A 56,399-nucleotide genomic window follows, 5' to 3' on the forward strand; every position below is an offset into this window, starting at 1 on the left:
GGTGCCCTTCCACTCGGCGTCCGTCTCCTGGGCGAGGTCGCCGCCCTCGTCCCAGATGAACCCGGAGAGGGTGTACCAGTCCTGCCCGGCGAGGTAGATCCCCTGGTTGCCACCGGAGTTGAGCTTCTCGGTGTCGGCCAGCCACTGCGCGCGGGTCTTCGGCAGGGCGGTGATCCCGGCCTTCTCGAACAGGTCCTTGCGGTAGATGACGACCCGGTTGGCGGCGTACCAGGGGATGCCGTACTGGCGGGAGTCGTCCGAGCCGGGCTCGGCGAGGCCGGGCAGCCAGTGGTCCTTGCCCCAGTCGCGTATCGACTCCAGGGTGAGGTCGGTGAGCCGGCCGTCCTCGACGTACTGCGGGACCTGGGTGTTGCCGACCTCGATGACGTCGGGCGCGTCGGCGGAGTCGCTCTTCAGGGCCGTCTGCACCTTGTCCACGATGCCGGTCCAGTCCTGGATGCGGATGTCCAGGCGGATGTCCTTGTGGGTGCGTTCGAAGTCCGCGGTGAAGCGGCGCAGGAAGTCCGCCGAGGCGCTGTTGCGCATGAGCCAGACCGTGACCGTGTGGCGCCCACCCCCTTCGCCCGGCAGCACCCCGCAGGCGCTGAGCAGGGCGGCGGACACACAGACGAGGGCGAGCGGGCGGCGATGTCTCACGGGGGTTCCTGTTTCTGTCTGGCGGACAGGCGAAGAGGCCCGACGTGGGGGAACGAGCACTGGGTCTCGTACGGGTGTACGGGATTTTGGTATGGACCAATACGGAGGGTCAAGGGTTGTCGGCGTTTCGGAACCGACGCCTCGCGCTCCGCTTCCGGATGCGGCACCGTGGAGTGACGACGAGAGGAGCTTCCCGATGACGAACCACACCTACCGGGTCACCGAGATCGTCGGCACCTCGCACGAGGGCATCGACCAGGCCATCCGCAACGGTGTCGCACGCGCCAACCAGACCCTGCGCAACCTGGACTGGTTCGAGGTCACGCAGGTCAGGGGCCAGATCGAGAACGGGCAGATCGAGCACTACCAGGTAGGCCTGAAGGTGGGCTTCCGCATCGACGAAGAGGGCTGAAGAAGGCCGGGGAGGGCTGAAGCAGTGGGCCGAGCAGGGCTGCCGCCGTACCGTCAGGTCCGCCCCTCCCCCTCCTGGGCCTGCTCCAGCGCGGCCGAGCGGTCGGCCCAGCGGGCCCGTACGACGGTGAACCCGGCCCGTTCGGCGGCGTCGCACACCAGCTCGTCGTCATCGGCCAGAAACCGGACCGAACGGCCTTCCGCGAGCCGGCGCAGGATCTCCAGCTTGGTCTGCCGGGCGGGCCTGCGGTCGGCGTTGCGCCGCATGTGCACGCGCCCCTCCGGCAGCCCCTGGGCGGCCAGCCAGTCGAGCGTGTCACGGCGGCAGCGCTCGGGCCGCCCCGTGAGGTAGACGATGTCGCACTCCCCGGCGGCCGCCACGGCCAGCGCGACCCCCTCGGCGATCGGCGGATCGTGCGGCGCGGCCGCGAAGAACCCGTCCCAGTCCCGGGGGCTGCGCTCCAGGAACCGCTGCCGGTGCGCGGTGTCGGCGAGGGTGTTGTCGATGTCGAACACCGCGATCGGGCGCCTGCTGCTCTCGGTCACCCCGCAACCCTAGAACGCGGCGCCCCCGGCGGTTCGGCCGGCGGCGGCCGCACGGTGCCCACGGCGGACCGGCTCGACGGGAATCCCGGGGCCGCGCGGCTGTTGAACCCTGTGTGAACGCAACCATCGCCCGGACCCGGTTCTCCGTCCTCGACCGCTCCCGCACCCGCGAGGGGCACGCGCCCGATGCGGCGCTGCGGGACACGGTGGCGCTGGCCCGGGAGGCGGAGGCGCTCGGCTACCACCGCTTCTGGGTGTCGGAGCACCACGGGGTGCCCGGGGTCGCCGGCTCGGCGCCGACCGTGCTGGCCGCGGCCGTGGCCGCCGCGACCCGGACCGTCCGGGTCGGCACCGGCGGGGTCATGCTGCCCAACCACCGGCCACTCGTCGTGGCCGAGCAGTTCGGCGTGCTGGAGTCGCTGTACCCCGGGCGGATCGACATGGGGCTCGGCCGGTCGGTGGGCTTCACCGACGGGGTGCGCAGGGCGCTGGGACGCGACAAGGGCGACGCCGAGGACTTCGCGGCGCAGCTCGGCGAGCTGCTCGGCTGGTTCGAGGGGACCTCGCCGACGGGGGTGCGGGCCCGCCCGGCGGAGGGGCTGCGGGTGCCGCCGTTCGTGCTGGCGATGGGCGAGGGCGCGGACATCGCGGCCCGGGCCGGGCTCCCCATGGTCATCGGCGATCTCCGGGGGCGGGAGAAGATGCGGCGCGGGATCGACCACTACCGCGACCGCTTCCGGCCCTCCCCGTGGGCGGCCGAGCCGTACGTCGTGATCTCCGGGACGGTCGCCGTCGCCGACACCCCCGAGGCGGCCCGCCGACTGCTCGTCCCGGAGGCCTGGTCGATGGCGTACTCGCGCACCCACGGCACGTTCCCCCCGCTGCCCCCGGCCGAGGCCGTCGAGGCCCGGACGATGACCGCGAGGGAACGCGGCTTCTACGAGTCCGGGCTCGCCGGGCACATCGCCGGCACCGAGGACCAGGTCGCCCACGAACTGGAGACGGTCCTGAAGGAGACCGGTGCCGACGAGGTGCTGGTCACCACGAGCACGTACGACCGTGCGGCCCTGCTGGACTCGTACCGCCGGCTGGCCCGGTTGGTGGCCTCCTGACCGGACCGGTCAGACCGTGGCCGGCTTGTCGGAGCGGATCACGATCTCGCCGTTCGCCGCGTCCACCACCGCCCGTTCGCCCGCCACGAGCTGGCCGGACAGCAGCAGGTCGGCGAGGCGGTCGTCGACCTCGCGCTGGATGGTACGGCGCAGCGGACGGGCGCCGAAGTCCGGCTCGTGGCCGAGGTTGGCCAGCAACTCGGCTGCCGCGTCGGTGACTTCGAGGGAGACGTCCTGGGCGCGTAGCCGGCTCCGGGTGTGCTCCAGCAGCAGGTCGACGATCTCGCGCAGCTGGGTGCGGTCGAGGCCGCGGAAAACGATGATCTCGTCGATGCGGTTCAGGAACTCCGGCCGGAAGTGCTGCTGGAGGGCCGGCATGACCGCCTCGCGGACCTTGGCGTAGTCCTCCGTGCCGGCGGCCAGGATGCGGTCGGCGCCGATGTTCGACGTCATGATGACGACGGTGTTCTTGAAGTCGACGGTACGGCCCTGGGCGTCGGTGAGGCGGCCGTCGTCGAGGAGCTGGAGCAGGGTGTTGAAGACGTCCGGGTGCGCCTTCTCCACCTCGTCGAGGAGCAGCACGGCGTACGGCTGCCTGCGCACCGCCTCGGTGAGCTGGCCGGCCTCCTCGTGGCCGACGTATCCGGGCGGGGCGCCGACCAGCCGGGAGACGGTGTGGCGCTCCTGGAACTCGCTCATGTCGAGGCGGATCATGCGGGCCTCGTCGCCGAAGAGGGCGGCGGCCAGGGCGCGGGCCAGCTCGGTCTTGCCGACGCCGGTCGGGCCGAGGAACAGGAAGCTGCCGACGGGCCGGTTGGGGTCGCTCATGCCGGCGCGGGCGCGGCGGACCGCGCGGGCGACGGCGGTGATCGCCTCGTCCTGGCCGACGACCCGCTCGTGCAGGTGCTCCTCCAGCTTCATCAGCCGCTCCCGCTCCTCCTCGGTGAGCTCGGCGACCGGGATACCGGTGGTGCGGGAGACGACCTCGGCGATGTCCTCGGCGGTGACCCTGGGCGCGTGTTCCTCGTCGGTGCCGGCCTGTTCCAGCTCGGCCTCGGTGGCCCTGATGCGGTCGCGGAGCTCCTTGGCCCGCTCGTACTCCTCGTCGGCGACGGCCTGGTCCTTCTCCCGGTTCAGGGCGGCGATGCGGTCCTCGATGTCCCGGGTGTCGGTGGGCGGGGTCTTCGAGCGCAGCCGGACCCGGGCCGCCGCCTGGTCCATCAGGTCGATCGCCTTGTCGGGCAGGAACCGCGAGGTGATGTAGCGGTCCGACAGCTCGGCCGCCGCGACCACCGCCTCGTCGGTGATGCGGACCTGGTGGTGGGCCTCGTAGCGGTCGCGCAGGCCGCGCAGGATCTCGATGGTGTCGTCGACGGTGGGCTCGCCGACCAGGATGGGCGCGAACCGGCGCTCCAGGGCCGCGTCCTTCTCGATGTGCTTGCGGTACTCGTCGACGGTGGTCGCGCCGATGAGGTGCAACTCGCCGCGCGCGAGGGCCGGTTTGAGGATGTTGCCGGCGTCGAGGGAGCCGTCCCCGCCGCCGCCCGCGCCCACCACGGTGTGCAACTCGTCCAGGAACAGCACCAGTCCGTCGCTGTGCTCGCGCACCTCGTCGAGGAGCTTCTTGAGCCGTTCCTCGAACTCGCCCCGGTACTTGGTGCCGGCCACCATGCCGGCCAGGTCCAGGGAGACCAGCCGCTTGCCCGCCAGGGTCCTGGGCACGTCCCCGGCGACGATCCGCTGCGCGATGCCCTCCACGATGGCGGTCTTGCCGACCCCCGGGTCACCGATCAGGACCGGGTTGTTCTTGCTGCGCCGGGAGAGCACCTCGATGGTCTGCTCGACCTCCTCGTCCCGCCCGATCACCGGGTCCAGGCGCCCGGCCCGGGCGTCCTCGGTGAGGTCACGGCCGTACTCGTCGATGGTCGGCGTCGTGCTGGGCTTCCTGCGCTCCCCGGCGCCCTCGGCCGGCATCCGGGTCGGCTCCCAGCCGCTTTCGCCGAGCGCCCGGCCGGCCGCCGACTCCGGGTTCGCGGCGAGTGCGCGCAGCAGGTGTTCGGGGCCGATGTAGGAGGCGCCCTCGGCCCGGGAGATCTGGTAGGCGTCGAGGAGGGCGCGTTTGGCGGCCGGGGTGAGGGCGGTGGGCTCGGACTTCTCGCCGCCCCCGTGACCTGCGGTGAGCCGCTGCCTGAGCTGGTCGGGATCGGCGCCCGCCTCGGCCAGCAGCCGCCGGGTGGAGTCGTGGGTGGTTGCGGCGGCCAGCAGATGCCGGGCGTCCAGTTCGTCGCCGCCCTCGACGGCGGCGAGGTCGCGGGCATCGGCGACCAGCTCCCGGGCCCGTTCGGACAGCAGACTGCCGATGTCCACGCGCTGCGGACGGCGGGGCTGGGCACCCGCCCCCGCGCTGCCGAAGAAGCGGGACATCAGCTCGTCGAACTCCTCGAAGGGGCTGCGTCCGAATCCGAAACCGGAAGTACTCATGGGGCCGGGCCTTTCTGCGGACAGCTGTGCGGGGCGGCGCCGCGCGGCGGCTGCGCGAGGGCCTCTCCGGAGGGCTCCGCGATCGGCGGCGATCCGCGCCTTCCAAGCTCGCACAGGCACGCCGGGCGCGCACGGGGACGGCCGCCGAGATGCGGACGGCGCTCCGCCCGGTGACGCTGGGGGTGGAAGCCGCAACCAGCGAGGAGGGCTGCCATGTCCATGCTGGACAAGCTCAAGGGGATGCTCAAGGGCCACGAGGACCAGGCCAGACAGGGCGTCCAAAAGGGCGGCGACATGATCGACCAGCGGACCGGGAACAAGTACCAGTCCCAGGTCGACACGGCGCAGAAGCAGGCCGACGACTACATCGAACGGGAGCGGAGGCAGGGCAACCCTCCGCAGTAGGAGACGACCGCGCGGGCTAGGCTCGCGGGGTCTGTCCCTGCCCCGCGAGCCGCCCGTCCCGGAGTGTCCGTCCGATGCACAGCCCCCACGACCCGTACGTCCGCGTGCGCGGCGCCCGTGAGCACAACCTCAGGGGCGTCGACGTGGACATCCCCCGGGACGTGCTGGCCGTCTTCACCGGTGTGTCCGGCTCGGGGAAGTCGTCCCTGGCGTTCGGCACGATCTACGCCGAGGCCCAGCGGCGCTACTTCGAGTCGGTCGCGCCGTACGCGCGCCGGCTGATCCGCCAGGTCGGGGCGCCGAAGGTGGCGGAGATCAGCGGACTGCCGCCGGCGGTCTCGCTGCAGCAGCGCCGCTCGGCCCCCACCTCCCGCTCCTCGGTCGGCACGGTCACCAACCTCTCGAACTCCCTGCGCATGCTGTTCTCGCGTGCCGGGGACCATCCGCCGGGTGCGGAACGGCTCGATTCCGACGCGTTCTCCCCCAACACGGCGGCGGGCGCCTGCCCCGAGTGCCACGGACTGGGCCGGGTGCACGGGACGACCGAGGAGTCGCTGGTCCCCGACCCGTCGCTGTCGATCCGCGAGGGTGCGATCGCCGCCTGGCCCGGCGCCTGGCAGGGCAAGAACCTGCGGGACATCCTGGACGCCCTCGGCCACGACGTCGACCGGCCGTGGCGGGACCTGCCCGCCGAGCAGCGCGAGTGGATCCTCTTCACGGACGAGCAGCCGGTGGTCACGGTGCACCCGGTCCGGGACGCCGACCGCATCCAACGGCCGTACCGGGGCACGTACACGAGCGCCCGGCGGTACGTGCTGAAGACCTTCTCGGACTCCAGGAGCCCGGCCCTGCGGGCGAGGGCGGAGCGGTTCCTGACCAGTGCGCCCTGTCCGGTGTGCGGCGGCAGCAGGCTGCGGCCCGAGGCCCTCGCCGTCACGTTCGCCGGCCGTACGATCGCGGAGCTCGTCGCGCTGCCGCTGACCGAGCTGTCCCGGCTCCTCGAAGCGCAGAGCGGGTCGGAGACCGTGCGGGTGCTCACCGCGGACCTGACCGCCCGCATCGCGCCCGTCACCGAGCTGGGTCTCGGCTATCTCAGCCTCGACCGGGCCACCCCCACCCTGTCCGCGGGCGAACTCCAACGCCTGCGCCTGGCGACCCAGTTGCGGTCCGGGCTGTTCGGTGTCGTCTACGTCCTGGACGAGCCGTCGGCAGGTCTGCACCCGGCGGACACCGAGGCGCTGCTCACCGTGCTGGAGCGGCTGAAGGCGGCCGGGAACTCGGTGTTCGTGGTGGAGCACCACCTGGACGTGGTGCGCGGTGCCGACTGGCTGGTGGACGTGGGGCCACGGGCCGGCGAGCACGGCGGCGAGGTGCTGCACAGCGGACCGGTGGCGGACCTGGCCGGCGTCGCGGAGTCCGCCACCGCCCGCTACCTGTTCGCGCGGGATCCCGCCCCGGTACGCGCCCCGCGGGCCGCGAGGGGCTGGCTGACGGTGGGCCCGGTGACCCGGCACAACCTCCGTGGGGTCACCGCCGAATTCCCGCTCGGTGTCCTCACCGCCGTCACCGGGGTCTCCGGCTCCGGCAAGACGACGCTGATCGGCGAGATCACCGAGGAACCCGAAGGGGTCGGCCGTCTGGTCTCGGTCGACCAGAAGCCGATCGGCCGCACTCCGCGCTCCAACCTGGCCACCTACACCGGCCTGTTCGACGTCGTACGCAAGGTGTTCGCGGCCACCGGTCAGGCGCGCGAGCGCGGTTACGGCGTCGGGCGGTTCTCCTTCAACGTGGCCGGCGGCCGCTGCGAGACCTGCCAGGGCGAGGGGTTCGTCAGCGTGGAGCTGCTGTTCCTGCCGAGCACCTACGCGCCGTGCCCGGACTGCGGCGGGGCGCGCTACAACCCCGAGACGCTCGAAGTGACCTACCGTGGGCGGAACATCGCCGAGGTGCTGGACCTGACCGTGGCGGGCGCGGCGGAGTTCTTCGCGGACACCCCGGCCGCCGTGCGCAGCCTGGCCACGCTCCTCGACGTGGGCCTCGGTTATCTGCGGCTCGGGCAGCCCGCCACCGAGCTGTCCGGCGGCGAGGCCCAGCGCATCAAGCTGGCGGGCGAGTTGCAGCGCGGCCGGCGCGGCCACAGCCTCTACCTCCTCGACGAGCCGACGACAGGGCTGCATCCGGCCGATGTCGAGGTGCTGATGCGGCAGTTGCACGGGCTGGTCGACGCCGGGCACACGGTCGTGGTGGTCGAGCACGACATGACGGTCGTCGCCGACGCCGACTGGGTGATCGACCTGGGGCCGGGCGGCGGGGACAAGGGCGGCCGGATCGTGGCGGCCGGGCCGCCGGCCGAGGTGGCCCGGGCCGGGGACAGCGTCACCGCGCCCTATCTGTCCCGTTCGCTGCCCTGAGGGTCTTCAGGAACGCTTCAGGTTGCCCCGGGACCTTGGGCGCACGCACGGACACCACCTCCGCACCCCCGAAGCCGGGCGCAGCCGCCGCTGGTTCATGAACAAGGTGCTGCTCGCCGGCGGTGCCGCCGCGCCGGCGACCATGACCGGCTGCTCCAACAGCGCCTCGGACACGTCGAGTTCGCCCTCCGGGGCTCCGAACGGCGGCATGCCCTCGGGCGGCCCCGGCGGAGCCGGCGGCACGGGCCCCGGCCAGACCGAGGTGAAGTACCAGGACTTCACGGGCCTGACCACGGACGGCACGGTCGTGGAGGACCTGTACTCGATCCACTCGATCGGCGTTTCCACGGAGCAGGGTCGTCAAGGCCGCGCAGGCGTGCCTGGACGGGCTCAGTGCGAAGGAACGCACGTCCTGCACCTTCGACGTCGACGACGACGAGTGGCTGGCCTGGAGCAACGTCGACGGCTACGAGCGCAAGGGCGTCCGGATGGGCGACATCAGGGACAGGAAGCGGGAGCCGGGCTACGCGCTGCTCGGCTCGGCGCTCTCCGCGAAGGGTCTCACCCAGACCCGCAACATCATGAAGTTCAACCAGTTCCTCGGCGACTACAACGGCGGCAACCGGGAGACCCTCGCCGAGGGCGCCTGCTTCTTCACCTTCATGGGCACCCCGTCGACCGGCGGGCCGTGGGGCTTCCAGTACGAGGGCCATCACGTCGCCATCGACTACTTCGTGCTCGGCGACCAGGTGGTGATGACGCCGACCTTCATGGGCTCCGAACCGACCTCGGCCACCTACAAGGGCGAGAGGATCACCCTCTTCGAGCCGGAGACCAGGGCCGGTCCGGCCCCGCTGCGCTCCCTCACCGCGGCCCAGCGCGCCAAGGTGATCGACTCCGGGGCGAGCAGGTCCGGCACCGACATGAAGGCGGGCGCCGACAACGCGAAGCTCGCCTACCAGGGCCTGCCCGGCTCCGAACTCACCCCGGCACAGCGGGACAAGCTCCTCGACCTGGTCAGGGTGTACGTCGGCTACCTGGACGACGGGCATGCCGGGGTGAGGATGACGGAGGTCGAGAAGCACCTGGACCGGACGTACTTCTACTGGCTGGGCGGGACCGAGGACTCCTCGGCCTTCTACTACCGGGTGCACGGCCCGGTCGTGCTCATCGAGTACGACGCCCAGTCCCCGCTGGCCTACGGCACGAAGACCGGCACCGGCGGCGGGCAGCCCTCAGGACGGCCCACGGGGCAGCCCTCCGGCGGTATGCCCACCGGCGGGCCGGGCGGCGGCAGGGGCGGCCCGAACGGGACGCCCACCCAGCAGCACATCCCCACGATCGTCCGCACGCCCAACGGCGGCGACTACGGTGTCGACCTGCTCAGGCTCCACTTGGAGACCGACCACTGAGAGGCCCGCTCGGGGCTCACCAGGGCCGCGTGCGTCCAGGCCGGCTCGTGGGTCACCGGCTGGGCGGCACGGGCGAGGGTACGACGGTCCTGGTGGCTGCCGGCCGCTATCAGCGGCCGGATGTCCACCTCGGCCACCAGGCCGCGGGCCGACACCACTCGCCAGAGGGAGGCCAGCAGCGTGTCCGCGCCGACATAGGCGGGCACGGTGCTGGCCGATCCCGCGGCCAGCCGGTAGTGCAGCCGCACCGGCTGGACGGGCGCACCGGCGTCCAGCGCGGCCTGGAACACGGCCCGCCGGAAGCGCCCCTGGGCCCGGCCGCACCAGGTGCTGCCCTCCGGGAAGGCGACCACCGCGGCACCCTCCCGCAGCGCCCCCGCGATCCGGCCGACCGTGTCCGGCAGGGCCCGCAGCCGGTCGCGGTCGATGAACAGCGCCCCGGCGCCGGCCACCAGCGCGCCGGCCACCGGCCACTCGCGGATCTCCTTCTTGGCGAGCATCCGCGCCGGGCGGACGGCGGCCAGCAGCGGGATGTCCATCCAGGAGATGTGGTTGGCGACGAGCAGCACCCCACCGGTGGCCGGGGCGCTTCCGGTGATCCGGACCCGGACCCCGGCGGCCCGGACGAGCGTGCGGGAGAACCGCCGCACCCACTCGGTGGGGATCCGCCCACCGAGCGGCAGCAGCGCGACGGCGACGAGCATCAGGGCCACGACCGCGGCGAACCGGAGCACGGCCCGGGGCAGCGTGGTCAGGGACCCCGCGCGCTCCACGCAGGCGCCCGGGGTGCAGGGCGCGCTGGGCAGCCAGACGCTCATCAGGCCGGGACGAGCGAGAGGAAGTGCCGCAGATAGCGCGCGTTGACGCGGCGCATCGACAGCAGCACGTACATGTCCGCGACCCCGAAGTCCGGGTCGTGCGCGGGCTCGCCGCACACCCACGCGCCGAGGCGGAGGTAGCCGCGCAGCAGCGCGGGCAGCTCGGTGCGGCCCTCCGGGGCCGGCACGCCGGGGACCCAGGGCTTCAGCGGGCGTACCCGGAACTCCTCCGGGGCGAGGTGCTTGGCCCGCACCCGGTCCCAGGTGGCGGCGGCGAGCGCGCCGCCGTCGGCCAGCGGGACGGAGCAGCAGCCCGCCAGCCACTCGTGGCCGCGGTCGACCATGTACCGGGCTATGCCGGCCCAGATCAGGCCGATGACGGCACCGTCGCGGTGGGCGGGGTGCACGCAGGACCGGCCGACCTCGACCAGTCCGGAGCGGATGGGGGCGAGCGTGCTCAGGTCGAACTCGCCCTCGGAGTAGAGGCGGCCTGCGACCGCGGCGCGCTCCGGCGGCAGCAGCCGGTAGGTGCCGACGACCTCGCCGGTGAGGGCCTCGCGGATGAGGAGGTGGTCGCAGTACGCGTCGAAGGCGTCCACGTCCAGTCCCGGCTCCGGCCCGTCGAGCCGGGCGCCCATCTCTCCGGCGAACACCTGGTGGCGCAGTCGCTGTGCGGCCCGGACGTCGTCCTCGTCGCGGGCGAGCTGCACCAGGTAGCCGGAGTCCCCGGGCGGGGCGGCGAGAGCGGGGGGTGAGGCGGGCATGGCGGTCATGGAGGTCTCCTGCGCCGAGCGGAAGCTGAGGAAATCTGCACCTGCTTTCTTCCGTGGCAGGCTGGACTCGGCGTGACGTGCGCGGGACCCGTGGATGTGCGGCTGCTGAATGCCGGGATTCGGGGGGTGACGCACCCCCGCGCGTGTCCTGATGGACGCACTGAGGCAACGTTACCGTGACCCGGGCGGGCCGTTGCGCGCCCGTGGCACTACGGTCGGTGAACGCCGAAACGGGGCCGGAGAGCACCAGCCCCGGCCCCGCTCGTCCGCACTCGTCGGCGAACGTTCATGTACGCGCCTCCCGCGGCGCTACCGCTTCCCGGCCTTCCGGGTGGCCCGCAGCCACTCCTTGTTCATGCTGGTGATGGACAGCAGCGGGATGCCCTTCGGGCAGGCGGTCGCGCATTCCCCCGTCAGCGTGCAGCCGCCGAAACCCTCGTCGTCCATCTGCGCCACCATGTCCAGCACCCGCGTCTCCCGCTCGGGCGCCCCCTGCGGCAGCACGTTCAGGTGGTTGATCTTGGCGGAGGTGAACAGCATCGCGGCACCGTTCGGGCAGGCCGCCACGCAGGCCCCGCATCCGATGCACTCCGCGTGCTCGAACGCGAAGTCGGCGTCGGCCTTCGGCACCGCCGTGGCGTGCGCCTCCGGCGCCGCCCCGGTCGGCGCGGTGATGTACCCGCCGGCCTGGATGATCCGGTCGAACGCCGACCGGTCCACCACCAGGTCCTTGATCACCGGGAACGCGGACGCCCGCCACGGTTCGATGTCGATCGTGTCGCCGTCCTTGAAGGACCGCATGTGCAGCTGGCAGGTGGTGGTGCGCTCGGGGCCGTGCGCGTCCCCGTTGATCACGAGGGAGCACGCGCCGCAGATGCCCTCGCGGCAGTCGTGGTCGAAGGCGACGGGATCCTCGCCCTTGAGGATGAGCTCCTCGTTGAGGGTGTCGAGCATCTCCAGGAACGACATGTCCGACGAGATGCCGTCCACCTCGTACGTGGACATGGCGCCGTCGGCGTCGGCGTTCTGCTGCCGCCAGACGCGCAGGGTGAGCTTCATGCGTAGCTCCGCTGGGTGGGGTGGACGTACTCGAAGACCAGGTCTTCCTTGTGCAGCACCGGGGCGTCCCCGGTGCCGGTGAACTCCCAGGCGGCCGCGTACGCGAACTCGTCGTCGTTGCGGGCGGCCTCGCCGTCCGGCGTCTGGGACTCCTCCCGGAAGTGGCCGCCGCAGGACTCGGCGCGGTGCAGCGCGTCGAGGCACATCAGCTCGGCCAGTTCCAGGTAGTCGACGATGCGGTTGGCCTTCTCCAGGGACTGGTTGAACTCCTCGCCGGTCCCCGGCACCTTGATCCGCCGCCAGAACTCCTCACGGATCTGCGGGATGCGCTCCAGTGCCTTGCGCAGTCCGGCGTCCGTGCGGGCCATGCCGCAGAACTCCCACATCAGCTCGCCGAGCTCGCGGTGGAAGGAGTCGGGGGTGCGGTCGCCGTCGACCGACAGCAGCAGGTTCAGCCGCTCCTCGGTCTCGGCCAGGACCTCCTGGACGACGGGGTGTTCGTCGGTCACCGCGTCCTGGTGGGGGTTGCGGGCGAGGTAGTCGTTGATGGTGGCCGGGAGGACGAAGTAGCCGTCGGCCAGGCCCTGCATCAGCGCGCTCGCGCCGAGTCGGTTGGCGCCGTGGTCGGAGAAGTTGGCCTCGCCGACCGCGAACAGTCCGGGAACGGTGGTCTGGAGGTCGTAGTCGACCCAGAGCCCGCCCATCGTGTAGTGCACGGCGGGGTAGATCCGCATCGGCACCTCGTACGGATCCTCGTCCGTGATCCGCTGGTACATGTCGAAGAGGTTGCCGTACCTGGCCTCGACGGCCTTGCGCCCCATCCGCTTGATCGCGTCGGCGAAGTCCAGGTAGACGCCCTGTCCGCCGGGGCCGACGCCGCGGCCCTCGTCGCAGACGTTCTTCGCGGCGCGGGAGGCGATGTCGCGCGGGACCAGGTTGCCGAAGGACGGGTAGATGCGCTCCAGGTAGTAGTCGCGCTCGTCCTCGGGGATCCGGTTCGCGGGCCGGGTGTCGCCCTTGGCCTTGGGCACCCAGATGCGGCCGTCGTTGCGCAGCGACTCGCTCATCAGGGTGAGCTTGGACTGGTGGTCGCCGGTGCGCGGGATGCAGGTGGGGTGGATCTGCGTGAAGCACGGGTTGGCGAAGTACGCGCCGCGCCGGTGCGCCCGCCAGACGGCGGTGGCGTTTGAGTTCATGGCGTTCGTCGACAGGTAGAAGACGTTGCCGTAGCCGCCGCTGGCCAGGACGACGGCGTCCGCGAAGTAGGTGTCGATCTTCCCGGTGATCAGGTCCCGGGCCACGATCCCACGGGCCCGCCCGTCGACGACGATGACGTCGAGCATCTCGGTGCGCGGGTGCATCTCCACGTTGCCGGCGGCGATCTGCCGGCTGAGCGCCTGGTAGGCGCCGAGAAGCAGCTGCTGGCCCGTCTGGCCGCGGGCGTAGAAGGTGCGGGAGACCTGGACGCCGCCGAACGACCGGGTGTCGAGCAGGCCGCCGTACTCCCGTGCGAACGGGACGCCCTGCGCCACGCACTGGTCGATGATCTCGACGGAGATCTGCGCGAGGCGGTGCACGTTGGACTCGCGGGCCCGGAAGTCGCCGCCCTTGACGGTGTCGTAGAACAGCCGGTGGACGGAGTCGCCGTCGTTGCGGTAGTTCTTCGCGGCGTTGATCCCGCCCTGCGCGGCGATCGAGTGGGCGCGGCGCGGGGAGTCCTGGTAGCAGAACTGGACGACGTGGTAGCCCTGTTCGGCAAGGGTCGCGCCGGCGGAACCGCCGGCCAGGCCGGTGCCGACGACGATCACCGTGTGCTTGCGCCGGTTGGCGGGGTTGACCAGCTTGGCCTCGAAACGGCGCTTGTCCCAGCGCTCGTTGACCGGTCCGGAAGGGGCCTTGCCGTCGGCTACCGGCGCACCGGTGGCGTAGTCCGTGTACGAGGTCATGTCAGCTCACCAATCCGGTCATGACGGCCACGGGGATCGAGATGAACCCGGCCGTGAGCAGCAGCGCGAAAACGTTCGCGGAGGTCTTCAGAACGCGGTCCCAGGCGCGGCTGCCGGCACCCAGGGTCTGTGCGGCGCTCCAGACGCCGTGCCGGACGTGCAGGCCGAGGGCCAGCATGGCGACGATGTAGATGACGTTGCCGTACCAGGTCGAGAAGGTGTCGACGATGTTCTCGTACGGGTGGGCGTCCTGGAAGCCGCCCGGATGCACCGTCCCGGTGGTCAGGTCGAGGATGTGCCAGACGATGAACAGTCCGAGAATGACCCCGCCCCACCGCATGGTGCGTGTGGCGTAGGTCGACCGCGTCCTGTGGTGCACGTACTTGACGGGACGCGCCGCGATGTCCCGCCGGCTCAGCTGGTAGGCGGAGACGGCGTGGGCCACGACCGCGGCCACCAGCGCGACCCTCGCGAGCCAGAGCACCCACTCGTGGTGCATGAAGGGCTGCCCGACGTTACGGAGCCACACGGCGTAACCGTCGATCTCTGCGGGCCCGAAGAAGATCTTCAGGTTCCCGTAGAGGTGCACCACCAGGTACGACAGCATGACCAGGCCGCTGACCGCCATCACGGTCTTCTTGCCGATCGTCGAGTCCCACATCGTGCGAGCCGTGGACCGTCGTCGGTCCGTCCGCGTTGCCAGAGCCATGCCGACGACGCTAGGGCCGGACCACCCGATCGGTCCAAGACATGGTCCAGCTGGATTCCATAGCTGGAAGCTATCGTGTGCCCATGCAGTTCCAGCAGCTTCAGTACTTCGTCGCCGTGGCCGAGACCCGGCACTTCACCCGGGCCGCCGAGCTGGTCCATGTCGCCCAGCCGTCGCTGTCCCAGCAGATCAAGGCGCTGGAGCGGGAGCTGGGCGCGGATCTGTTCCTGCGCGCTCGGGGCAACATCACCCTCACCGACGCGGGCGAGGCACTTCTGCCGCTGGCCCGGCGGATCCTCGCGGACGCGGACACCGCCCGGCACGAGGTGCAGGAGCTGGTGCAGCTGCGGAGCGGCCGGGTGCGGCTGGGGGCGACGCCGAGTCTGTGCACAGGGTTGCTGCCGGACGTGCTGCGGGCGTTCCACGACCGGTATCCGGGGATCCAGCTGCTGATCGAGGAGAGCGGCTCCCACGACCTCGTACGGGAGCTGGCGCGCGGGGTGCTGGACCTGGCGCTGATCGTGCTGCCGCTGCCGCCGGCGTCGCCCGCGCTGACGACGGTGGAACTGCTGCGGGAGGACCTGGTGGTGGTGTCCTCGCCCGAGGCGACGGTGCCGGGTCAGGGGCGGGGCGGGGTGAACATCTCCGATCTGGAGGGGGAGCGGCTGGTGATGTTCCGGCACGGGTACGACCTGCGGGAGCTGACCGTCGCGGCGTGCCGCTCCGCCGGGTTCGAGCCTGGATTTGCTGTCGAGGGCGGCGAGATGGACGCGGTGCTGGGGTTCGTACGGGCCGGGTTGGGGGTGGCCGTGGTGCCGCGGATGGTCGCCGCCCGGTCGGGGCGGGGGCTGCGGGTCACTCCGTTGGCTCCGCCGGGGTTGCACCGGACGATCGCGCTGGCGCACCGGAGCGATGTGGCTCCGCCTCGGGCCGCGCGGGAGCTGCAGAGGATGCTGCTGGAGCGGTGAGAGTGCCCGTCGGCGCCGTTGCGGCTGATCACCGGTCGGGGCGCGGGGTCGTACGTGGCTGGTCGCGCAGTTCCTCCTCCAGCCTTCGGCCGGGTGCCCCCAGCGCCCCCCTTCTGGGCGCTCAGCCTGTGGCATCCACCAATGCGAGGTCGTGGAGTCGCTCCGGCGGGCCCGGGCGGGCGTAGTACCAGCCCTGGGCCGTGTCGCAGCCCAGTATCCGGAGCTGTTCCGCCTGCGCACCCGTCTCCACGCCCTCCACCGTGACCGCGAGGTCGAGGCTGTGGGCCAGCGTGACGATGCCCTCCACGATCTTGAGGTCGACCGGGTCCGCGGGGAACTGCTGCATGCTCTGGGTGAAGGAGCGGTCCAGCTTGAGGATGCTCACCGGCAGGCGGCGCAGGTTCGCGAGGTTCGAGTAGCCGGTGCCGAAGTCGTCCAGGGCAATGTCCACGCCCATCTCGGCGAGGCGCCGCAGGGGTTTGAGGAGGTCGTCGTCGGCACCGATCAGCGCCGACTCGGTGACCTCCAGGCAGAGGGCCTCGGGGGCCATTCCGGTCCGCTCCAGGATGTCCACCGTGTCCTGGACCAGGCCGGGGTGGGACAGCTGGCACGGGGAGAGGTTGACGTTGATCCGCAGCGGGCCCGCGCCGTCGTGCTCGCCGTAGCGTTCCCGCCACTCGCGGGCCTGGCGGATCGACTCCTCCAGGACCCAGCGGCCCAACGGGACGATGAGGCCGGTGTGTTCGGCGAGCGGGATGAACCGGTCCGGGCCCAGCACGCCGTGCTGCGGGTGCAGCCAGCGGACCAGGGCCTCGGCGCCGCGGACGCTGCCGTCGCCGAGGTGGACCAGCGGCTGGTACTCGATGAAGAACTCGCCCCGGTCCAGGGCGGCCGGCAGCGCCGTGGTCAGGCCGTGCCGGGTGATCGCGCGGGCGTCCGCCTCGGGGTCGGCCAGCTCGAAGCGGTTGCCGCCCGCCGACTTGGCCCGGTACATGGTGATGTCGGCGCTGCGCAGCACCTCGGCCGGGGTGCGCTCGCCGGCCGGGCCCTCGACGATGCCGATGGAGCCGCGGACCAGGAGCTCACGCCCGTCGATGCTGACGGGTGTGACCAAGGCGTTCATGATGCGGTCGGCCAGGTCGTCGACCTCGCGCTGGGTGGCCGGCCCCGTGGTCAGGGCCACGAACTCGTCGCCGCCGAGCCGGGCGACCATCTCGCCGGGCGCGGTCGCGCAGGACTGCAGCCGGTCGGCGACCTCCACGAGCAGCCGGTCGCCGGCCGAGTGGCCGAGGCTGTCGTTGATGGTCTTGAAGCCGTCCAGGTCGAGGTAGCACAGCCCGAAGCGCTGGCCGTCGCCGGCCGACAGGGCCTTCTCCAGGCGCTCGAAGAACAGCGTGCGGTTGGGCAGGCCGGTGAGCGCGTCGTGGGTGGCCTCGTAGCGCAGCCGGAGGTTGAGCAGGCGGCGCTCGGTGGTGTCCTCCATGAGGGCCAGCTGGTACTGCGGGTCGCCGTCCGCGTCCCGGAGCAGCGAGACGGTCAGGTTGGTCCACAGGACCGTGCCGTCGGAGCGGTTGAAGGCCTTCTCGACGTGGTAGTGCTCGCGTTCGCCGCGCACCAGCTCCTCGTAGAGCCGCCAGGTCTGCGGGGCGTCCTCGGGATGCGCCCACTCCATGACCTTGCGGCCGCGCAGGGTCTGCTCGGAGCCGCCGAACATGCGCAGCAGCGCGCCGTTGACCTGGAGGACGTTGCCTTCGAGGTCGGCGATGCCGATCCCTATCGCCGCGCCCTCGAAGACGGCACGGAAGCGGGCCTCGCTGGCGTGCAGCGCCTGCGCGACCACGCCCTGGGCGCGCAACGCGGCCTGCGCGATGGCCTCCTGCTCGGCCAGCGTGCGCTCGCGCAGCGCCTGGGCGAACCCGGCGGCCATCGCGTGCTGGATCCGCGAGGACCGCATCCGCAGCTCGTCCTGGGGGCCGTCCTCGCCGCAGTACAGGACCAGGTAGGCGTCGACGCAGTCGAGGGAGCGGGTCAGCGCCTCGGGGTCGGTGCAGTGCGCGTCGATGAGCGCGGCGCCCACCTGCCGGGCCTCGTCGGTGTCGAAGCCGTGCGCCAGCAGGATCTCGCTCAGGCGGCGGGCCAGCGGGAGGAGCTGTTCCTCGAACTCCGGGCGGGTCAGGGACGTCGAGGTGACCGGGAACACCGCCCGGCTCCAGATCGTCGCGAACCTGCGCAGTCTGTCCTCCGGGCCGCCCGGCTCGGCGGTCACGCCGCGATCCCCACGCCGGCGAATCCGGAGAAGGCGAACGGATCCTCGTCCTCCGGCGCCGACTCCGGCCGCCAGTGCGGCATCGGCACCAGTCCGGGTTCCACCATGTCGTACCCCTCGAAGAACCGCGCGATCTCGTCGCGCGAGCGCATGATCAGCGGGTTGCGAATGTCCTTGTACACGTCCACCGCGCCCTCGGCCCGCTCGGCCGGCAACGGGATTCCCTCGTACGAGGCATGCGTCAGAACAAGCAGGCTGCCGGGCGCGAGTGCGTCGCGCAGTTGTGTCACTGCCCCGTACGGGTCGTCCGCGTCTTCCACGAAGTGCAGTATGGCAACGAGAAGCAACGCCACTGGCCGATTCAGGTCGATCAGGCGCTCCACCTGAGGGCTGGACAGGATCTCCTGGGGCTTGCGGAGGTCCGCGGCGACCACGTCCGCGTCCTCGTTGCCCACGAGGACGGCGTTGCTGTGCGCCACAGCCACCGGGTCGTGGTCGACGTACACCACGCGCGCGCCGGGGTGTGCCGCCTGGGCGACCTCGTGGACGTTGCCGAAGGTGGGGATGCCGGAGCCGATGTCCAGGAACTGGTCGATGCCGGTGCCCACCGCGTGCCGGACGGCGCGGCGCATGAAGGCGCGGTTGGCCTGCATGATCTTCGGCAGTCCCGGCAGGTGGGTCATCGCCTTGCGGGCCGCTTCCCGGTCGACCTCGAAATTGTGCGAACCGCCCAGGTAGAAGTCGTAGATACGCGAAACGCTCGGCACCGAGATGTCGATGCTCCGTGGGGCCCAGGCGGGACGCTCCATGTATCTCTCCAAGGCTGAGGCGATCCGGTGTTCGAGCTGAGGCTACTGATCGCCCGCGAACGGGGGTAGCCGAAACGGAAATTGACCATCCGTTCCCGGTCACTGCCTGGGAATTCGGTGTTCGATTTGGGCGCGTTCGGGCTTTGCGTCGGGTGCGGGTGCGTTGTGGTCGCTCGCGCAGTTCCCCGCGCCCCTCAAGGGGCGCCTCGTCTCACGTACACCAAAGAGCCCGCCCCCTCCGTGCGGTGTGGAGGGGGCGGGCGGTCGGACCTGGGAAGGTGATCCCTAGCTGGCCGGCGCGCCGACGAGCTTTCCTTCGGGCGAGACGGCGTACCAGGTGCCGCCGACGCCCTGGCCGTTGGTGTCGCCGGCCTTCGTGTCGCCCGAGAAGGTGTAGATGGGCCAGCAGTTGACCGTCTGCTGCTTCTCGCCGTTGTCGGGGCGGGTGAAGCCCATCAGGCCCTTCTTCACGATGCCCTTCGTGTCGCTGGAGGCGACCTCCGCGACGACAGGCCACTTGGTGAGGCAGTCACCGGTGCAGTTCGAGACGACCTTGGGCCACGCCTTGTCCTTGATGAAGCGGTAGACCGTCATGCCGTTCTTGTCGACGATGATGTCGCCGAGCTTGGCGTCCTTGCGGACCGACAGACCGGGCAGGTCGGCCAGTGTGGCCTTCTTGCCGTCGGGGGCGGTCGCGAACCACTTGCCGCCCACGCCCTGGCCGTTGACGTCACCGGCGTTGACGTCCTTGGCGTACCGGTACATCGGCCAGCCGGCGACGGTCAGCTGCTTGGTGCCGTCGGAGCGGGTCACCTCGCCGAGCAGCGACTTGTCGATGCCGGCACCGGCCGAGGCGTCGTCGGCGGGCACCGGCGGCCAGGTGGTGGCGCAGTCGCCGTCGCAGCTCGACTTGGGGGGATTGGCGGTGTCCGCGTCGAAACGGTAGAGGGTGAGACCGCTGCCGTCGGTCAGCACCTTGCCCAGGTCGGGGTTGCTGGCAACGGTCAGCTTGCCGGCGGGCGCGACCGAGGCCGGGGAGCTGGAGGCCTGGTTGCCGTCGGCGCCGTAGCCGTTGCCCGCGCCGGTGGAGGCGGAGGGGTTGGTGATGCTGCCGATGCCGGCCGGCGCCGTGGCGCCGACGTTCTGGGCCGCCGAGGACGGAGTGGTCGTGTTGTCCTGACCGCACGCCGTCGCGAACACCATCACCCCCGCGGCCGTGGCCACCAGCGAGGCGCTCCTCCACGAGGTCTTCATCGTCAACTCCCCATAATCGCCTGGTTATTGCAGCGCCTCTGCGCCGCCGCACGACACCAGGTACGGATGCCGGGGCCAGAAGTGTTCAACGGGCGCACAAATTTCTTTCGGGACACTGTGGTCGCGGACCGCGTCCCGCACGGGCGTACGCTTCGAGCCACTCGCGATGCGGTGTGATTCAAACCGGTTTACGCCACATGTCCCCCGTTCGGGCCAATCATCCGGTACTCCGGCGTGCGACGGCGCCCGACGACCCATGATCTCCGTCGTGCACGCACCCCAAGCGACCAGACTCGCGCCCGTCCCAAGGGTATTGGCCCTGCTGACGCTGACGTGGGCCCTGGCGGGCTGCCCCGTCGGCACGGCGTCGGCCGACGCCTGCGCCTACGCCTCGACGGGCCCCGACGGCATCCAGGCGGTGGCCGTCGCCGGGGACTCCTGGCCCACTCCCCCGCCGTGTCCGCCGCCCACCCCGCCGCCCTGCCCCACCCCCACGCCCACTCCGACGCCCACCCCGCCCCCGAAACCCACCCCGAAACCCAAGCCCACGCCGACCCCGAAGCCGCCGCGCACCACCCCGCCGGCGCCGCGCCCGGCACCCCCGCCGCCACCCCGGCGGGCACCGGCCCCGAAGCCCACACCCACCCCCACCCCGCCACCGCCGCCGCGGCCCAAGGCGAAGCCGACCCCCACCCCGTCGCCGAAGCCCACCCCGCGGCCCTCGCCGACCCCGGTGACCTATCCGCCGTACCAGGTCCAGTCGACCGGTGCGACGGCCCCGAACCGCACCTCCCCGGTCACCTACGTCCTGCTCATCGCCGTACCCGCGATCATCGCCGTCGCCGCGTTCCGCGCGCGCTGACGGCCGGCCCACTGATTCCTGGAGGCTTCCGTTGCCGGATTGGCTTGTTCTCGTCCTCGCGATGCTCGCGGCCGTCGCCGTGGTGGTCATCATCACCCTCGTCCGCGACAAGAGGGCGGCGGAGGACGAGGATCCCTCCGAGACGCCGGACGTCATCGAGTACATGACCATGTGGATCGGCGTCATCTACGCCATCGTCCTGGGTCTGGCGGTGGCCGGGGTGTGGGAGGCCCGCAGCGCCGCCCAGGACCACGTGCAGTCGGAGGCGCAGGCGCTGCACGAGATCTACGAACGGGTGCGGGTGTATCCGCCCGACACGCGTGACCGGATCCGGGCGGACGTCGACGCCTACGTCGCCCAGGTCGTCGACAAGGAGTGGAAGGAGATGGCCGACCACGGACGGCTGTCCCAGCACGGTGCCGAACTGCTCGCGCAGATCCGTCAGGACGTCACCGACTACCAGCCGAAGACGGACTTCCAGGCGCAGGCCTACCAGCCGCTGGTGGACCAGGTGGCCGCGCTCGACCAGGCCCGCAGCGCCCGGGCCGACTCGACCGGGGCGACCATGCCGAGCGTGGTGTGGATCGGGCTGCTGACCGGGGCCGCGATCACCATCGGCATGGTCTTCGCGCTGCAGATCAGGCGTTCCCGGCGCGAGCTGGCACTGGCCGGCCTGTTCACCGCGACCATCACCTTCATGCTGTTCCTGATCTGGGACTTCGACGAGCCGTACAGCCGGGGGATCACCGCGACGGCGCAGCCGTTCCTGAACCTCTTCCCGCACATCAAGGGGTAGCGCCCACCCCGGGGGACATCGCACCGCGGCGCGGCACGCCGCCCGTGTCCCCCGGACGGCCCATCACGGTCCCCCGTTCGCCCTACAGCGTTCGCGCGCATGTGCGGAGGTTTCTAGCGTTCCGATCATCGAGGTGCATTCCCGGCACCGGCGGAACAGGTCCGCATGCCGCTCCTCGGGGACCGGAGGAACCACCATGCGCGCGATACGCGTTGCCTCGGCCGCCCTGCTTGGCCTCGGCGCCCTCGCCCTCTGCGCCCCGGTCATCCTCGCGAGCGACACGAGCAACAGCGCCCGGGCCGGCGGCCGGGACCCCGGCCGGGACAGCGGCACCCCCTTCGGCTTCCGGATCACGCCCACCACCGTCACGGCGGGCGGCCGGGTGAGCCTGCACCTGGACCGCGGCAGCGGCTGCCGGGGCGCCGCGACGGTCACCTCGGGTCTCTTCGACACGGTCCGGATCCCGTCGGGGCGGGACTCCGTGACGGCCACGGTCGACCGGACGGCGACGTCGCGGGCGTCCTACCGGGTGACGTTCAACTGCGACGGCTCCAGCGCGTCGACCGAGCTGGCCATCGCGAGCAGCACGTCGGCCGGCCGGGACGACGTGCACGCGGCCGCGAACAGCGACGGAAACGGGCGCACCGACCAGCAGGCCGGCGCAGGTACGGACGGCCGGAGCGAGGGACGCCCGGACGGGGCCACCGGCAGCGGTACGGCCGCCGGCACGGGCGGTGACGGCGACGGCGTGAGTGGTACGGGCGGCCGGGCCGACGGTGTCGCCGACGGCCGTGCGGACCCGGCCGGTTCCGGCAGCCGGCAGGTGCTCGACCCGCAGCCCCTGCCGCCCGGACGGGGTGTCCAGGCCGGTGAGGGCGGCAGCGTCGCGGGGTTCGATCCCGGGGAGATCGGCCTCGGCGCGGCACTCGTCGTGATGTCGGTCGGTACGGCGTACCGGCGCTCGCGCAGGCACGCCGGCGAGGAGGAGGGCGCCTGATCGCGGTGCGGCCGGACGGGTCCGTGTCCCGGTCCGCCGCGGGACCGGGACCGGGGCCCGCCGGCTCAGAACCGCTTCTCGCTCCGGCGGCGCAGCCAGAAGCCGCAGCCGGCGAGCACGGCCGCGCCCACCAGGCCGCCGCCGATCGCCATGTCCGCGGGGGTGGCCCCGCTGGAGACGCTGCCGCCGAGTCCGCCGTGGACCCCGCCGAGCACGAAGAACGCGTCCCGCCGGAGCAGGGTGCGCCCGTCGCAGCGCACGGTCAGGTCGTACGGGCCCGGGCTGGCGTTGCGGTCGATGGTGGCGACGCCCCGCGCCATGTCGCCGCCGAACGGGTACAGCGACGTCGTACGGAAGGCGCGGGAGGTCATGACGCCGCTGCGGCAGTTGTTGACGGTGACGGTGAGCCGCTGGCCGGTGGCGATCGACCGGGGCTGGACGTCGATGTCACGCCCGTCGTCACCCCGGCCGCCGAACTCGTCGGAGCGTCCGTCGTTGCCCCGGCCGTGGGAGCCGTTGTTGAAACGCCCGTCGCCGAACCCGCCCACCCCGTATCCCGGGACCACGACCCCCGGGACCGCGAACCCGGGAGCCACTCCGACCCCGCCGATGCCTGGGGCGACCCCGACCCCGCCGACACCGCCGACACCGGGGGCGACGCCGACCCCGCCGACTCCGGTCCCGGGGGCGACGCCCGCCCCACCGACGACCGGGGCCTGGGTGTTGGGCGGGCCGCCTGGGTTGCCCAGGCCGTCGGCGACGGCCACCGGGGCGGCGGCGCCGAGAACGGCGACCACGGTGCACGCGGCCGCCAGCGCACGTGAGTTTCGCATCTCTTCCTCCGCGGAAGGCGCCCCGGGAACGGTCCCCGGTGGATCGGCGAGAAAGCACCTCCCGAATAGACCCTCAGTTGCCCGGAACACGCCCGCATTTCGAGAATGGTCCGTCCTGGTGAGGGGACACGCCGAACGAAAAGCGCACAATCAGATATTGCCGCAGGTCACGGACCGTCAGAAAAAACCTGAGAACGGCAACTCGGATGGCGCACCCGAATACCCGCGGGCCACCCGTTCGCCCGTCGCCCCGTCGCCGCCCGTGCCTCGGGGACTTAGCTTTTTCCCATGCGCGATACGGACCCGAGGGCGGCCGCGTCGAGAGGGGATGGCGAATGTCTGCGTCCGATCTTTCCGAGCTCGCCGAAGAGGAGGAGCGGCGGCGGAAGCGTGCCCCCTGGGGCGTGATAGCGCTCGTTCTGCTGACCGGTCTGGCACTCATTCGCAACGGTTCGGGAGAGTTCGACGTCGGTCCGCCACAGCCGGCCTCGGCCGCCGCCCCGGACAGCCGTATCACGGTTCCGGGTACCTTCGCCACGGCGCCGGCCGCGCTGCCGTTCGCCGCGGCGGACCGGATCCGGATCCCGGCGATCCGGGTCGACGCGCCGGTGATGCCGGTGGGTCTGGACACGGACGGCTGGATCGCGGCGCCGCCGCCGGACGACCCGAACCTGGCCGGATGGTTCACCGGCGGCGTCTCCCCCGGGGAGAAGGGCACCTCCGTCGTCGTGGGCCACGTCGACAACACGAAGGGCCCGGCCGTCTTCTACGGGCTCGGTTCCCTGAAGAAGGGAAACCGGATCGAGGTCGACCGCCAGGACGGCAGGACGGCGGTGTTCGAGATCTACGGAATCGAGGTATTCGCCAAGGCCGGCTTCCCGGGCGACCGGGTCTACGGTTCCAAGGGCACACCGGAGTTGCGGGTCATCACCTGTGGCGGCGGTTTCTCGAAGCAGAACGGCTACGACGGGAACGTCGTGGTCTTCGCCCGCCTGGTCCAGGCCCGCTGAGGCCACCACCGGGCGGGCGCGGGACCGTTCACGTGCGGCGGCGGGGCACGGTCAGGCGGTAGCCGTTGTCCAGCAGATAGGGCAGGTACTCGCGCAGGGCCTGGACACTCTGCGAGCGGTCGCCCCCGGCGTCGTGGGAGAGGACCACGACACCGGGGGCGGCGCCGTTCTCGATGGTGTCGACGATGGTGCGGGTGCCCGGTTCGGTCCAGTCGGTGCTGTCCACGGTCCAGGCCATCGGCTCCATGCCCATCTCGGCGCCGAGTTGGAAGGCGGCGCGGTTCCAGGCGCCGTAGGGGGCGCGGAACCACTGCGGGCGTTCGCCGTAGGTGTCCTCGATGGCGTCGCTGGTGCTCGTCATCTCGTCGCGGATCTCACGGCGGTTCAGGGTGGTCAGCAGCGGATGCGTCCAGGTGTGGTTGCCCACGACATGGCCCGCCTCGGCCATCCGGGCGACCAGTTCCCGGTTCACGACGATGCACTCGCCGCACAGGAAGAACATGGCCCGCACGTCGTACTTGGCGAGGGTGTCCAGGATGTGCGGGGTGTAGTTCGGGTTGGGGCCGTCGTCGAACGTGAGCATCATGCGTCGGCCGCTGCGGGAGATCTCCGTGATGGGCTCCTTGCGGACCTTGAGCTTGCGGGGCGCGGTGCGGGGCGGGCCGTACCCGGTGAGCGGCTGGAGCCGGAAGGCGGAGGACTTGAGTGCCGGGCGGGCCGGTGGTCCGGCGGCCGGGGCGGCGGCCCCGCCGGCCGTCTCCGCGGCGTTGCCCGCCACCACGATGCCCGCGGTGCCCGCGGCTCCCAGAGCGGCGCCGCCGGCGAGCAGCAGCCGGCGCCGGGTGAACAACTGATCCTTCTGCATGACTCATCAGTCGCCCGGCGGGACTCCGGCGCAGCACATCAACACCGGTGCGGCGGTGGGAAAACACCCGCACGGACCAGCAGTAAAAGGTTTCGGTAAGAAATGGCCAAGAAGGTTCAGCGGCGGCGGACCAGCGGGAAGGGCAGCGTCTCGCGGATGGTCAGGCCGGTGAGGAACATGACCAGCCGGTCGACGCCGAGGCCGAGCCCGCCGGTGGGCGGCATCGCGTATTCGAGGGCGTCGAGGAAGTCCTCGTCGAGTTCCATCGCCTCGGGGTCGCCGCCGGCGGCGAGCAGTGACTGGGCGGTGAGCCGGCGGCGCTGTTCGAGCGGGTCGGTCAGTTCGGAGTAGGCGGTGCCCAGTTCGGTGCCGAACGCGACCAGGTCCCAGCGCTCGGCGAGCCGGGGGTCGGTGCGGTGCTGCCGGGTGAGCGGGGAGACGTCGGTGGGGAAGTCCTTGTAGAAGGTGGGCAGCCGGGTGCGCTCCTCCACCAGGCGTTCGTACATCTCGAGGACCACGTCGGCGGGCCCGTCGTCGGCGGTGTACGGCACCCCGGTCCGGTCGCAGTGCCGGTGCAGCCGCAGCAGTTCGGTGCCGGGGCCGATCTCCTCGCCCAGCACCTCGGAGATCGCCCCGTACACGGTACGCACCGGCCAGGTGCCCGAGATGTCGTACTCCTGTCCGTCCCTGCGGGCCACCGGTGCACCGAAGGCGGCGGTCGCCGCGCCCTGGACCAGTTCGCGGGCGAGGTCGAGCATCACGTCGTAGTCGGCGTAGGCCTGGTAGGCCTCCAGCATCGTGAACTCGGGGTTGTGCTTGTGGGAGACGCCCTCGTTGCGGAAGGTCCGGCCGAGTTCGAAGACCTTCTCCAGACCGCCGACGCAGAGCCGTTTGAGGTACAGCTCGGGGGCGATGCGCAGGTGCAGGTCGAGGTCGTAGGCGTGGCTGTGGGTTGTGAAGGGCCGGGCGTTGGCGCCACCGTGGATCTGCTGGAGGATCGGGGTCTCGACCTCCAGGTAGCCCCGGTCCAGGAGTCCCTGGCGCAGCGCCTGTACGAGGGTGGAGCGGGTGCGGACGACGGCGCGGGCGGCGGGGCTGGTGGCGAGGTCGAGGTAGCGGCGGCGGACCCTGGCCTCGGGGTCGGCGAGCCCGCGGTGCTTGTCGGGCAGCGGGCGCAGGCACTTGGCGGTGAGCTGCCAGTCGGTGGCGAAGAGGGTCGGTTCGCCCCGGTCGCTGACGCCCATGCGGCCGGTGACGGTGATCTGGTCGCCGATGTCGGTGTCGGCGGTGAACCGGTCGAGGGCGGGGCCCGACCCGTCGCGGGTCAGGGCCAGTTGGCGATCGCCCGACCAGTCGCGCAGCGTCACGAAGACGATGCCGCCGAAGTCGCGGACCAGCATGACCCGACCGGCGACGGTGGCCGTCTCCCCCTCGCGCACCTCGGCGAGGGCGCGGGGCGGTGGGCCGGCGGCCACCGGGAAGGGGTCGGCGCCCGCCGCCCGCAGCCGGTCCAGCTTGCGGCGCCGGACCCGGAACTGGTCCGGCAGGCCGGCATCCGGTGCGCCGGGCCCGGTTCCGTCCCCTCCGTCGACACCGGACACCGGCGCGGACCGCGGTGCCTCGACGGGACGCGGTCCGCTCTGCGGGTGCCCCTTTCCCCAGAGTTTGCGCAGGGACGGTACGGAGACGAACCCTTCGGCGATCCCGGAGGCGAGGCCGATCCGGGCCAGGGAGCCGGCGTCGCCGTAGCAGAGGAAGCGCGGGTACCACTCGGGGCGGTACTTGGCGTTGGAGCGGTACAGGGCCTCCAACTGCCACCAGCGGGAGAAGAACAGCAGCAGCCCGCGCCACAGCCGCAGCACCGGCCCGGCGCCGATGCGGGCGCCCTCCTCGAAGACCGAGCGGAAGACGGCGAAGTTCAGCGAGATGCGGCGCACGCCCAGTTTGGGGGCGGCCTCGCACAGGTCGGCGACCATGAACTCCATGACGCCGTTGGGTGCGGTGCGGTCACGGCGCATCAGGTCCAGGGAGACGCCGTCGACGCCCCAGGGCACGAAGGAGAGCAGGGCGAGCAGCCGGCCGTCCTCGGACACGGCCTCGACGAGCAGGCAGTCGCCGTCGGCGGGGTCGCCGAGCCGGTCCAGGGCCATCGAGAAACCGCGCTCGGTCTCGGTGTCGCGCCAGGCGTCGGCCTTGTCGACGACCTCCTCCATCTCCGTCTCGGTGAGGGTGGCGTGGCGGTGGATGCGGCAGGTCGCACCGGTGCGCCGGACGCGGTTGACGGCCTGCCGGGTGACCCGCATCTCGCGGCCGCCCAGGTCGAAGCCGGCGACGTGCAGGATCGCCTCGTCGCCGAGTTGCAGGGCACCGAGCCCGGCGCGTACGTAGGCCTTGGCGCCGTCCTCGGAGGCGCCCATCACGGCGGGCACCCAGGCGTGCCGCCGGGCCACGTCCAGCCAGGCTGCGACGGCGTGCGGCCAGGCCTCCGGATCGCCGACGGGGTCGCCGCTGGCCAGGCAGACCCCGGCCTCCACCCGGTAGGTGACGGCGGCCTTGCCGCTGGGCGAGAAGACCACGGCCTTGTCGCGCCGGGTGGCGAAGTAGCCCAGGGAGTCGCGGTCGCCGTAGGCCTTGAGGAGGGCGCGGATACGGGCCTCCTCGTCGCCGTGCAGGGCTGCTTCCAGGCGCTGCGAACGGAACAGGGTGGCGGCGGCGTTGAGCAGGGCGAGGGCGCCGAAGAGGCCGAGCAGGAACGCGACGAAGCGGGGCGGCCGGCCGCCGTAGCTGCCGCCGGAGACGAGGCCGCCGCAGACCCGGTCGGCGGCCCAGGCGAGGTGCTGGCCGTGCGGGAGCGAGCCGGGGAAGAGCGAGACCAGGCCCCAGCCGGCCAGGATCGCCACGAGCAGGCCGATCAGCAGGACGGCGAGGGCGCGGCGGACGGCGGCTCTGCGGGAGGCGGCGTAGAACTCCCGGCGGGCCACGATCAGCAGGGCCAGGGCGAGTCCGCAGACCACCAGTGAGCTGAACGGGTACCAGCCGAAGCCGAAGGCGACGGTCAGCACGTCGGCCAGCACCAGGAGGCCGAGGTAGATCACCACCAGCCACCAGGCGACCTTCTTGCGGGCGGCGGTGGCGCCGCCGAGCAGGAACAGGAAGACGGCGTAGGCCAGGTTGGGGCTGACGGGCACCACGACGGTGTCGACGAAGTGCACGACCGGGTGGAGCAGCACGCGCAGCGGGGCGATGAACGAGAGCAGGGCGCACAGCAGGGCGAGGGCGCCGAAGAACGTCCCGAAGGCCTCGGGCACCCAGGTCAGCCGCCCGCCGCGCGGCGGGCGTATCGGCCCCGCCGGCTCTCTGCCCGTGGCGGGCTGCACGGCGGCACTCATGTCTCCGACTGTAGGAAGCCCTCGCCCGGCCCGCCCGTCGAGCGGGTGCGGGCCGAACGTCGGCCCGCCCAGAACCCCACCGGACCTGCGTATTCCGATAGCCTCGGATCGTGGCGGAACAACACCAGTTCGAGCGGGGCACGGACGGCCCCAAGGTCATCGTGGTCGGTATGGACGGCTCGGACTCCTCGTGGCGCGCGACCTCCTACGCCGCGGGTCTGGCCCGGCGGCAGCACGCGCTGCTGGCCATCGTGTACGTCCAGCCGGTCCTGGCGGCAGGCGCGGCGCTCGGGGCGCCGGTGGCGGAGACCACCGACGAGATCGCGGAGGACCTGGTCGCGCAGATCCGGGAGGCGGCCGACCGGCTCAGGGGGATATTCGAGGTGCGCTGGGAGTTCCACACCTTCCGGGGCGACGCCTACAGCGGCATGGTGAAGGCGGCCGACGAGCTGAAGGCCGACGCGGTCGTGGTGGGCGCCTCCGAGCAGGCCGGCCACCGGTTCATCGGCTCGGTCGCGATCCGTCTGGTGAAGGCGGGACAGTGGCCCGTGACGGTCGTGCCGTAGCGGGCTCCCGCAGGAGCAGCAGCGGGGTCGCCAGGAGCAGGATCCCGGCGAGCGCGATCGCCGTACGCGGGCCGGTGAGGCTCGCCAGCAGGCCCCACAGGGCGGTCATGGCGGCCGTGGTGGCCTTGCCGGTGACCGACCACGCGGACAGGGTGCGGGCGACCCGGCCGTCCGGGGTGTGCTCCAGGCGGCGGGTGGCGTAGACCGGGCTGTAGACGGCCGAGCAGGTGATCACCCCGAGCTCCAGGACCATCACCAGCAGCAGTCCGGGCAGCCCCGGCCCGACGAAGGCCAGTCCGAGGGGCCAGACGGCCCGCAGGGCGCTCGCGGCGCGCAGCACCCGCCACTGCCCGTAGCGGGCGACCAGCGGCCGGGCGGCGCGGGCGCCGAGGAGACCGCCCAGGCAGGGCACGGCGAAGGCGAGGCCGTACTGCCAGGGGGTGAAGCCGAGCCGGCCGAGCATGAGGACCGCCAGCGGGGGCGCGGCGACCATGATCAGGGCGTTGCCGGCGAGGCTGTTGAAGAAGAGGGGCCGCAGGGCGGGGCTGGCGAGGATGTGCCGCCAGCCGTCGAGCAGGTCCGCGGCGCGCAGCCGTTGTACGTCCCGCGGTGCGGGGCGGGGCTCGCCGTCGCCGACGGCCCGGATGCCGAGTGCGGACAGCAGGAAGCTGACCGCGTTCGCCGCGACGGTCGTCACCGGTCCGAACAGGCCGATCGCGGCGCCGCCGAGGGGCGGGCCGAGGACCAGCGCGGTCCAGTTGGTGGACTCGAACCGGGCGTTCGCGGTGAGCAGCCGGTCCGCCGGGACGAGGGACTTCAGGAAGGCACCGGAGGCCGCGTTGAAGGTGATGTCGGCGGCCGCGACGACCACCGAGACCAGCAGCAGCTGACCGAGGCCGAGGACGCCGAGCGCGTAGCCGACGGGGACGGTGAGCAGGGCCGCGAACCTGATCAGGTCCATCGCCGTCATCACCGGCCGCTTGCGCCGGAACTCCACCCACGGCCCCAGCGGCACCGCGGCCACCGCGCCCACGGCGGGCCCGGCCGCGGCGAGCAGCGCCACCTCGGCAGGCCCCGCGTGCAGCGCGATGACGGCGATCACCGAGAACGCGTCGAAGGCGAGCCAGGTGCCGAGCGCACTCACCGAGTACGCGGCCCACAGCCACCCGAACCGCCGCCCCATGCACAACCTCCCGTTGACCCGGGACATGAAAACGCGCAGGTGGCCGTCGGATCAAACAACCGCCGGGCCCCGCGCCACAACCATCGGTTGTACGGTGAGGAGGTGGATCTCACCGCCGTGCGCACCTTCGTCGCCGTGGCCGACTCCGGGCAGTTCCAGGAGGCCGCGGCGGTGCTGGGGGTCACCCAGCAGGCCGTGTCCAAGCGGATCGCGGCGCTGGAGAAGGAGCTGGGGGTGCGGCTGTTCACTCGGACCCCGCGGGGCGCCGAGCCGACCGCCGACGGCCGGGCCTTCCTGCCGCCCGCCCGCGAGCTGCTGCTGGCCGAGGAGCGGGCGGCCGCCTCGGTACGGCGGGGCCGGCGCCCCCTGCGGGTCGACGTGGTCGGTGCCCGGCTCGCCCCGGCGGCGCTGCTGCGCGGCTTCCACGAGGCGCGCCCGGACCTCGCCCTGGGCGTCGTCACCCTCTTCGACGTGGAGTCGGCGCTGACCGCCCTGCGCTCCGGTGCGGTCGACGCGTCCTTCCGGGCGGTCGCCATGCCGGGGCGGCCGCTGCCGAGGGGCATCGAGGCGGTCCGGGTCCACGACGAGCCGCTCCAGCTGCTCACCGGGCCGGCGCACGCCCTGGCCGGCCGGGCCTCGGTCACGCCCGCGGAGCTGGCCGGGCACCGGATCTGGATCCCGGGGATCGTGGAGGGCACCGAGTGGGCCGCTTACTACGCCTCCCTCGCCGCCGAGTTCGGACTCCTCATCGACTCCTCCGGCGCCAACTTCTCCGGGGCGTTGCAGGACGCCCTCGCGGCCTCCGGCGCCGTGGCCACCCTGGTCACCGGGGAGACCAGGCTGACCTGGCCGGACGGTCACGACCTGCGCCGGATCCCGCTGCTCGACCCGACGCCCCTCTACCCCCACTCGCTGCTCTGGGCCACCGCCAACCCGCACCCGGCGCTCATCGCCCTGCGCACCCGTCTCACCGAGGCCCGCCCGCCGCGCACCGCCGCCCGGACCTGGACGCCGGGCTGGGCCGAGACCGTGCGTGGCGTCTTCCGTCCTTGACGCCCCCTGGGCCATCATGATCGGCCGTCAGCCGTTCGCGATCCGCGAAGAGGTGAGGCACATGGCCAAGCTCCGCATGGGTGAAGGAATTCTCCGTCGCAAACCCATCGGACACATCGAGGAGACCGAGGTCACCGAGGGCGCCGGGCTCGACAGATCGCTCGGGCTGGTGCAGCTCACCGCGATCGGCGTGGGCGGCATCATCGGCGCGGGGATCTTCACCCTCGCCGGCACGGTCGCCAACGAGACGGCCGGGCCGGCCGTCCTGGTCTCGTTCCTCATCGCCGGGCTGGCGAGCGCCTGCGCCGCGCTGTCGTACGCCGAGTTCGCCGGGCTGATCCCGAAGGCGGGGTCGGCGTACACGTACGGCTACGCGGTGCTCGGCGAGTTCGCGGGCTGGTTCATCGGCTGGGACCTGCTCCTGGAGTACACGGCGATCGTGGCGGTGGTCGCGATCGGCATCTCGGGGTACTTCAGCTTCCTGGTCGAGGAGATGGGCGCGGACCTGCCGCACTGGATGCTCGGCGCGCCCGGCACCGGGGACGGCCACCGGGTCGACCTGTTCGCCGCCCTGCTCTGTCTCCTCATCGCCTACCTGCTCAACCTCGGCATCCGCAGCGCGGCCCGGTTCGAGACGTTCGTGGTGGTGCTCAAGGTGCTGGTGGTGCTACTGGTGATCGCGGTCGGCGTGTTCCACCTCAGCGCGTCCAACTACCACCCCTTCTTCCCGTTCGGCATCAGCGGCGCGTTCACCGGTGCGGCGACCGTGTTCTTCGCGGTCTTCGGGTACGACGCGATGTCGACGGCGGCCGAGGAGTCGAAGGACGCGCAGCGGCACATGCCGAAGGCGATCATCTACTCGCTGGCGATCTCGATGGTGCTGTACGTGGCGGCCTGCCTGGTCCTGACGGGCATGCAGAACTACCAGGACATCGACCCGGAGAGCGGCTTCTCGACGGCGTTCAAGTCGGTGGGGCTGAGCGGTCTGGCGGACGTGATCGCAGTGGGCGCGATCATCGGCATCCTGACGGTCATGTTCACGTTCATGCTGGGCGTGACCCGTGTCTGGTTCTCCATGTCGCGGGACGGTCTACTGCCCGGCTGGTTCGCGAAGACGCACCCGACGCGGCACGTGCCGACCCGGGTGACCTGGATCGTCGGGGTGGCCTCGGCCCTGCTCGCCGGGTTCGTCCCGATCGGCGAGGCGGCCGAACTCACCAACATCGGCATCCTGCTGGCGTTCGTGGTGGTGTGCACGGCGGTCATCGTGCTGCGCTACCGGCAGCCGGAGCTGCCGCGCACCTTCCGCACCCCGTGGATGCCGTTCGTGCCGGCGCTGGGTGTCGTCTTCTCGATCTGGCTGATCACGTTCCTGAAGTGGGAGACCTGGGTCCGGTTCGCGGTCTGGTTCGTGATCGGGTGCGTGATCTACTTCGGCTACTCGTACAAGAGGTCGCGGCTGGCCGCCGGACCGGCGGACCTACCCGGTCACAGCCCTGGCTCCCGGTGAAGGCGTTGATCAGGTTGTGGGGTGTGCCGGCACCCGGCATGTCGTGCAGATCGGGGCCCTCGGCATCGGCGGCGGCACTGCGCACGAACATGGCCTGCTCGTAATCGGCGAGTGCGGTCTCGATGTCGTCGGGGTGCGCGGCGATGGCCTTGCCCAGTTCGGCGCCGTCGTACATGGCCAGGTTGGCGCCTTCGCCGTTGGGGGCCGTCAGATGTGCGGCGTCGCCGAGCAGGGTCACCCCGGGCGTCCGGTCCCACCGGTGCTCGACGGGCAGGGTGTATATGTGGCGCAGGACCGGCGGGGTCTCGCCGTCGGTGACCAGAGCGGTGAGTTCCGATGCCCAGCCGCTGAATTCCCGGACGATCCGTGCGGTGGCCGTGGCGGGATCGGTGAAGTCGATACCGGCGAACCAGTCCTGCGGCCTGGCGAGCATCACCCAGGTGTGAAGGTTCCCGCCGCGCTCCCGGTGAGCGAAGATCCCCTTGCCCGGTTCGAGCACCATCATCGCTCCGCCGCCGACGGTTTTCGCGCTGGTCGGGTGCCGGGTGTCGCCTTCGAACAGGTGGGTCTCGACGAAGGAGAAGCCGGTGTACTCGGGGACCGCGCCGGAGAGCAGTGATCGGACCCGGGACCAGGCGCCGTCCGCGCCGACCAGCAGGCTCGTGGTGACGGTGGTGCCGTTGGCGAAGGCCACCTCGTGCCGGCCGTCGCCGGCGGCACGGATGCTGCCGGCCTTGTGACCCCACCGGACGGTGCCGTCCGGGAGCGAGTCGAGCAGCATCTGCCGCAGTTCGCCACGCTGCACTTCGGGGTTGCCACCCGTACCGTCGTCGGGCACGTCGAGCAGAACCTTTCCGTCCCGGTCCAGGAGCCGCATCGCCTGACGTCCCTCCAGGACGAGCCCGCGGAACTCCTCGGTCAGCCCCGCGGTCTCCAGCGCCGGCTGGCCGTTGCAGTCGCGGATGTCGAGCAGCCCCCCTGCGTGCGCGCCGTCGCGGAAGTCTCTCCCTCGTAGACCGTGGACGAAATCCCGTGGACGTACAGCACACGGGCGAGCGTGAGACCGCCGAGTCCCGCGCCGATGATCGTGACGTGACTGCTCATGGTGATTCCTCACATGCTCACGCCTGCCGGAGGAACGCCGGCAGGATCTCGGCAAAACGTTCCAGCCCCCACCGACAAAGCGCCGACACCTCGGCTGCACCCGTTCCGGGCGACCGACAGCGCACCGACAGGCGCACCGACACACCGCGAACGGAAGCGCCCTGTTCGGCTCCGTGCCCGATGCATCGGCGGCCGACGAAAAGCCGAGCCGCCACACCCTCAGCCGTCGGATCCGACGCCACCGCACGTCCGCCCGCCGATACGGCCGACCCGGTGAACCTTCCCGGTCGGAGCGCTAGAGGCCGCGCAGGAAGCCGAGCAGGAGGGCGTTGAACTCGTCGGGCTTCTCCAGGTTCGGGTAGTGGCCGACCCCCTCGACGACCTCGGCCCGGCCGTCCGGGACCTCCCGGGCCAGGCGCTCGGCGGCGGCCAGCAGGTCGGCGGGTTCCAGGCCGCCGTTGACCGTGAGCACCGGGACGTCGATCTTCGGCACCCGTGACCAGGAGTCCGTCACACGCACCAGCCGGTCGGGCTCGTCGGGCGTGTGCTTGGAGATCGTGTGCAGGGCCAGTTCGCGCAGCCGGCGCGGGATCTCCGGGTCGACGGCGTCCAGGGTGCGGTGCTCGCCCGCCACGACCCTCACGAAGGCGTCGAGCCAGCCCTCGATGTCACCGGCGCCCAGGGTGCGGGCGTACTCGGCCTGGAGTCGCGTGTGCCAGGGGTCGGTGTACCGGAAGTCGCCCGTCACCGCCCCGCAGGTGACCACCGCGCGGACCAGCTCGGGGTGTTCCAGCACGGTGTCGGTGGCGATCACGCCGCCCATGGAGACGCCGACGACGACGGCCGGGCCGGCGTCGAGGTGGCGCAGGAGTGCGGCGAGGTCGTCGGCCCAGCGGAACGGCTCGCTCGCGTTGGCCGAGAAGCCGTGGCCGCGCACGTCCGGGACGATCACCCGGTACCCGGCGGCGAGCGCCGGGACCTGCCGGTACCAGAAGCGGTGGTCGACGTACCCGGCGTGGAGCAGGACCACCGGGTCGCCGGAGCCGGTGTCGAGGTAGGCGAGGTCGCCGTCGGGGGACGGGAAGAAGCGGATGTCCGCGGGAGCATCATTCATGACAACCAAGGTGTCATTCTGGAGAGATTTTGACAACCTGGTTGTCATGACGAGTTTGACACCTCGGTTGCCATGGCGGCGCGGTGCATCATGGCCGGGTGAACGACATCGACAAGCCGCTCGCCCCGGACGAGCTGGGCGAGCGCATCACCGAGGTGTTCGATCTGATCGGCCCGCTCTACCGGCGCGCCTTCCGCAAGGTCGAGCAGGGCGAGCAGATCGAGGGAGCCTCGGTCGGGGTGCGCTCGGTGCTGGACCTGCTGCGCCGGTACGAGCCCATGACGGTGCCCCAGATGGGCCGGATCATGGCGCTGAGCCGGCAGTTCGTGCAGCGCACGGTGAACGACGCGGTGGCGCGCGGCTGGGCCGAGGTGACCCCCAACCCGGCACACCAGCGTTCCTCCCTGATCCGGCTCACGGACGAGGGCCGGGCCACCATCACCGCGATTCTCGCCCGCGAGCACGCCCTGAACCGGCAGGTCGGCGGCGATCTGACCGCCGCCGAGCTGACGGCGTGCGTGCGGGTGCTGAAGCAGCTGCTGGTGACCTTCGACCACGTCGACGTCGGGTGACCGGGGCGTGGGGTGCGCGGCGCGCGGCCCGAGCGCCGCTACTCCCCCATGATCAGCCCGTCCTTGGCGGCGCCGCGGCTGAGCACGACGTCCCGGATGGCGTCCCGGGCGGCGGTGAAGTCGGCGCCCTGGTCGATGGCCGCGTTGAGGTCCACCACCCGGCCGGCGTCGACGTCGTACAGCTGTGGGATGAACTCGGCCTTGGCGACCTCCCAGCGGCCGCCCGGGGCGGTGGGCGGGTTGAAGGTGAAGCGGGCGAGGGTGGACTGGTTGCCGCGCGGATCCTGCCGGCCCTGGCTGTTGTAGATGTCGCCGGCCAGCTGGTCGCCGAGGCCGTAGACCACCCAGGTGCCGTTGACCTTCTCGTAGGCCTGCGGGATGTGCGCGTGGGTGCCGAGGATCAGGTCGATGTCGGGGCGGCCGCCGGTGCGGGCCTCGGTGAGCCGCTTGGCGAGGGTGAGCTGCTGCTGGTCGGGGGCGTCCGTACCCTCGGCACCCCAGTGCACGGAGACCACGACCACGTCGGCGCCCGCCTGCCGGGCGGCGCGGGCGTCGGCGAGGATGCGGTTCTCGTCGAGCAGGCCGACCGCCCAGGGCCGGTCCGGTGGCAGCGCGTTGCCGTTGACGTCGTAGGTGTAGGAGAGCTGGGCGACCTTGGCGCGGCCCGCGTTCATCAGGCTGAGGGTGCCGGCCTCGGCCTGGGTGCGGGCGGTGCCGGCGTGCCTGACGCCCGCCCGGTCCAGGGCGTCGAGGGTGCGCTGGATGCCCGCCGCGCCGTCGTCCAGAGCGCGGTCGGAGGCGGTGGAGCAGCCGTCGTAGCCGGTGGCGGCGAGCGCCTCCGCGAGCTGCGGCGGGGAGGTGAGCCCGGGCCGGTCGCCGTCGGTGCCGGTGACGGTCGCCAGGTGACAGAGCGCCAGGTCGGCACGGGAGACGACGGGTGCGACCCCGGCCAGCATCGGGCGGAAGTCGTAGCCGTTGCCGCCCGCGTCGAAGTTCGCGTGGTCGTACGCGGAGTTCAGCGGCATGACGTCACCGGAGGCGACGAGGGTGAAGCCGGTGGCGGGCACGGCCGGTGCCGGTTGCGGGGGCGGGGCGGCGCCCTCCTGCCGCACGTGGTTCTGGCATGCGGCCGCGGCGGCGAGCAGGGCGGTCAGGGCCAGGGCTGCCTGGCGTCTGCGATTGATCATCAGGAGTACCCCAGAGTCGCAAGCCTTGTCCGATTTACAGATCAATGGGTACGAAGGTTTAGGCGGCCGCAAACAACTCAGGCGCCCCGATTGACCCATCCGGGTCGGGTACGGGGGGTGCGGGACCGTTCGTCGCACCGTTCACCGACGCGATCGACCGTCCGTCGCACCATCCCGGCACGCCCCCTGTCCCCCGGCCGGGCCCTGCGATGCCATACGGCCATGACGGCCGGAACCACCCTTCCCCACGGGACGACGACCGCCGAGCACGAGCTCGTCGCGCTCCAGCGCGCGCACGGCCGACCGCTCTTCGCGCTGCTGCTCCGGCTCAGCGACGGGGACCGGCAGCGGGCCGAGGACCTCGTCCAGGAGACCCTCGTACGCGCCTGGCAGCACCCCGAGGCGCTGCGCGCGGACGCCTTCGACTCCGTGCTGCCCTGGCTGCTGACGGTCGGTCGGCGGCTCGCCATCGACGCGCGCCGGGCCCGGCAGGCGCGGCCCGCCGAGGTGCACGACGCGGTGCTGGAGAACGCCCGGGCCGCCGGCGACCACGCCGAACGCGCCGCCGCGACGCTCGACGTCCGGGAGGCTGTGAAGACTCTCACCCCCGAGCACCGTGAAGTCCTGGTGCTGGTGTATTTCCAGGGGGCGAGTGTGGCGGAAGCCGCCGAGATCCTCGGGATCCCACCCGGTACCGTGAAGTCGCGGGCGTACTACGCGCTGCGCGCCCTGCGTCGGGTTCTGCCCGGTTATGCACCCGACCTGCACTGAAACCGTAAGCCAGGTCAAACCTCGGTAAAGCGCCTTGCTGAGGACCGTGTTTGAGCAATCAGCTGTCTTCATCCGTGTTCCGCACCGGGAGAGGGACGGACCCGGGGTCGGGGCCACGCGCGCACCGGAGGAAGGCAGGACGGGATGCTGCACAGAGGTCAAGAGAGCACGGGCGGGGCCGGAAGCGGGGAACTCGCGGTCCCGATGGCCTGGTTGTACGCCGAGTACATCGCCGACGAGCTGCTGCGCACCGGCGATCTCATGCCACCGACGTCCTTCGAGTTCCGGGCCGGCCGCGACGCGCTGGCGCTGACCATCTTCCTCTCCGACACGGACGGCGAACTGTCGGGCATCCGGGTCGTGTCCCAGTTGGAGAACTGGCTTTCGCTCACGGCGTACGACCAGCCGTGGCGGGACTGGGTCAGCGAACGTATGGCTGTGGTGACGGCGGAGACGGCCGAGTCGGGCGGGCCGTCACCGGACCTGGATCTGGCCACCGCCGCCTGGCGCTGGCTGGAGGAGACCGAGCTGCTGGCGCCCGACCTGGACGCGGTGCCGGGCGGCGGTTCGGTGTTCGGCGAGGACGACGGACCCAAGGTGTGGACCCCCGCCTGGCGGCTCGGTCTGCCCCTCGGACACCTCGCCATCCATCTTTTTTGATTCAGGACCAATCCGCGGGCCCGGCCGCTCCGAATCCGTTGATTACGATTCTGTACGTGGCTTGAGTGAAACGGCTGCCGACTGCGTACGGGTGGGAGCAAGGAACAACGCGTAACCCCCACCCGCACCCATCGGCACGAGGATTCGGCATGAGGTCCCTGGAAAGGCATCGCGACGTCGGCGCGTACGCGCTCGGCGTGCTGGACGAGGCGGAGGCCTTCCGCTTCGAGGACCATCTCATGGAGTGCCCGAGCTGCACGGCACACGTGACCGAGTTCGGCCCCGCGGCACGGCAGTTGATGCTGTACCGCCGGGCCACGCCGCGCTTCGTGCACCCCATGGCCCAGCCCGGGCCCCGGCTGCTGGACCGGCTGCTCGCCGAGGTCGCCACCCGGCACCGGGCCAAGCGCCGCAAGCTGCTGTACGGCCTGGCCGCCTCGGTGGTGTTCGCGGTCGCGGGCCCCGGCATCGCGGCCTACGTCGGCCACGAGGCCGCGCCGGCCGTGCACGTCACCGCGGCCACCGACGCGCACTCCGGCATCTGGGCGCAGGTGAAGTCGGAGGACACGGAGTCGGGCAGCACGATCGAGCTGCAGGTGAAGGACCCGGACGGGCCGCGCTCCTGCCGGCTGGTCGCCGTCGGCGACGACGGCTCCGAGCAGATCGTCACCACCTGGGCGGAGCGCGACCACGACGGCCGGGTGAGCACCATGGCGGGCGGCTCCTCGATGCACCCCGACGAGATCGACCGCTACGAGGTGCGCAACGCGGACGGGCAGCGCCTGGTGACCCTGGACCCCAAGTGAGCGCCGGCTACCTGAGCAGCCGGGACATGCGGCGGTCCGCGAGCGGCTTGCCGCCGGTCTGGCAGGTCGGGCAGTACTGCAGCGAGGAGTCGCTGAAGGAGACCTCGCGGATGGTGTCACCGCAGACCGGGCAGGGCTCGCCGGTCCGGCCGTGGACGCGCAGACCGCTCTTCTTCTCTGATTTGAGCCGCCCCGCCGCCAGGCCGTGGGAGCGCTCCACCGCCTCCGTGAGCGTGGTGCGCAGCGCCTCGTGGAGCCGGTGCATCTCCTCCGCCGTCAGGGACGCGGCCAGCTTGAACGGGGACATCCGCGCCGCGTGCAGGATCTCGTCGCTGTAGGCGTTGCCCACCCCGGCGATCAGGCTCTGGTCGCGCAGGGCGCCCTTGAGCTGCCGTCGCTCGTCCTTGAGCAGGGCGGCCAGCCGGGCTTCGTCGAAGTCGTCGGCGAGCGGGTCGGGGCCGAGCCGGGCGATTCCGGGGACGTCCTGCGGGTCGCGGACGACGTACACGGCGAGCTTCTTCTGGGTACCGGCCTCGGTGAGGTCGAAGCCCGCACCCGTCTCCAGGGCCGCCCGCAGCGCCAGCGGGCCCTTCCCGGGGCGGGGCAGCCCGTCCGGCAGCCGGTCCTTCCACTGCAGCCAGCCCGCGCGGGCCAGGTGGGTCACGAACCGCAGTCCGCGGTCGCCCTCGATGTCCAGGAACTTGCCGTGCCGGTGCACGGCGACGACCTCGCTGCCCTCGAAGGCGCCGACCGGAGGGTCGTACGTCTTCAGGACACTGATGGCGACCGGCAGCACGCGTACGACCTGGCGGCCGACCAGGTTCTCGGTCAGGAAGTCCCTGAGCGCTTCGACCTCGGGCAGTTCGGGCATGCGTCCAGGGTGCCATCCGCTGCGCGTGCGGTCCGCCGAAGTGCCCCAGGGGCCGTCGTTCTGCGGCTGCGGCGCGCTGGGGGCCGGTCGCGCAGTTCCCCCCAGCCTTCGGCCGGGGGTACCCCCAGCGCCCCTTACGGGGCGCGCCCGTCGGGTTTCACCGGCATGCGGAACTCGCACCAGACCGCCTTGCCGCCGCCGCGTGCCTCCACGCCCCAGGCGTCGGTGATCTGCTCGACGAGCAGCAACCCGCGTCCGGAGACGCCGTCCTCGCCCGCCTCGCGGCGGCGCGGCAGGGCGCTGGAGGAGTCCTCGACCTCGACGCGCAGCCGGCGGTCGGTGCCGACGAGGACCCTGAGGGTGACGATCGCGGAGCCCTCGGTGTGCATCAGCGCGTTGGTGATCAGTTCGTCCGCCACCAGCTCGATCTCGTCCGCGCGGTCCCCGGCCCCCCAGGCCCGGACGGCGGCGCGGACCATGTGCCGGGCCAGGGCCAGCGCCTCGGGGTCGCCGGAGGCCACGTGCTGCTGGAGGCGGCCGACGGGCTGCGCGGTGTCGGAGCCGCGGCGGCGCAGCAGGAGCAGGGCCACGTCGTCGTCACCCCCCTGCTCGTCGGCCATCTCGATCAGCAGGTCGGCGAGGTCGCGCACGCCGTCCGGCCCCTTGGCGACCCGCTCGGCCAGTGCCCGCATGCCGTCCCCGAGGTCCTTGCCGGGCTGTTCGACGAGCCCGTCGGTGCACAGCAGCAGTGTCTCGCCGGGGTCCAGCTCCAGGGTGGACACCGGGTACTCCAGGCTGTGGAACTCGGCGGACAGGCCGAGCGGCAGCCCGCCCTCGACGGGCACCCGGTGGCAGCCGCCGTCGGCGGTGCGGACCAGCGGGTCGATGTGCCCGGCGCGGACCACCTGGACGACGCCGGTGGCCAGGTCGGCCTCGGCGTACAGGCAGGTGGCGAAGCGGTCGGTGTCGAGCTCGTCCAGGAAGACGGAGGCACGGGCCATCACGGTGGCCGGGGCGTGTCCCTCGGCGGCGTAGGCGCGCAGCACGATGCGCAGCTGGCCCATGACGGCCGCCGCGTGCGTGTCGTGGCCCTGGACGTCGCCGATGACCGCGCCGACCCGGCCGCCGGGCAGCGGGATGAGGTCGTACCAGTCGCCGCCGATGTCCCGGCCCAGGGAGCCGCCGGCGGCCGCGGAGCGGTAGCGGACGGCGACGTCCGCGCCGGGCACGCTGGGGATGGTGCGCGGCAGCATGGCCTGCTGGAGGCCCTGGGCGAGGTCCTTCTCCTGCTCGAAGAGCATGGCCCGCTGGAGGCTCTGCGCGATGCTGCTGCCGAGGGCGACCAGGACGGCGCGCTCCTCCGTCGAGAAGCCGAGCCGGTCGTTGTAGAGCAGGCCCATGGCGCCGATCGGGCGGCCCTGGGCGATCAGCGGCAGGTAGGCGGCCGAGGTGATGTTCAGGTCGGTGATGTGCGGCCACAGTATCGGGTAGCCCTCGGCGAACTCCTCCGGTGACTCGATGAAGCACGGGCTGAGGGTCCGCACCACCTCGCCCATCGGGTACGGCTCGTCTATCCGGGTGATCCGGGTGCCGGGCACGAAGCTGCCGGCCGGTCCCTCGGCGACCAGCCGGATCCGGCCGGCCTCGACCAGGCCCATCACCAGACTGGCGGCGCCCAGGTTGGGGATGCCGTGGGTGTCCTTGAGGACGTCGATGACCTCCTGGACGCTGCTGGCGTGCGCGAGCGCGGCGGTGACCGCCTGGACGACGCCGGTCTGCCGGCGCAGTGCCTGTCCCTGGGCGTCCCGGAGATTGCGGGCCTCGCTGTCCTCCAGTTCCCGGGTGGCGTCCCGGACGATCCCGACGACCCGGCGCGGGCGGCCCGTCTCGTCGCGCCGGATGTAGCCCTGGGTGTGGGTCCAGCGCGGGGTGCCGTCGCGGCGGCGGATGCGGAAGTAGGTCCCGTAGTTCTCGCTGCCGTCCTTGATGGCCTGGGACACCACCGCGTCGAGCCTGCTGGACTCGGCCGGGGGCACCCGGAGGGCGAGCGACTCGGGGCGGCCGTCGTACTCCTCGGGGGTCAGGTCGAACACCTCGTACGCCTGGGTGTCCATGTGGAACAGGCCGGCGTCGAGATCCCAGTCGAAGGTGCCCATGTGGTTGAGCGCCAGGATCGGGTGGTCCAGATGGGCGGGCCAGTCGTCCGGGAGTGACGGAGCGCTCGCTCCCCGGTCAGCCATGGGGCCACCATGCCAGGGGAACCCCCTGCGGGCAATTCCTCCCTTATTGTCTGTTTCACTCGGCCGGGTTACGCAAGCGGGGATGCGCGGTACACAGGGTGACAGGCCCCTGCCGGTCCCGGGGGCGCACACTGGAGAGAGGCAGGAGCGCACGGCCGTGGACTGGTTCACCGACCCCGGGTACTGGGTGAGCCGGCTGGTCTTCCAGCGGGCTCTGGCCGGCGTGTACCTCATCGCGTTCCTGACGGCGGCGCTGCAGTTCCGGGCCCTGCTCGGCGAGCGCGGGATGCTGCCGATCCCGAGGTACGTCGCCCGCGTCCCCTTCCGGCGGGCACCGAGCCTGTTCCAGCTGCACTACTCGGACCGTCTCTTCGCGGGCTGCGCGTGGGCGGGCTGCGCGGTGTCGGCGGCGCTGCTGGCGGGCGCGGACTCCGAACTCCCGCTGTGGGCCGGGATGGTGCTGTGGCTGGTTCCCTGGGCGCTGTACCTCTCGATCGTCAACGTCGGCCAGACCTGGTACGCGTTCGGCTGGGAGTCGCTGCTCCTGGAGACCGGCTTCCTCGCCGTCTTCCTCGGCAACGACGAGGTGGCCCCGCCGGTCGTCGTGCTCTTCCTGCTGCGCTGGATCCTGTTCCGGGTGGAGTTCGGGGCGGGGCTGATCAAGATGCGCGGGGACGCCTGCTGGCGCAAGCTCACCTGTCTCCACTACCACCACGAGACCCAGCCGATGCCGGGCCCGCTGAGCTGGTTCTTCCACCACCTGCCCGGACCGGTGCACAAGGCGGAGGTGGCCGCCAACCACGTCACCCAGCTGCTGGTCCCCTTCCTGCTGTTCACCCCGCAGCCGATCGCCACGGCGGCCGCGTCCCTGATGATCCTCACCCAGCTGTGGCTGGTGGCCTCCGGGAACTTCTCCTGGCTGAACTGGATCACCATCGTGCTGGCCGTGTCGGCGCTCCGCCTCCCCACGGACCGTCGCACGGCACCGGCCACCCCGCTCTGGTACGAGGTGGTCGTCCTCGCCGTGGCCGCGCTGCTCCTCTTCCTGAGCCACCGGCCGGTCGTGAACATGGTCTCCCGCCGACAGGTCATGAACCGTTCCTTCGACCCGCTCCACCTGGTCAACACCTACGGCGCGTTCGGCAGCGTCAGCCGCATCCGCTACGAGGTGGTGGTCGAGGGCACGCTGGACGGCACCCCGCGCGAGGAATCGGAGTGGCGGGAGTACGAGTTCAGGGGCAAGCCGGGCGATCCCCGGCGCTGGCCCCGCCAGTTCGCGCCCTACCACCTCCGCCTGGACTGGCTGATGTGGTTCGCCGCCCTCTCCCCCGCGTACGCCGGGGACTGGTTCGGCGGTCTGGTCGAGCGCCTCCTGGAGAACGACCGGGACACACTCCGGCTGCTGCGCCGCTCCCCCTTCCCGCCCGGCGAGCCCCCGCGCTTCGTCCGCGCCCGCCTCTTCCGCTACCGCTACACCAGCCTGCGGGAGCTTCGGGAGACGGGCGCGTGCTGGGAGCGGACGTACGTACGGGAGTTCCTGCCGCCGACCCGGCTGACGGGGGCGGCTCAGAGGCCGTAGACCCGGGCGGCGGTGGTCTCGAAGACGGCGGCGCGGTCGGCCGGGGCGACCAACTCGGTTGCGGCCCCGAAGACCTCGCCGTACGTCCCGGCCAGGGTGCACACCGGCCAGTCCGAGCCGAACATCAGGCGGTCGGGGCCGAAGGCGTCCAGGACGGTCTCGGCGTACGGGCGCAGGTCGTCGACGGTCCAGGAGGCGGGGTCGGCCTCCGTGACCATGCCGGAGAGCTTGCAGACGGTGTTGGGGCGGGCGGCGAGGTTGCGGACCGCGCCGGCCCAGGGTTCGAGGGCGCCGGACGCGATGGGGGGCTTGCCCAGGTGGTCGAGGACGAAGGTGAGGTCCGGATGGGACTCGGCGGCCTTGACGGCGGCCGGGAGCTGGTGGGCCTGCACGATGAGGTCGTAGACCAGGCCCGCGTCCGCGAGCACGGCCAGGCCCCGGCCGACGTCCGGGCGCAGCAGCCACTCCGGGTCGGGCTCGCCCTGGACCTGGTGCCGGATGCCCTTCAGACAGGTTCCGCCGGGGAGTTCGCGCAGCCGGGCGATTTCCTCGGCGACGTCCGGGCGGGTCAGGTCGGTCCAGCCGACGACCCCGGCGACCAGGTCGTGGGCGTCGGCGAGGGCGAGGAACTCCGGGGTCTCCTCGGGGACGGTGACCGTCTGGACGAGGACCGTGCGGACGACCCCGGCCGCGGCCGCCTCGGGTTCGAGGTCCTCGACGGTGAAGTTCCGCCGCAGCGGCCGGAGTTCGGGTCCGGTGATCCAGTCCTGGTCGCGTACCGAGAGGTCCCAGACATGGTGGTGGGCGTCGATCGTCATGGCAGCTCCCATACGACGGGCAGGCCGGCCCCCGAACCCGCCTCGGAGTAGTCGTGGACGACGTCGAGGAGCTCGGCCATCCGGGCCTGCCAGGCCACGTTGACCGGGAGCCGCTCCAGCTCGGCGAGGAGCCGGCCGTAGTCGGCGCACTCCAGGACGTGGAAGAGGTCGGTGCCACTGCGCCAGATGGTCCAGGAGGTGGCCCCGGCGGCGCGGATGGCGTCGGTGAGTTCGGCGGGCACCTCGCGGTGGGCGGCCTCGTACTCGGGGACGCGGTCGGCCCGGACCCTGGTGTGCAGGGCGACCCTCATGACCGGTCCTCCGCGGGTACGGGGGCGTCGGCGGGCAGCAGGCCGGAAGCCTGCAGCCGCTGCCAGAAGGCGGCGGGGACATGCGCGGCGAACTGTTCGGCACCGTCGGCGATCTCGGCCGCGGAGCGGGCCCCGACCAGGACGCTCGCCACGGCCGGGTGGGCCGCGCAGAAGGCGAGGGCGGCGGCCCGCAACGTGGTCCCGTGCTCCTCCGCGAGCGCCTCGAGGCGCAGCGCGCGGGACAGCAGTTCGTCGGAGACCTGTGCGTAGTTGTAGGTGGCGCCGGGCTTCGGATCGGCCAGCAGACCGGAGTTGAAGGCCCCGCCGATCACCACCGAGGTACCGCGCTCGGCGGCGGCCGGAAGCAGGTCGGCGAGGGCGCTCTGGTCGAGGAGGGTGTAGCGGCCGGCGCACAGCACCACGTCGACGTCGGTGTCGCGGACGAACCGGGTGAGCATCGCCGTCTGGTTCATGCCGGCGCCGATCGCGCCCACGACACCCTCGGCGCGCAGCTTCTCCAGGGCGGGGTAGCCCTCGCGGAAGGCCTGTTCGGCGTGGTCGTCGGGGTCGTGCAGGTAGACGACGTCGACCCGGTCGAGGCCGAGCCGCTCCAGGCTGGCCTCCAGGGTGCGGCGGATGCCGTCGGCGCTGAAGTCCCAGACCCGGCGCAGAGCGTCGGGCACGGCGAAGCCGTGGGCGAGGTCGTCGCCGTCGCCGGGCCCCGGTTCCAGGCGGCGGCCGACCTTGGTGGAGAGGGTGAACGCGTCCCGGTCGTACCCGCGCAGCGCCTCGCCCAGCCGCCGCTCCGACAGCCCCAGGCCGTAGTGCGGGGCGGTGTCGAAGTACCGGATGCCCTGCTGCCAGGCGGCGGTGACGGTGTCGTACGCCTGCTGGTCGGGGAGTTCGGTGTACAGGTTGCCGATCACGGCGGCGCCGAGGCCCAGTGGGCCGACCCGGACGCCGCTGCGGCCGAGGGCGGTCACCGGTCCACCGGCCGCAGCCTGAGGCCCTGCATGCCGCCGTCGACGGCGAGCGAGGTGCCGGTGGTGGCGCCGGACAGCGGGCTCGCCAGGTAGGCGACGGCACCGGCGACCTCGGCGGCGGAGACCAGGCGCCCGGCGGGCTGGCGGGCCTCCAGGGCGGCGCGCTCGGCGGCCGGGTCGGGCGCCATGTCCAGCAGGCGGCCGACCCACGGGGTGTCGGCGGTGCCGGGGTTGACGCAGTTGACGCGGACGCCCTCGCGGACGTGGTCGGCGGCCATCGCCAGCGTCAGGGAGTACACGGCACCCTTGGTGGCGCTGTACAGGGCGCGTTGCGGCAGGCCCGCGGTGGCGGCGATGGAGCAGGTGTTGACGATCGCCGCGTGCTCGGAGCGGCGCAGGTGGGGCAGGGCGGCGCGGGCCGCGCGCACCATGCCGAGGACGTTGACGTCGAAGACGCGGCGCCATTCCTCGTCGTCGTTGTCCTCGACGGTGCCCTGGGCGCCGATGCCCGCGTTGTTGACCAGGACGTCGAGGCCGCCCAGCGCCTCCACGGCGCTCGCCACGGCCGTCCGCACGGACGCGTCGTCGGTGACGTCGGCCCGGAAGCCGAGCAGCGGCTTCTCGACGGCGGACGGGTCGAGGTCGAGGACGGCGACCTGGGCACCGCGCTCGGCGAGCAGCTCGGCGGTGGCCCGCCCGATCCCGGAGGCGCCGCCGGTGACCAGGGCCCTCAGACCCTCGAAGTCGGTCATGCCGCCCGTCCCTTCTGCGTTTCGGGGTCGGCGGCCCAGAAGGTGCCGCCGGGGTAGGTGTACTCCGCGACGGACTCCGGTCGCATGGCGGCCGAGAAGCCCGGTGCGGTGGGTGCCGTGTAGTGACCCTGGCGGATCACCACCGGATCGCGGAAGTGGTCGTGCAGATGGTCGACGTACTCGATGACCCGGTCCTCGGTGGTACCGGAGACCGCCACGTAGTCGAACATCGAGAGGTGCTGGACGAGTTCGCACAGTCCGACCCCGCCGGCGTGCGGGCAGACCGGGACGCCGAACTTGGCGGCCAGCAGCAGGACGGCGAGGTTCTCGTTGACGCCGGCGACCCGGGCGGCGTCGATCTGGACGACGTCGATGGCACCGGCCTGGAGCAGCTGTTTGAAGACGATCCGGTTCTGGACGTGTTCGCCGGTGGCCACCTTGACCGGGGCGACCGCGCGGCGGATGGCCGCGTGGCCGAGGATGTCGTCGGGGCTGGTGGGCTCCTCGATCCAGTACGGGTCGAACTCGGTGAGGGCCTTGGTCCAGCGGATCGCCTCGTCGATGTTCCAGCGCTGGTTGGCGTCGATGGCCATCCGGATGTCCGGGCCGACGACCCGGCGGGCGACCCGGCAGCGCCTGATGTCGTCGTCGAGGTCGGCGCCGACCTTCAGCTTGATCTGCCGGAAGCCGTCGGCGACCGCCTGGGCCGCGAGCCGGCTGAGCTTCTCGTCGTCGTAGCCGAGCCAGCCGGCCGAGGTGGTGTAGGCGGGGAAGCCGTGCTCCAGGAGGCGGGTCCGCCGTTCCCCGGCGCCTTCCCGGCCCTGCTGGAGGATGGCCAGGGCCTCCTGGGGGGTGAGCGCGTCGGTGAGGTAGCGGAAGTCGATCTGCCGGACGATCCACTCCGGGTCGGCGTCGGCGAGCAGCTGCCACAGCGGCTTGCCGGCGCGGCGGGCGGCGAGGTCCCAGACGGCGTTGACGACCGCGCCGATCGCCATGTGCATCACGCCCTTCTCGGGGCCCAGCCAGCGGAGCTGGCTGTCGCCGATCAGGTCCCGGTAGACGGATCCGGGGTCGTCGCAGACCTCGTCGACCGGGCGGCCGAGCACGTGGTTCCGCAGCGCGTCGATCGCGGCGACCTGGACGTCGTTGCCCCGCCCGATGGTGAACGTGAACCCGTGCCCCTCGTACCCGTCGCCCGCGTCGGTGCGCAGCACGACATAGGCCGCCGAGTAGTCGGGGTCCGGGTTCATCGCGTCGGAGCCGTCGAGCTCGCGCGAGGTGGGGAAGCGGATGTCGTAGGTGTGGACCGCGGTGATGCGGGCGGGGCTCGGGGACACGGATTTCCTTTCCTTCGGGGGGAGTTCGGGACGCGGGCCGGTCAGTCCTGGGCCCGTCCCGTGGTGACACGGGCGATCATGAGGGCGACCAGGATGATGCCGCCGTAGATGGCCTGGATCCAGAACGACGGCACCTGCGCCAGGGTGAGCAGGTTCTGCACGACACCCAGAAGGAGTACGCCGGTCAGGGCGCCGAACATGGTGCCCTTGCCGCCGTCCAGGCTGATGCCGCCGATCACCGCCGCGGCGAACACCGTGAAGATCATGTTGTTGCCCTGGTTGGCGCTGATCGCGCCGACGTACCCGGTCTGCATGATCCCGCCGACGGAGGCGAGGGCCCCGGCCACCACGAACACCCCGAGCATCACCCGGTCGACGCGGATACCGGCGGCGCGGGCCGCGTCGGCGTTGCCCCCGATGGCGTACAGCGCCCGGCCGACCCGGTGGTACTTCAGCACAAGGCCGGTGACCGCGAAGGCGACCGCGGCCAGCCACACCGACATGGGGACGCTGAGGAACGTGCTGGTGGCCAGGGTGAAGAAGCTGTCGGGCATCCCGAACAGGGTCTTGCCCTTGGTGGCGCCGACCAGCACACCGCGGAGCACGATCAGCATCGCCAGCGTCACGATGAACGCGTTGAGCTTGAACTTGACGACCAGGATGCCGTTGAAGGCGCCGACGGCCGCGCCGACGACCAGGATCGCCACCATGGCGAGGGCGGCGGGGAACTCCGTGCCCCAGCCGGACTCCGCCGACGGCAGGACGAGGAGGGCGCCGACGGCGGGGGCGATGCCGACGACCGACTCCAGGGAGAGGTCGAACTTGCCGGTGATCAGGACCAGCGACTCGGCGAGCACCACCATCGCGAGGGCGGCGGAGGCGCCGAGGATGGAGATCAGGTTGCGCTCGGTGAGGAACGAGTCGTTGACCACCGCGCCGAGCACCATCAGCAGCAACAGGGCCGGGACGAGGGCGAGTTCACGAGCCCGGCGCAGGAGGACCGTGCGGGCCGCGCGCGGGTCCGGGGAGCGCACCGGGGTGAGCGGCGGGGCCTTGGTCTCAGCCATGGTCCACTCCTTCGGGCATGGAGTCCACTCCTTCTATGGAGGCGATCAGCTCGTGGTCGTGCCAGCCGGCCGGGTGTTCGGCGACCGTCCGGCCGTGGAAGAGGACGAGGACGCGGTCGCAGCGGCGCAGGTCGTCGAGTTCGTCGGAGACGACCAGCACGGCGGTGCCGTCCTCACGGGCGCTGTCCACGCGGGCCAGCAGCGACTCCTTCGACTTCACGTCGACGCCCGCGGTGGGGTTGACCAGGACCAGCAGCCGCGGTTCCGAGGCGAGGGCGCGGGCCATGACGACCTTCTGCGCGTTGCCGCCGGACAGGTCGGAGACGGGCTGGTCGGGGCCCTCGGCGTGGATGTCGAGGCGTTCGATCAGCCCGGCGGCGAAGCCCCGTTTGCGGTCGGTGCCGACGAACCCGCCGCGGCCCAGCCGGTCGAGGACGGTCATGGTGGCGTTGTCGCCGATGCTCATGCCGGCCACGAGTCCCTGGTCGTGCCGGTCGCGGGGCACGAAGCCGACGCCCGCTCGGAGCGCGGCCCGGACATCCCCGAACGGCAGCGGCCTGCCGTCCAGGTGCGCGGTCCCGCCGGTCGGGGTGCGCAGTCCGGCGATGGTCTCGGCGAGTTCGATCTTGCCGCTGCCGCTGGTACCGGCCAGGCCGACGACCTCGCCGCTGCGGACGGTGAGGTCGATGCCGTCGTACGACTCCGAGGTGAGCCCGCCGGTGCTGAGGACGACGGGTGCCTCGGCGGCCACCGCGTCCCGTGCCGTCTGTTCCTGCCGGGTCACGGCCTCCCCGGCCATCGCCTCCACCAGGGCGGCCCTGGGCAGGTCGGCGACCGGGGCGGTGACGATCCAGCGGGCGTCGCGGAGCACGGTGACGGTCTGGCAGACCTCGTAGACCTCCTGGAGGTGGTGCGAGATGAACAGGAAGGTCACGCCCGAGTCCTGGAGCGCCCGCATCCGGCTGAACAGCCGCTCGATCTCCCGGTTGTCGAGCTGGGCGGTCGGCTCGTCGAGGACGATGAACCGGGCGCCGAAGCTCAGCGCGCGGGCGATCTCCACCATCTGCCGGTCCTCGACCTTGAGGTCGGCGGTACGCGCCTCGGGGTCGACGCGGACGTCCCAGGTGTCGAGGAGCGCGGCGGCCTCCCTGTGGAGTCGCCGCCAGCTGATCAGACCCCGGTGCAGGGGCTGCCGGTTGATGAAGAGGTTCTCGGCGACCGTCAGCTCCGGCACGACGGTCGGCTTCTGGTAGACGCAGGCCACCCTGCGCCGCCAGGCGTCCCGGTCGCCGAGCGCGGGCGCGGGCTCGCCGTCGAAGCGGACCGTGCCCTCGTCCGGGGCCTGGAGGCCGGTGAGGACGTTGACCAGGGTGGACTTGCCGGCGCCGTTGCGGCCGACGAGGGCGTGGGACTCGCCCGGCAGGACGGTGAGCCGGCCGTCGGCGAGGGCGACGGTGGGGCCGTAGCGCTTGACGATGTCCCGGGCCTCTACGAGTGGCGTGCTCATTTGACCGTGTTGCCCCACAGCTTCGGGTCGTCCACGTTGGCCTTGGTGACCAGGGGCGCCGGGAGCTGGTCCTCCAGGATCCCGCTGGGCAGCTTGACGATGGTGGAGCCGTGGTCAGTCGGGCCGGGCTCGAACGTCTTCCCCGCCATCGCCGCCTTGATGTAGTACATGCCGTACTTGGCGTAGGCGTCGGCGGGCTGGGAGACGGTCGCGTCGATCTCGCCCTTGCGGATGGCGTCGAACTCCTGCGGGATGCCGTCGTTGGAGACGATCACGATGTGCCCGCTCTGCCCGGCCGTCTTGAGCATGCCCTTGGACTTCAGGGTCTGCAGGGTCGGGGCGAGGTAGACGCCGCCGGCCTGCAGGTAGATGCCCTTGATGTCCGGGTTGGCGTTGAGCAGGGTGCTCAGCTGCGAGGCGGCCGTGTCGGACTCCCACTTGGCGGGGATCTCCAGGACCTTGAGCTTCGGGTACTTCTTCTTCACGCAGGAGCGGAACGCCTCGGAGCGGTCCCGGCCGTTGACCGAGGCCAGGTCGCCCATGATCTGCACGACCTTGCCGCTGGTGACGTGCCGGCCGAGGTAGTCGCAGGCCTTCTCGCCGTAGGCGACGTTGTCGGCCCGGACCACCATGGCGACCTTGCCCTTGTCCGGCGCCACGTCCACGGCGACCACCGGCACACCCTTGCGCTCGGCCTGGTCGAGCCCCGCCTCGATGGCGGCGCTGTCCAGCGGGGCCACGACCAGCCCCTTCACGCCCTGGTTCAGCTCGTTGTTGATGTCGGTGATCTGCTGCGAGGGGTCGCTGTTGGAGTTGACCGTCTTCAGCGCGTCCACGCCCTCGGACGTCGCCATCTTGGGCACGTAGTCGTTGTACGACTGCCAGAACGGCGAGGTCAGCAGGGGCAGGATCACCCCCACCTTGCCGGTGCCACCGCCTCCGGCACTGCCGCTGCCGGTGTCCTTGGTGCTGCCGCAGGCGGCGAGCACGAGCGAGGCTCCGACGGCGACGGCCGTCGCGCCGATGATCCGGGACCTGTTCCGCTTCCTCAGTGTTCTGCCGGGCATCTTGGCAGCTCCTCATCGAGCGTGTTCGAGCAGATGCCCGCATACTTATCAGACCACTCGGCGGGTTCAACACCCCACGGACGCTTATTTTCCGTGAATGTACCGTCGTCCGAGCCATAGTGGTCGGACCACCTCGCTGACTAGACTTCGGCGCACCGGCGACAGGAGGAGCAGTGTGGACGAGACGGCGCCACAGAAGGGCACGGTGACGCAGCGCGCCATCGAGCGGATCAAGGCAATGATCGCGGAGGGCCGTCTGGAGCCGGGCCAGCGGCTGCCGACGGAACGGGATCTCGCCGCCCAGCTGGGCATGTCCCGCAGCTCCATGCGCGAGGCGATCCGCGCGCTGACGGTCCTCGGCGTCCTGGAGGCCCGGCACGGCTCCGGGATCTACGTCACCCAGCTGGAGGCGGGCGACCTGCTGGAGACGTTCGGCGTGGTCGCCGACCTGTCACGCGGGCCGCAGCTGGTGGAGCTGCTGGAGGTGCGGCGGGTCCTGGAGTCGACGGCGACGGCGCTGGCCGCCGCGCGGATCACGGCCGAGCAGCTGGCCGAGGTGGAGAAGCACCTCACGGCGATGAACGCGACGGACGATCCCGAGGAGATCCTCGCGCACGACCTCGCGTTCCACCGGGTGATCGCGGGGGCGGCCGGGAACGACACGATGGCCGCGATCCTGGAGGGGCTGTCGTCGCGGACGTTCCGGGCCCGGGTGTGGCGGGGGTACGAGGAGGAGGGGGCGTTCGACCGGACGCGGCGGGAGCACGCGGCGATCCACCGCGCCCTCGTCGCCCGGGATCCGGAGGCGGCGAGGGCCGCGGCGGCTGCCCACGTCGGTGAGGTCGAGGAGTGGCTGCGCGCACAGCTCGACACCTGAGCGGACGCGCCCCGTCAGGGGCGCTGGGGGTACCCCCAGCCGAAGGCCGGGGGAGGAACCGCGCGGCCGACCACGACGGCGCCGTGGCCGACCGACGGCATTCCGCGGCACTTTTGGTGGAGCGCTGCGCCCGCGGGTGCGTGGGGGCCGGGCGCGCAGTTCTCCGCGCCCCTTGGGGCCGCTCAGGCTCGCCGGAGTCGCAACGTCACCAGCTCGAAGGGACGCAGGCGCAGCGGGATGCTGTTGCCCACGGTCTGTGGCGCATCCTGCAGCGGTCGTTCGAGCAGATCGGTGGCCATGACGTGCTGCACCTCGAACCCGGCCGTGAGCGTCGCGCGGGCCCTTCCGCCGTGTGCCTCGTGGAAGCGGACCACCACGTCGCCGCTGCCGTCGTCGGCCAGCTTCACCGCGGTGATCACCACCGCGTCGTTGTCGACCGTGACCAGCGGGGCGACGTCGTTCGCGCCCGTCACCCGGCGCTCCGCCAGGTTGATCCGCCAGCCCTCCCGGACCGCGTCCGCGATGGCCGCGCCCGGTACCAGGGCATGCCGGAAGCGGTGGATGCCCTGGTCGGTCTCGGGGTCGGGGAAGCGGGGGGCGCGCAGCAGTGAGGCACGGACCGTGGTGGTCGTGCCCTGGTCGCCGTCCGTACGGACGCTGCGGGTGACGTCGTGGCCGTAGGTCGAGTCGTTGACGACGGCCACGCCCCAGCCGGGTTCCGCCAGGTGGACGAAGCGGTGGTTGCAGGCCTCGAACTTCGCCGCCTCCCACGAGGTGTTGGTGTGGGTCGGGCGGTGGAAGTGACCGAACTGGGTCTCGGACGCGTACCGTTCGGCGTGCACGTCCAACGGGAAGGCGAGTTTCAGGAACTTCTCGGTCTCGTGCCAGTCGACCTCCGTGTCGATCAGCAGCCGCCGCTCCCCCGGCTGCAGGGACAGCACCTGGGTGACCCGGGACGAGCCGAAGGACCGTACGATCCGGACGCCCTGCTCGTCGGCGGCCAGCTCGTCGGTCTGGGTGAGGTCGGTGACCGCGTTGCGGTAGAAGGCGTCCACGTCCCAGGCGTCCCACATGTTCGGGAAGTCGGGGTGGAGCTGGAGGAGGTTGGCGGCCGCGCCGGGGGCGATGGTCTCACGGTCGGCGTCGAGGTCGTAGGCGGACACGACCAGGCCGCGGGCGTCGATCTCGATCCGCAGCAGGCCGTTGGCGAGGACGTGTCCGCCCCCGGGCCGGTCCGACACGGTCACCTCGCCGGACGTCTGCTGCGGTGCCGCGCCGCCGGCGGGGACGCCGCCGCGGCTGTGCGGTGCCGCGTTGAACAGCAGCGGCCGGTCGCCCTCCCCCGCCAGGGCCCGCTGGGCCGCCTCGACGATCTGATCGAGTTCGGTCGCGAGCCGCTGGTAGGTCGCCCTCGCCTCCCGGTGCACCCAGGCGATCGAGGAACCCGGCAGGATGTCGTGGAACTGGTGGAGCAGGACCGTCTTCCAGATCCGGTCCAGCTCCTCGTAGGGGTAGCGGAACCCGGTGCGGACCGCCGCCGTCGCCGCCCACAGTTCGGCCTCGCGCAGGAGGTGTTCGCTGCGCCGGTTGCCCTGCTTGGTCTTCGCCTGGCTGGTGAGGGTGGCGCGGTGCAGTTCGAGGTAGAGCTCGCCGACCCAGACGGGCGGGTCGGGGTACTCGGCCTCGGCCTTGGCGAAGAACTGCTCCGGGGTCTCCCACACGACCGCCGGTGAGCCCTCCAGGTTCCGTACCCGTGCCGACCTGGCGACCATCTCGCGGGTGGTGCCGCCGCCTCCGTCGCCCCAGCCGGTGGGGGCGAGGGAGTGCCGGGCCCGGCCCTTGTCCTTGAAGTTACGGGCCGCGTGGGCGAGTTCGCTGCCCTTCATGGAGCAGTTGTAGGTGTCGACGGGCGGGAAGTGGGTGAAGATCCGGGTGCCGTCGATGCCCTCCCACTGGAAGGTGTGGTGGGGGAACCTGTTCGTCTGCGACCAGGAGATCTTCTGGGTGAGCAGGCGGGTCGAGCCGGCCGCCCTGATGATCTGCGGGAGTCCGGCCGCGAAGCCGAAGGTGTCGGGCAGCCACGCCTCGTCGTTCTCGATCCCGAACTCGTCGAGGAAGAACCGCTTGCCGTGCACGAACTGACGGGCCATCGCCTCCGAGCCCGGCATGTTGGTGTCCGACTCCACCCACATCCCGCCGGCCGGCACGAACCGCCCCTCCGCGACCGCCTTCTTGACCCGCGCCCACACCTCGGGCCGGTGCTCCTTCACCCACGCCCACTGCTGGGCCTGGGACATGGCGAACACGAAGTCGGGTTCGTCCTCGATGAGGGCGGTCATGTTGGCCGTGGTACGCGCGACCTTGCGGACCGTCTCGCGCAGCGGCCACAGCCATGCCGAGTCGATGTGCGCGTGCCCCACCGCGCTGATCCGGTGCGCGGACGGCACGGCGGGGGCGGCGAGGACCTCGGTGAGACACGAACGGGCGCGGGCGGCCGTGCCGTTCACGTCCTGGAGGTCGACGGCGTCCAGGGCCCGCTCGACCGCGCGCAGGATCTCGTGGCGGCGCTGCGCGTCGGCCGGCAGTTCGGCCATCAGCTCGCCGAGCACCTCCAGGTCGATGACGAGCTGCCACACGGTCTCGTCGAAGACCGCGAGGTCCATCCGGGCGAGCGTGTACTGCGGTTCGTGCCCGGCGGTGTCCTTGTCGCCGAGCCAGGTGGGCCGGAACGGGTGGTAGTCGAGGATCACCGGGTTGGAGGCCGCCTCGATGTGCAGCCTGACCTGCTCGCCGCCCTCGACGGGGGTGCCGACGCGGACCCACTGGTTGCGCGGGTTGAGGCCCTTCACCGGGGTGCCGTCGGGGCGGTAGACCAGGCCCTCGCACTGGAAGCCGGGCATGTTCTCGTCGAAGCCGAGGTCGAGGAGGGCCTCCACGGTCCGTCCGGCCCACTCCGGGGGGACGGTTCCGGTCACCCGGAACCAGCTGGTGCCCCACGGAGCACCCCAGCGGGCGCCCACCGCGATCGGCTCGGGCTCGGCCGCGAGCCCCTCGTCGACCGGCACGGGCTCGCCGGGCGCATGCCACACCGCGACGTCGAGCGGCACGGACTCGGGGTACACGGCGGGGCGGACACGCTCGTCGAGGACGCGCCTCAGGCGGGCTTCGACCAGGCTGCGGTCGTCATGCATGTGGGGTGCTCCGTAGGTTGGTTACCGGTTACCAGGTGTGCGTGACGGTGACGGGATCCGACGAGGTGTACAGCTCCCCTACCGCACGCACTTCGAACCGTCCCGTCGTCTCTCCCTGCTCGGGCTGGAGGCCGGTCAGGAAGTAGGCCCGCTGGCCGGTGGCGCCGAGGAAGCGCCGGGTGCCGTCGGGGAGAAGGCGGTGCAGGGTGTACTGCCGTACGGCGCCGGGTGCCGCGTCCCAGGCAAGGCGCAGGTTTCCGCCGTCGGCCGCGGTGACCTGGGCGGCGGCGGGCGCGGCGGGGGTGCTCACCGCTTCCCGTACGGCGATGCCGCCGAGCCGCCACTGGACGGCCCCGCCACTCGCGGTGAGGCGGACGCCGAGGGCGTGGACGGTGCCGGAGAGGCCGGTCAGCGGGACGGTCGCGGTCGCCCAGCCGTCGCCGCCGGAGTCCGCCGGCAGATAGGTGTACGGCGGTGCCGTACC

The 56,399-nt window shown here is 72.0% G+C and carries 49 protein-coding genes and 1 pseudogene (2 of these 50 cut by a window edge); 19 read left to right on the top strand and 31 right to left on the bottom strand.

Annotated features, from left to right (window positions below):
* On the bottom strand, positions 1-657 hold the 5' portion of the coding sequence (locus AB0472_RS13715) for an extracellular solute-binding protein (RefSeq protein ID WP_366356236.1). The gene continues 606 nt to the left of window position 1, outside the view; only the first 657 of its 1,263 coding nucleotides appear in the window; its start codon is at positions 655-657; its stop codon lies beyond the left edge, outside the window.
* A gap of 196 nt (positions 658-853) precedes the next feature.
* On the opposite strand from AB0472_RS13715, the gene AB0472_RS13720 reads away from it, so the two are divergent.
* A complete protein-coding gene (locus AB0472_RS13720; RefSeq protein ID WP_293996087.1) occupies positions 854-1,069 on the top strand; it encodes a dodecin in 216 nt (71 codons plus the stop codon).
* Positions 1,070-1,122: 53 nt separating this feature from the next.
* On the opposite strand, the gene AB0472_RS13725 is transcribed toward AB0472_RS13720, so the two are convergent.
* Positions 1,123-1,614 carry a hypothetical protein gene (locus tag AB0472_RS13725; protein ID WP_366356238.1) on the bottom strand — a complete coding sequence of 164 codons (492 nt, stop codon included), beginning with the start codon at positions 1,612-1,614 and terminating at the stop codon, positions 1,123-1,125.
* Positions 1,615-1,727: 113 nt separating this feature from the next.
* Between AB0472_RS13725 and AB0472_RS13730 the strand changes: the two genes are divergently transcribed.
* Positions 1,728-2,726 carry an LLM class flavin-dependent oxidoreductase gene (locus AB0472_RS13730; protein ID WP_366356240.1) on the top strand — a complete coding sequence of 333 codons (999 nt, stop codon included), beginning with the start codon at positions 1,728-1,730 and terminating at the stop codon, positions 2,724-2,726.
* Between the two features lie 9 nt (positions 2,727-2,735).
* Here the strand turns inward: AB0472_RS13730 and AB0472_RS13735 are convergent, their stop codons facing one another.
* A complete protein-coding gene (locus AB0472_RS13735) occupies positions 2,736-5,207 on the bottom strand; it encodes an ATP-dependent Clp protease ATP-binding subunit (RefSeq protein ID WP_366356242.1) in 2,472 nt (823 codons plus the stop codon).
* Positions 5,208-5,420: 213 nt separating this feature from the next.
* Here AB0472_RS13735 and AB0472_RS13740 point away from each other — a divergent pair, with 213 nt between their 5' ends.
* Positions 5,421-5,612 (top strand): antitoxin, encoded by a 192-nt coding sequence (locus AB0472_RS13740; protein ID WP_366356244.1) that lies wholly within the window; start codon positions 5,421-5,423, stop codon positions 5,610-5,612.
* A 74-nt stretch (positions 5,613-5,686) separates the two neighbouring features.
* Positions 5,687-8,023, top strand: a complete 2,337-nt coding sequence (locus AB0472_RS13745; protein ID WP_366356246.1) for an excinuclease ABC subunit UvrA — start codon at positions 5,687-5,689, stop codon at positions 8,021-8,023.
* 6 nt (positions 8,024-8,029) lie between these two features.
* Here the strand turns inward: AB0472_RS13745 and AB0472_RS13750 are convergent, their stop codons facing one another.
* A complete protein-coding gene (locus AB0472_RS13750; RefSeq protein ID WP_366356247.1) occupies positions 8,030-8,371 on the bottom strand; it encodes a hypothetical protein in 342 nt (113 codons plus the stop codon).
* 32 nt (positions 8,372-8,403) lie between these two features.
* Between AB0472_RS13750 and AB0472_RS13755 the strand changes: the two genes are divergently transcribed.
* A complete protein-coding gene (locus tag AB0472_RS13755; protein WP_366356540.1) occupies positions 8,404-9,435 on the top strand; it encodes a DUF3500 domain-containing protein in 1,032 nt (343 codons plus the stop codon).
* Here the strand turns inward: AB0472_RS13755 and AB0472_RS13760 are convergent.
* The 5 genes from AB0472_RS13760 to AB0472_RS13780 form a co-directional block, all read right to left on the bottom strand.
* Positions 9,390-10,253, bottom strand: a complete 864-nt coding sequence (locus AB0472_RS13760) for a lysophospholipid acyltransferase family protein (protein WP_366356249.1) — start codon at positions 10,251-10,253, stop codon at positions 9,390-9,392. The genes AB0472_RS13755 and AB0472_RS13760 overlap by 46 nt on opposite strands.
* Complete coding sequence (locus tag AB0472_RS13765; protein ID WP_366356542.1) at positions 10,253-11,017, bottom strand: GNAT family N-acyltransferase; 765 nt, start codon at positions 11,015-11,017, stop codon at positions 10,253-10,255. Before AB0472_RS13765 ends, AB0472_RS13760 begins: the two co-directional genes overlap by 1 nt.
* 318 nt (positions 11,018-11,335) lie before the next feature.
* A complete protein-coding gene (locus AB0472_RS13770) occupies positions 11,336-12,085 on the bottom strand; it encodes a succinate dehydrogenase/fumarate reductase iron-sulfur subunit (RefSeq protein ID WP_366356251.1) in 750 nt (249 codons plus the stop codon).
* Positions 12,082-14,031, bottom strand: a complete 1,950-nt coding sequence (locus tag AB0472_RS13775) for a fumarate reductase/succinate dehydrogenase flavoprotein subunit (RefSeq protein WP_366356253.1) — start codon at positions 14,029-14,031, stop codon at positions 12,082-12,084. Before AB0472_RS13775 ends, AB0472_RS13770 begins: the two co-directional genes overlap by 4 nt.
* A gap of 1 nt (position 14,032) precedes the next feature.
* Positions 14,033-14,740, bottom strand: a complete 708-nt coding sequence (locus tag AB0472_RS13780; RefSeq protein WP_366356255.1) for a succinate dehydrogenase — start codon at positions 14,738-14,740, stop codon at positions 14,033-14,035.
* 83 nt (positions 14,741-14,823) lie between these two features.
* Between AB0472_RS13780 and AB0472_RS13785 the strand changes: the two genes are divergently transcribed.
* A complete protein-coding gene (locus tag AB0472_RS13785) occupies positions 14,824-15,708 on the top strand; it encodes a LysR substrate-binding domain-containing protein (RefSeq protein ID WP_366356257.1) in 885 nt (294 codons plus the stop codon).
* Between the two features lie 121 nt (positions 15,709-15,829).
* Here AB0472_RS13785 and AB0472_RS13790 read toward each other — a convergent pair whose 3' ends face one another.
* From AB0472_RS13790 to AB0472_RS13800, 3 genes are all read right to left on the bottom strand, one after another.
* Positions 15,830-17,974 (bottom strand): EAL domain-containing protein, encoded by a 2,145-nt coding sequence (locus tag AB0472_RS13790; protein WP_366356259.1) that lies wholly within the window; start codon positions 17,972-17,974, stop codon positions 15,830-15,832.
* Positions 17,971-18,783: an SAM-dependent methyltransferase gene (locus tag AB0472_RS13795; protein WP_366356260.1), complete on the bottom strand. Its 813-nt coding sequence runs from the start codon at positions 18,781-18,783 to the stop codon at positions 17,971-17,973. Before AB0472_RS13795 ends, AB0472_RS13790 begins: the two co-directional genes overlap by 4 nt.
* 285 nt (positions 18,784-19,068) lie before the next feature.
* Positions 19,069-20,037: an SCO0930 family lipoprotein gene (locus tag AB0472_RS13800; protein ID WP_366356262.1), complete on the bottom strand. Its 969-nt coding sequence runs from the start codon at positions 20,035-20,037 to the stop codon at positions 19,069-19,071.
* 268 nt (positions 20,038-20,305) lie between these two features.
* Between AB0472_RS13800 and AB0472_RS13805 the strand changes: the two genes are divergently transcribed.
* The 3 genes from AB0472_RS13805 (at position 20,306) to AB0472_RS13815 (ending at position 22,692) form a co-directional block, all read left to right on the top strand.
* The gene (locus AB0472_RS13805) at positions 20,306-20,899 is read left to right on the top strand and encodes a hypothetical protein (protein WP_366356264.1); all 594 of its coding nucleotides are present in this window, start codon (positions 20,306-20,308) and stop codon (positions 20,897-20,899) included.
* Between the two features lie 31 nt (positions 20,900-20,930).
* Positions 20,931-21,695 carry a DUF4239 domain-containing protein gene (locus AB0472_RS13810; protein ID WP_366356266.1) on the top strand — a complete coding sequence of 255 codons (765 nt, stop codon included), beginning with the start codon at positions 20,931-20,933 and terminating at the stop codon, positions 21,693-21,695.
* 196 nt (positions 21,696-21,891) lie between these two features.
* Positions 21,892-22,692, top strand: a complete 801-nt coding sequence (locus AB0472_RS13815) for a hypothetical protein (RefSeq protein WP_366356267.1) — start codon at positions 21,892-21,894, stop codon at positions 22,690-22,692.
* A 65-nt stretch (positions 22,693-22,757) separates the two neighbouring features.
* On the opposite strand, the gene AB0472_RS13820 is transcribed toward AB0472_RS13815, so the two are convergent.
* On the bottom strand, positions 22,758-23,525 hold the full coding sequence (locus AB0472_RS13820) for a hypothetical protein (protein ID WP_366356269.1): 768 nt from the start codon (positions 23,523-23,525) through the stop codon (positions 22,758-22,760).
* A gap of 335 nt (positions 23,526-23,860) precedes the next feature.
* Here AB0472_RS13820 and AB0472_RS13825 point away from each other — a divergent pair, with 335 nt between their 5' ends.
* Entirely contained in the window at positions 23,861-24,535 is a 675-nt protein-coding gene (locus tag AB0472_RS13825) for a class F sortase (protein ID WP_366356271.1), read from the top strand.
* Between the two features lie 28 nt (positions 24,536-24,563).
* On the opposite strand, the gene AB0472_RS13830 is transcribed toward AB0472_RS13825, so the two are convergent.
* Entirely contained in the window at positions 24,564-25,400 is an 837-nt protein-coding gene (locus tag AB0472_RS13830; protein ID WP_366356273.1) for a polysaccharide deacetylase family protein, read from the bottom strand.
* A gap of 116 nt (positions 25,401-25,516) precedes the next feature.
* Positions 25,517-28,789: a bifunctional lysylphosphatidylglycerol synthetase/lysine--tRNA ligase LysX gene (gene lysX / locus AB0472_RS13835; protein WP_366356275.1), complete on the bottom strand. Its 3,273-nt coding sequence runs from the start codon at positions 28,787-28,789 to the stop codon at positions 25,517-25,519.
* Positions 28,790-28,899: 110 nt separating this feature from the next.
* Between lysX and AB0472_RS13840 the strand changes: the two genes are divergently transcribed.
* Positions 28,900-29,355, top strand: a complete 456-nt coding sequence (locus AB0472_RS13840; RefSeq protein ID WP_366356277.1) for a universal stress protein — start codon at positions 28,900-28,902, stop codon at positions 29,353-29,355.
* Here the strand turns inward: AB0472_RS13840 and AB0472_RS13845 are convergent.
* Complete coding sequence (locus tag AB0472_RS13845) at positions 29,291-30,538, bottom strand: MFS transporter (RefSeq protein WP_366356279.1); 1,248 nt, start codon at positions 30,536-30,538, stop codon at positions 29,291-29,293. The genes AB0472_RS13840 and AB0472_RS13845 overlap by 65 nt on opposite strands.
* Positions 30,539-30,640: 102 nt before the next feature.
* Between AB0472_RS13845 and AB0472_RS13850 the strand changes: the two genes are divergently transcribed.
* Both AB0472_RS13850 and AB0472_RS13855 read left to right on the top strand, forming a co-directional pair.
* Positions 30,641-31,591, top strand: a complete 951-nt coding sequence (locus AB0472_RS13850; RefSeq protein WP_366356281.1) for a LysR family transcriptional regulator — start codon at positions 30,641-30,643, stop codon at positions 31,589-31,591.
* A gap of 61 nt (positions 31,592-31,652) precedes the next feature.
* Complete coding sequence (locus AB0472_RS13855; protein ID WP_366356283.1) at positions 31,653-33,101, top strand: amino acid permease; 1,449 nt, start codon at positions 31,653-31,655, stop codon at positions 33,099-33,101.
* On the opposite strand, the pseudogene AB0472_RS13860 reads toward AB0472_RS13855, so the two are convergent.
* Both AB0472_RS13860 and AB0472_RS13865 read right to left on the bottom strand, forming a co-directional pair.
* Positions 33,091-34,205, bottom strand: a pseudogene (locus tag AB0472_RS13860) (NAD(P)/FAD-dependent oxidoreductase); the annotation flags it as partial. The gene AB0472_RS13855 and the pseudogene AB0472_RS13860 overlap by 11 nt on opposite strands.
* 295 nt (positions 34,206-34,500) lie before the next feature.
* A complete protein-coding gene (locus AB0472_RS13865; RefSeq protein ID WP_366356285.1) occupies positions 34,501-35,319 on the bottom strand; it encodes an alpha/beta hydrolase in 819 nt (272 codons plus the stop codon).
* Between the two features lie 98 nt (positions 35,320-35,417).
* Between AB0472_RS13865 and AB0472_RS13870 the strand changes: the two genes are divergently transcribed.
* A complete protein-coding gene (locus AB0472_RS13870; protein WP_366356287.1) occupies positions 35,418-35,891 on the top strand; it encodes a MarR family transcriptional regulator in 474 nt (157 codons plus the stop codon).
* 38 nt (positions 35,892-35,929) lie between these two features.
* Here the strand turns inward: AB0472_RS13870 and AB0472_RS13875 are convergent, their stop codons facing one another.
* Positions 35,930-37,078, bottom strand: a complete 1,149-nt coding sequence (locus AB0472_RS13875; protein WP_366356289.1) for a CapA family protein — start codon at positions 37,076-37,078, stop codon at positions 35,930-35,932.
* A 222-nt stretch (positions 37,079-37,300) separates the two neighbouring features.
* Here AB0472_RS13875 and AB0472_RS13880 point away from each other — a divergent pair, with 222 nt between their 5' ends.
* The 3 genes from AB0472_RS13880 to AB0472_RS13890 all read left to right on the top strand — a co-directional run bounded on the left by AB0472_RS13880 (position 37,301) and on the right by AB0472_RS13890 (position 39,315).
* A complete protein-coding gene (locus tag AB0472_RS13880) occupies positions 37,301-37,849 on the top strand; it encodes a sigma-70 family RNA polymerase sigma factor (RefSeq protein ID WP_366356291.1) in 549 nt (182 codons plus the stop codon).
* A 144-nt stretch (positions 37,850-37,993) separates the two neighbouring features.
* Positions 37,994-38,509 (top strand): hypothetical protein, encoded by a 516-nt coding sequence (locus tag AB0472_RS13885; RefSeq protein WP_366356293.1) that lies wholly within the window; start codon positions 37,994-37,996, stop codon positions 38,507-38,509.
* A gap of 149 nt (positions 38,510-38,658) precedes the next feature.
* On the top strand, positions 38,659-39,315 hold the full coding sequence (locus AB0472_RS13890) for a zf-HC2 domain-containing protein (RefSeq protein ID WP_366356295.1): 657 nt from the start codon (positions 38,659-38,661) through the stop codon (positions 39,313-39,315).
* Positions 39,316-39,322: 7 nt separating this feature from the next.
* Here the strand turns inward: AB0472_RS13890 and AB0472_RS13895 are convergent, their stop codons facing one another.
* Together AB0472_RS13895 and AB0472_RS13900 are read right to left on the bottom strand one after the other, a co-directional pair.
* Positions 39,323-40,186: a DNA-formamidopyrimidine glycosylase family protein gene (locus AB0472_RS13895; protein ID WP_366356297.1), complete on the bottom strand. Its 864-nt coding sequence runs from the start codon at positions 40,184-40,186 to the stop codon at positions 39,323-39,325.
* A gap of 134 nt (positions 40,187-40,320) precedes the next feature.
* The gene (locus tag AB0472_RS13900) at positions 40,321-42,426 is read right to left on the bottom strand and encodes a SpoIIE family protein phosphatase (RefSeq protein WP_366356299.1); all 2,106 of its coding nucleotides are present in this window, start codon (positions 42,424-42,426) and stop codon (positions 40,321-40,323) included.
* Positions 42,427-42,583: 157 nt separating this feature from the next.
* On the opposite strand from AB0472_RS13900, the gene AB0472_RS13905 reads away from it, so the two are divergent.
* Entirely contained in the window at positions 42,584-44,005 is a 1,422-nt protein-coding gene (locus tag AB0472_RS13905; RefSeq protein ID WP_366356300.1) for a lipase maturation factor family protein, read from the top strand.
* Here AB0472_RS13905 and AB0472_RS13910 read toward each other — a convergent pair.
* Genes AB0472_RS13910 through AB0472_RS13945 form a run of 8 tightly spaced genes read right to left on the bottom strand, consistent with a single transcriptional unit; the run spans position 43,993 to position 51,847 of the window.
* Positions 43,993-44,823 carry an amidohydrolase family protein gene (locus AB0472_RS13910; RefSeq protein WP_366356302.1) on the bottom strand — a complete coding sequence of 277 codons (831 nt, stop codon included), beginning with the start codon at positions 44,821-44,823 and terminating at the stop codon, positions 43,993-43,995. The genes AB0472_RS13905 and AB0472_RS13910 overlap by 13 nt on opposite strands.
* On the bottom strand, positions 44,820-45,134 hold the full coding sequence (locus tag AB0472_RS13915; RefSeq protein WP_366356304.1) for an L-rhamnose mutarotase: 315 nt from the start codon (positions 45,132-45,134) through the stop codon (positions 44,820-44,822). Before AB0472_RS13915 ends, AB0472_RS13910 begins: the two co-directional genes overlap by 4 nt.
* Positions 45,131-46,117 carry an aldo/keto reductase gene (locus AB0472_RS13920; RefSeq protein WP_366356306.1) on the bottom strand — a complete coding sequence of 329 codons (987 nt, stop codon included), beginning with the start codon at positions 46,115-46,117 and terminating at the stop codon, positions 45,131-45,133. The genes AB0472_RS13915 and AB0472_RS13920 overlap by 4 nt, the downstream gene beginning before the upstream one ends.
* Positions 46,114-46,869, bottom strand: coding sequence for an SDR family oxidoreductase (locus AB0472_RS13925; protein WP_366356308.1), 756 nt, complete (start codon positions 46,867-46,869; stop codon positions 46,114-46,116). The genes AB0472_RS13920 and AB0472_RS13925 overlap by 4 nt, the downstream gene beginning before the upstream one ends.
* Positions 46,866-48,206 (bottom strand): L-fuconate dehydratase, encoded by a 1,341-nt coding sequence (locus AB0472_RS13930; protein WP_366356310.1) that lies wholly within the window; start codon positions 48,204-48,206, stop codon positions 46,866-46,868. The genes AB0472_RS13925 and AB0472_RS13930 overlap by 4 nt, the downstream gene beginning before the upstream one ends.
* A gap of 41 nt (positions 48,207-48,247) precedes the next feature.
* A complete protein-coding gene (locus AB0472_RS13935; RefSeq protein ID WP_366356312.1) occupies positions 48,248-49,273 on the bottom strand; it encodes an ABC transporter permease in 1,026 nt (341 codons plus the stop codon).
* The gene (locus AB0472_RS13940; protein ID WP_366356313.1) at positions 49,266-50,780 is read right to left on the bottom strand and encodes a sugar ABC transporter ATP-binding protein; all 1,515 of its coding nucleotides are present in this window, start codon (positions 50,778-50,780) and stop codon (positions 49,266-49,268) included. The genes AB0472_RS13935 and AB0472_RS13940 overlap by 8 nt, the downstream gene beginning before the upstream one ends.
* Positions 50,777-51,847: a sugar ABC transporter substrate-binding protein gene (locus AB0472_RS13945; RefSeq protein ID WP_366356315.1), complete on the bottom strand. Its 1,071-nt coding sequence runs from the start codon at positions 51,845-51,847 to the stop codon at positions 50,777-50,779. Before AB0472_RS13945 ends, AB0472_RS13940 begins: the two co-directional genes overlap by 4 nt.
* Before the next feature lie 175 nt (positions 51,848-52,022).
* Here AB0472_RS13945 and AB0472_RS13950 point away from each other — a divergent pair, with 175 nt between their 5' ends.
* On the top strand, positions 52,023-52,724 hold the full coding sequence (locus AB0472_RS13950; protein ID WP_366356316.1) for a FadR/GntR family transcriptional regulator: 702 nt from the start codon (positions 52,023-52,025) through the stop codon (positions 52,722-52,724).
* 182 nt (positions 52,725-52,906) lie between these two features.
* Here the strand turns inward: AB0472_RS13950 and AB0472_RS13955 are convergent, their stop codons facing one another.
* Together AB0472_RS13955 and AB0472_RS13960 are read right to left on the bottom strand one after the other, a co-directional pair.
* Positions 52,907-55,915 carry a glycoside hydrolase family 38 C-terminal domain-containing protein gene (locus tag AB0472_RS13955; RefSeq protein ID WP_366356317.1) on the bottom strand — a complete coding sequence of 1,003 codons (3,009 nt, stop codon included), beginning with the start codon at positions 55,913-55,915 and terminating at the stop codon, positions 52,907-52,909.
* A 28-nt stretch (positions 55,916-55,943) separates the two neighbouring features.
* On the bottom strand, positions 55,944-56,399 hold the 3' portion of the coding sequence (locus tag AB0472_RS13960; RefSeq protein WP_366356319.1) for an endo-beta-N-acetylglucosaminidase. It continues 1,557 nt past the right edge of the window; the window shows 456 of its 2,013 coding nt (coding positions 1,558-2,013); its start codon lies off the right edge, out of view; the stop codon is at positions 55,944-55,946.

Origin of the sequence: Streptomyces sp. NPDC086777 (assembly GCF_040702065.1) — a bacterium.
Taxonomy (GTDB): Bacteria; Actinomycetota; Actinomycetes; order Streptomycetales; family Streptomycetaceae; genus Streptomyces.

What these genes read in the sequence shown, in the direction of transcription:
- AB0472_RS13720 (WP_293996087.1), top strand. Translation starts at nt 854, where the DNA reads ATGACGAACCACACCTACCGGGTCACCGAGATCGTCGGCACCTCGCAC.
- AB0472_RS13735 (WP_366356242.1), bottom strand. Translation starts at nt 5,207, where the DNA reads ATGAGTACTTCCGGTTTCGGATTCGGACGCAGCCCCTTCGAGGAGTTC.
- AB0472_RS13740 (WP_366356244.1), top strand. Translation starts at nt 5,421, where the DNA reads ATGTCCATGCTGGACAAGCTCAAGGGGATGCTCAAGGGCCACGAGGAC.
- AB0472_RS13745 (WP_366356246.1), top strand. Translation starts at nt 5,687, where the DNA reads ATGCACAGCCCCCACGACCCGTACGTCCGCGTGCGCGGCGCCCGTGAG.
- AB0472_RS13760 (WP_366356249.1), bottom strand. Translation starts at nt 10,253, where the DNA reads ATGAGCGTCTGGCTGCCCAGCGCGCCCTGCACCCCGGGCGCCTGCGTG.
- AB0472_RS13765 (WP_366356542.1), bottom strand. Translation starts at nt 11,017, where the DNA reads ATGCCCGCCTCACCCCCCGCTCTCGCCGCCCCGCCCGGGGACTCCGGC.
- AB0472_RS13770 (WP_366356251.1), bottom strand. Translation starts at nt 12,085, where the DNA reads ATGAAGCTCACCCTGCGCGTCTGGCGGCAGCAGAACGCCGACGCCGAC.
- AB0472_RS13775 (WP_366356253.1), bottom strand. Translation starts at nt 14,031, where the DNA reads ATGACCTCGTACACGGACTACGCCACCGGTGCGCCGGTAGCCGACGGC.
- AB0472_RS13780 (WP_366356255.1), bottom strand. Translation starts at nt 14,740, where the DNA reads ATGGCTCTGGCAACGCGGACGGACCGACGACGGTCCACGGCTCGCACG.
- AB0472_RS13785 (WP_366356257.1), top strand. Translation starts at nt 14,824, where the DNA reads ATGCAGTTCCAGCAGCTTCAGTACTTCGTCGCCGTGGCCGAGACCCGG.
- AB0472_RS13795 (WP_366356260.1), bottom strand. Translation starts at nt 18,783, where the DNA reads ATGGAGCGTCCCGCCTGGGCCCCACGGAGCATCGACATCTCGGTGCCG.
- AB0472_RS13800 (WP_366356262.1), bottom strand. Translation starts at nt 20,037, where the DNA reads ATGAAGACCTCGTGGAGGAGCGCCTCGCTGGTGGCCACGGCCGCGGGG.
- AB0472_RS13815 (WP_366356267.1), top strand. Translation starts at nt 21,892, where the DNA reads ATGCGCGCGATACGCGTTGCCTCGGCCGCCCTGCTTGGCCTCGGCGCC.
- AB0472_RS13820 (WP_366356269.1), bottom strand. Translation starts at nt 23,525, where the DNA reads ATGCGAAACTCACGTGCGCTGGCGGCCGCGTGCACCGTGGTCGCCGTT.
- AB0472_RS13825 (WP_366356271.1), top strand. Translation starts at nt 23,861, where the DNA reads ATGTCTGCGTCCGATCTTTCCGAGCTCGCCGAAGAGGAGGAGCGGCGG.
- AB0472_RS13830 (WP_366356273.1), bottom strand. Translation starts at nt 25,400, where the DNA reads ATGCAGAAGGATCAGTTGTTCACCCGGCGCCGGCTGCTGCTCGCCGGC.
- lysX (WP_366356275.1), bottom strand. Translation starts at nt 28,789, where the DNA reads ATGAGTGCCGCCGTGCAGCCCGCCACGGGCAGAGAGCCGGCGGGGCCG.
- AB0472_RS13845 (WP_366356279.1), bottom strand. Translation starts at nt 30,538, where the DNA reads ATGGGGCGGCGGTTCGGGTGGCTGTGGGCCGCGTACTCGGTGAGTGCG.
- AB0472_RS13855 (WP_366356283.1), top strand. Translation starts at nt 31,653, where the DNA reads ATGGCCAAGCTCCGCATGGGTGAAGGAATTCTCCGTCGCAAACCCATC.
- AB0472_RS13865 (WP_366356285.1), bottom strand. Translation starts at nt 35,319, where the DNA reads ATGAATGATGCTCCCGCGGACATCCGCTTCTTCCCGTCCCCCGACGGC.
- AB0472_RS13875 (WP_366356289.1), bottom strand. Translation starts at nt 37,078, where the DNA reads ATGATCAATCGCAGACGCCAGGCAGCCCTGGCCCTGACCGCCCTGCTC.
- AB0472_RS13880 (WP_366356291.1), top strand. Translation starts at nt 37,301, where the DNA reads ATGACGGCCGGAACCACCCTTCCCCACGGGACGACGACCGCCGAGCAC.
- AB0472_RS13885 (WP_366356293.1), top strand. Translation starts at nt 37,994, where the DNA reads ATGCTGCACAGAGGTCAAGAGAGCACGGGCGGGGCCGGAAGCGGGGAA.
- AB0472_RS13890 (WP_366356295.1), top strand. Translation starts at nt 38,659, where the DNA reads ATGAGGTCCCTGGAAAGGCATCGCGACGTCGGCGCGTACGCGCTCGGC.
- AB0472_RS13895 (WP_366356297.1), bottom strand. Translation starts at nt 40,186, where the DNA reads ATGCCCGAACTGCCCGAGGTCGAAGCGCTCAGGGACTTCCTGACCGAG.
- AB0472_RS13900 (WP_366356299.1), bottom strand. Translation starts at nt 42,426, where the DNA reads ATGGCTGACCGGGGAGCGAGCGCTCCGTCACTCCCGGACGACTGGCCC.
- AB0472_RS13910 (WP_366356302.1), bottom strand. Translation starts at nt 44,823, where the DNA reads ATGACGATCGACGCCCACCACCATGTCTGGGACCTCTCGGTACGCGAC.
- AB0472_RS13915 (WP_366356304.1), bottom strand. Translation starts at nt 45,134, where the DNA reads ATGAGGGTCGCCCTGCACACCAGGGTCCGGGCCGACCGCGTCCCCGAG.
- AB0472_RS13925 (WP_366356308.1), bottom strand. Translation starts at nt 46,869, where the DNA reads ATGACCGACTTCGAGGGTCTGAGGGCCCTGGTCACCGGCGGCGCCTCC.
- AB0472_RS13935 (WP_366356312.1), bottom strand. Translation starts at nt 49,273, where the DNA reads ATGGCTGAGACCAAGGCCCCGCCGCTCACCCCGGTGCGCTCCCCGGAC.
- AB0472_RS13940 (WP_366356313.1), bottom strand. Translation starts at nt 50,780, where the DNA reads ATGAGCACGCCACTCGTAGAGGCCCGGGACATCGTCAAGCGCTACGGC.
- AB0472_RS13945 (WP_366356315.1), bottom strand. Translation starts at nt 51,847, where the DNA reads ATGCCCGGCAGAACACTGAGGAAGCGGAACAGGTCCCGGATCATCGGC.
- AB0472_RS13955 (WP_366356317.1), bottom strand. Translation starts at nt 55,915, where the DNA reads ATGCATGACGACCGCAGCCTGGTCGAAGCCCGCCTGAGGCGCGTCCTC.